We start from the raw sequence: 57,671 nt of genomic DNA on the forward strand, positions 1-57,671 counted from the left end.
ATAACTTTCATTTCCGTTCAAATAACGTAGAACGATTTGTATTTTTTCATCAGCTGTAAATTTAGCCATAGAAAAACTGCACCTCCAATTGTTAGACTGTGTCTAACAATTGGGGTGCAGTTCATAAATGACTTTTAGAACGCTCTTTTACTATTAAATTAAATAGAGAAGAATAAGAAAAGTGGCACTTACATATAGTAGATGTGGGAGAATTCGTATAGTAATAGTTATTGTGTTTATTAGATTAATTATTCAGAATATTCATAAAAACACTTTACAAATCAGAAGAAAATAGTAGAATAATAATTAGTAAGAATTTTCTAATAAATAAATCGAAAGAAAGTCTCTCAAAGTTAGTTTCGTACATATAATTGGGGAGGGTACAAAAATGAAGAAAAAGATGAAAAAGTTTACGGCGGTTGTAGCGCCAGTATTAGCAATGAGTGTGGCGTTAACAGCATGTTCTGGATCTTCTGGTGGGGAGAAGAAAACGACTACGACGTCTAATAGTGGCGGGGAAGAGAAAAAATCCGATATTAAATATGCGGCACAGCAAGTAATGAATCGTACAGAAACGAATGAAATTCCGACGATGGATACTTCTAAAAATACAGATACGTTAGGTTCTCAAATTTTAGGAAACACGATGGAAGGGTTATATCGTCTAGATAAAGATAACAAGCCAATTCCAGCGGCGGCAGAATCTAGTACGAAAAGCGAGGATGGCAAAAAATATACATTCAAATTACGAAAAGATGCAAAATGGTCAAACGGTGATCCTGTAACAGCGAAAGATTTCGTATTTGCATGGCAACGTCTAGTAGATCCAAAAACAGCTGCAGAATATGCGTTTATTGCTTACTATCTTAAAAATGCAGAGGCAATAAATCAAGGGAAAGGAGAAGTGTCTACATTAGGTGTAAAAGCGGTAGATGATTATACGCTGGAAGTTGAACTAGAGAGACCAGTACCATATTTCTTAAATTTAATGGCATTCGCGTCATACTATCCATTAAATGAAAAGTTCGTAAAAGAAAAAGGAGATAAATACGGTTTAGAGTCTGATACGACAGTTTATAATGGACCGTTTGTACTTACTGATTGGAAGCATGAACAAGGTTGGAAATTAAAGAAAAATGATCAGTATTGGGATAAAAAGACTGTAAAACTAGAAGAAATCAACTATAGTGTAGTAAAAGAACCAGCTACAAGAGTAAATTTATATGATACAGGTGCGATTGATTTTACACTTTTATCAGGTGAATTTGTTGATAAGTATAGAAATAATAAAGAAGAGTTTGGTGCATATTCAGAAACAAGTACTTTTTACTTACGTCTAAATCAAAAACGTGGTGGGCAAGATACACCGTTAAAGAGTAAAAAATTACGTGAAGCAATTGCATTATCAATCGATAAGAAAGCTTTAACGAATGTCATTTTAAATGATGGTTCAAAACCAGTGGATTATTTAGTACCAAAAGGTTTAGCAGCTGGACCAGACGGTAAAGATTTCGCAGAAACGTTTAAAAATGGTTTAAAACAAGACTCTAAAAAGGCAGCAGCAGCCTGGGAAGCTGCGAAAAAAGAACTTGGAAAAGATCAAGTGACAATAGAGCTATTAAATTATGATACTGGTAATGCGAAAAAGGTTGGGGAGTATGTAAAAGATCAAATTGAAAAGAATTTAAAGGGTGTAACAGTAAATATTAAACTTCAGCCATTTAAGCAAAAACTAAAATTAGAATCAGACCAAGATTATGATTTCTCATATGGCGGCTGGAATCCAGATTATGCGGATCCAATGACATATCTTGATATGTTTGAAACGAAAAATTCACAGAATCAGATGAGCTATTCAAATTCAAAATATGATGACATTATTAATAAAAGTAAGACGGAATGGATGGCTGATGCAAAAAAACGTTGGACAGAGCTAGGGAAAGCAGAAAAACTGTTACTTGAAGAAGATGTAGCGCTCGTACCTTTATATCAAAGTGGTAGATCGTATGTTATGAAACCAAATGTAAAGGGAATTGTAAAACATAATATTAGTCCGGAATATAGTTTCAAATGGGCGTATGTAGAAGAGAAATAGTAAAAAAAGCGTTTTCAAGTTGCAACATTGTACTTGAAAATGCTTTTTTTTCTGTGCACTATTTTTTTGAGGATGAATATATGTATTATAGAAAACTTGAAGGAGAGTCCTATGAAACGAAACACATACATCGATTTCCTAGCTTATTACGGAATAGGAAGTGCTCATCCAGGTGGTTTTACGTTAACGAAACAATTGCTAGCACAACTGCCTCTTGGACAGGGAGCGAATGTTCTTGAGATAGGTTGCGGCACAGGGAAAACAGCGGCGTATATGACAAGGGAATTTGGTTATAAAGTAACAGCGGTTGAAAAGAATGAAATTATGATTCAAAAGGCAAAAGATAGATGGTTGTTTGAAGGGTTAGATATACAATTAATTAAAGGAAGTGTAGAGCAATTACCTTGTTTGAATAACTCATTTGAGTTCGTACTTGGAGAATCAATCATCGCTTTTACAGAGAAAGAAAGGGTTATCTCGGAGTGTTATCGTGTATTACAGCAGGATGGTAAGCTTGTTGTCATTGAAATGATTATTGATAGGCACATTGATAAGGGTGAGGAAGAAAAAATCGCCCAATTATATGGCATGAAAGAACTATTAACTGAGAATGAGTGGGTACAATTATTTCAGAAAGCAAATTTTAAAAGAATCACAATTGCTGGCGGTGGCACGATTTCAGAAACAATCTCTGGCTATGTAGAAGAGCCCGAATGGAATGTATCCTCACATATTCCGAATGAGTTATATGAGGCGTGGGTACAGCATGAAAATGTACGGCTTATGTACCAACACATTTTAGGGCATCGTATTTTTATATGTGAAAAATAAAGAAAAAGAGTTGGCTAAAGGTAGCCAACTCTTTACTATGTTAAATGAAAAATAATGCAGCTAATGTAATTCCGAAGATGAAACCAAATCCGAGTTCAACACCCCAGCCACAACCGCCGCCACCCCAGCCGCCGCCACCACAACTACCGCAACCACGGCCACCACATCCGCAACTGCTGAATCCACCACCGCATCCAAATCCGCAACTATCACATCTGCTAAGGCCGCCGCAAAGGTCACAACCACCGTTTGCATAAGCATCATAGTATCCGAATCCTGAATCAAAAGATGAGCGCTGTTGCACCGGTTCGATCCATACAGAGTTTTGTGTCAAATCGATTATTTTACCTAAATGTATACGGCCATCACGGTCTTCAATCCGAACAACTTTTCCAAAATAACGTCGGCATGTATCATAACATTTTTGTCTATGCATGTTCTTTCCTCCTTCCGCATTACAGTAATACGATATGTAAGGGGGACAAGTGCGGCTTGTACGAATGTCCTATCTATCATAATTGTTATAGGAAAGGGGAAATATAAGAAGAGGATATATAAGGAGGAAAAGGCATGAAATCTACAGATCAGTTTCAGACATACGAAGTACCGTGGGAAGAATTTATTGAAGCGTTGCGAGAGGAAATGAAGAAGCAAGTAGGGGCAGATATTATTGATACAGTAGTTTGCAATTTAGAAGATGGTTTTGAAGTGTATACATATGTGCAGGGGGATTTAGATTTTGAATATAAGGAAGGGCTTGAGAGAAAATACGGAAGTGATGCGAAGATACCTAATGTGTTAACGATAATGTTATTAGCTAGTATTTATAATACAAGTGAAGCGAATATACGCTTGCATGCGGACAATAAAGAAAATCCGATTGTTGAAGTGTATGTAAAGCAATGAAACACGCTGTGAAAAGCGTGTTTTTTATTTGTATGATAAAATATTAGAAAATTGAGAAATAAGGTGATGGATTGGGAATTAAACATCTTAATTTAACAGTTACAGATGTAACAGCATCTAGAGAGTTTTTAGAGAGGTATTTTGGTTTAATTTGTAGTGGAACAAGGGGGAATGCCTTTGCAGTTATGCGTGATAATGATGGATTTATACTAACTTTAATGAAAGGAAAAGAAGTTCAGTATCCAAAAACATTTCATGTAGGATTTCCACAAGAAAGTGAAGAACAAGTAGATAAGATAAATCAAAGATTGAAGGAAGATGGATTTTTGGTGGAGCCTCCTAAGCATGTCCATGCGTATACGTTTTACGTTGAAGCACCTGGTGGATTTACAATAGAAGTGATGTGTTAAGTCAAAAATCAAACTTTTTGTTATGTGTTTTTAAAATAAAAAGTAGGAAAAGTCTGTTTTAAGCGTGGAGCTTAAACAGGCTTTTTTACTTATATAATTGGATAGAGAATGCTAGAAGGAATATTACCAAGTGTATGATTTGTTTACATAATAAAGTTATGGTGGGTTAGTTGTCCTAAAATACAAGTCATATATCTTGTTTCCTCTCATAAATTTAAACATAGGAATTTGTCTACAAAGGTGGCGAAGCCTCATCATGAAAATCCGAATTTGTGCCACGTTCATGTTGTTTCTATTTATATGTTTACCTTTATCAGCTTTTGCAAAAGGAGAGGAGGCAAAGGAAAGGGTCGTTTCACTTGTATATGACGATTCGGGCAGCATGAGAAATAACGATCGCTGGAAATATGCCAATTATGCTTTGCAAAGTTTAGTTGCGCTATTAGATGAAAAAGATAAATTTTCTTACGTTCCAATGAGTAAGCCGAATGATCCATTAAACATTTCGTTAACGAAGGATAAAAGGCAAACAGAAATTGAGGGAATTGGAGCGTGGAAAACGTATTTAAATACTCCATTTAGCGCGGTAGAAACGGCGATGCAATCTATAAAAAAGGAAGCAGATATAGATGGAAAACGTGAATTTTGGCTTATTGTATTAACTGACGGGGCATTTAATGATTTAGAGAAAGATAAGGTTGGCGGAAAAGAACAAATTTTGCAGAAATTAGCCCAGTTTAAGAAAGAAATGGATGCAAAAAAGATATCGTTACACCCAGTCTTAATTACGATGGAAGAAGATTTAGGACAACAAGAAAAAGAACAATTAAACACGTTCAAAGAAATATGGAAGAAAGAGATAAATGGTGTTACTATGCCGTCAAGCGGAGAAGATGGCATTGTAAAAAGTGTAAATCAAGTGGCAGCATTAGTTGCAAATCGTGATCCATTCTCCTCTGTTGAATCGATTGTAAAAACGAAAGTAGTGGGGAAAAGAGTAGAAATTACAACACCGTTTCCATTAAAGCGTATGACGCTTGTACGACAATCGCCTTCTCTGCCCGATTATCAGGTCACACAAATTTCTAAACCATTACAATTACAATCTTCTTTTTCCATACATGCACCAGGAGAAGCAAAATTGTTCGGAAATATAGTTCATATAAGTACGGAAAATCAGGAAGTTATTAAACCAGGAACTTATACGATAGAAGTGGACCAGGACATTGAGAAAGAAGGACTACAAGTACTAGTTGAACCAGCGCTTAATTATACGGTTTCTACTTATGACAAAGATGATAGTAGTCAAAAAAATGTAGAGGAAATGTACGAAGGTGTTACTGCTGTTATTGAAGCAAAGCCTACGGAGTTGCCAGTTCAGTCTTCTTACTTTCAGGCAGAAGTAGAAATAGACGGAAAACAATATCCGATGAAGTGGGACGATAAGAGGCATGTGTTTTATTACGAAACTAAGCTTGGTAAAGGGTTAGTACGCGGGAAAGTTCATATGAATATAAAGGGGTTTTATAGACAGACGAAAGAATTTAAAATTGAAACAGCTGAGAAACCGAAATTATCACTTCAAACTGTTACAAAAGATTATGAAGAAAAAGTGACAAATTTAGAGAATAGTAAACCATTTGTTTTGCAGCCACAGTTAGATGGTAAGCCGATGACAGAAGAAGCTGTAAAAAAACTATTAAAATCTACTGGTGTCACATCTAAACAATCAATCAATTATGAAATAAAGCAACATGGAAATCAAATCTATGTTTATCCTCGTCCCTATTACTCCGACACATTTAATTTTACAGATACCGGCACCGTAGAAGCTACCATCGTAATGCAGGATTCAAAATTACAAGAAGTAAAGAAGAACATAACATTCCATATTCAAGATGCTCCGTTTTATGAAAAATATGCGCTTATTTTTAAGTTTGTCATTCCTATCACTTTATTACTGCTAGTAGTAGGAATCATTGTTTTAGGATGGATTGTTCGGCCAAGATTTCACCGGAAAGCACTACTGTATTATGAATGGGATCAAGAGGTAGCGAAAGATTGGCTATATCAATCTGAGCCAGAATTACTTCGAAATAAATGGTGGAACCATTATTTTGGTATCCCATTTAGAGCAGAAAGAAAAACTGTGCAATCCGTTACATTTATAGCGAAGAAAGGTTCGAAATCTGTCTTTGTAGCGAAAGAATCACAAGTAGTTGGAATGATTATTGATGGAATGTTTATAACAGAGGATGAAGTAGGAATAGAACATAAGACACTATATCCAAATGAACTTTTACTAATTGATAGAGGATATGGTAAGGAGATTTACAAGTACGAATGTGAATAGTAGGTATGGATAAGAAGGGGATGGAGTATTGATTCTCTTTCCCTTTTTTCAAACAAGCAAGAATAGGAAGGTGGTTCACATGACATTACAAGTTCCAACAATATTAATTGGTTTAGGTGGAATCGGTAGTACTGTGACGCATCAAATATATGAAAAACTGCCTGAAGAGCGCCGAAAAAAGGTAGCAATGCACGTATTTGATACAGATGTGAATACATTAAGTAAATTTGATCATATTCGAAAGTTTAAGACACAAACAAGTTCTAGTAAAACGCCTAGGGAGTATATTGCGGGAGATCCAACGATCCCAGAGTGGTTTCCGATGGATCCGACTATACTTGATAAGCCATTAACAGAAGGAGCAGGACAGTTACGCGTCATTTCACGTTTAGCGTTACGTGCTGCGATGAAAGAAGATAAATTGACGTCTTTTTGGCAAGAAATCGAGAAAATTTTTCCGGTTACAAGTGATCAAACGGAATATGGTGTGCGTGTCATTATAGTAACATCACTAGCAGGCGGAACAGGTTCAGGGATGTTTCTGCAAATTGCATTATATTTACGTGAAATGCTTCGGAAGAAATTGCAGCATCATAACATTTTAATACGCGGTGCGTTTTTAATGCCGGATGTTTTAGTAAAGACGAGAACAGTTAGTGCGAAAGAGTTTGAAACGGTGCAAGCGAACGGCTATGCATCGTTAAAAGAATTACATGCTATTACGCTCGGTTCTACTGGAGAATTATCAAAACGCGGCGGTGTAACAATTGAATTAGAGTATCGCCCTGATCAAGTAGATGAAGACGGAAGAACGAATCATACAATTAAACAACATCATTTACCGTACAATTATTGTTTCTTATACGATTATGAAAACCTACATGGACACCATTTACACAATTTATCAGATTATATGGAACAGATGGCAAATACAATTTATTTACAGTTATTTAGCCCGATGTCCACAAGTCATTTTGCACAAGAAGACAATCAAATTCAGCAATTAGCAGAATCAAGCGGAAAAGGACGATATTGCGGGGCAGGAACGGCAAAACTCATTTATCCGTATGAGCATGTGTTAAAATATTGTGCTTTAAAATGGGCTGTGCAAGGTTTAGATGAATCGTGGCTTCATTTAGATCAACTGTTTCAAGAGAAGAAGCAAAGATATGACCAAGATGTAAAACGTGGGATGCAGCGTGAAAAGCCGGAGAGAGGTAAAAGTTATTTAGAGGACTTGGAACATCTTGCTACCCGTCCAGAGCAAGCTCATATTTTCTATAGACAAATGTACAATGAAACGCGTGAAGGAGCAGAAGGTGGTAAGCTCGGAGTTGCGAAATCAAAACTGTTTTTAGAAGCTGTAGAAAGTTATGTACAACGCACGGTGCAAAAAGATGAGGAATTAAATCGTTTGCAACATGAGTGTAAAATTTCAGCTGCGAAACTGAAAATGATGGAACAAATGAAAGGTGAAGTGGCAAGAGTGGATCATGCAGTTCGCTTATATGCATATGCGATTCCGAGCCGTGTACATGAACATGTAACGACACTTTTATATGACATGATTGAATCAGACCGCTTTTCACCAAGTGGTTCTGAAGGGCAGTCCTATCAATTAAATACATGGTTTTTAAAGAAAACAGATCCAGTTCACCCAGTAGCAGCACGTTTTATGTTATATGAAATTCGAAAACAGTTAGTAGAAAAAATGAATCGATTACATGAAAATAATGAACAAAAGCGTAATGTAATTCAAAACTACGATAAAAAATTTAATGTAGGTAATATCGATGGCACGGTAACGGCTGTACGCCGAGTAGAAATTGCTCAACAACAAGGCTGGTTCGGAAAAATGATTAATAATCAGCAACGTTTATTCAAAAGAGAATTTGAAGACATCGTAACGCAATATGTACACAAATTAAATGAATATCGAAAAGAAATGCTATTAGAACTTGTATATCAATCGCTATATCAGGCAGTTAATAAAATGATTCAATATTGGGAAAGATTTTTTGATAATTTACATGAAACACGTGAAAATTTATTGTTTGAAATCCAAAAGCGCAGTAAGGAATTTGAAGGGAAAACAAACCCGACGAATGTTTATGTATTAGCAGAGGAACAGCTGCAAGAAAAGATATGGCAAGATATGCAGCAACATTTAAATTTAGGTGTACTACCGAAAGATATATCAGCGGAAATTTATATGAGTTTGTATGGGGAATATTGTCGTGATGCGAAAACAGAAGAGATTCAGTCGAAAAAGGTAGAGGATTTCTATCGCGAACATATACTGAGCTATTGTTATGACGAACTGCAAGTACGCTATCGTGATAAATTAGAATTGAATATTATTGAAGCGTTGCGAAAAGAAGCAGATTATAAGAAACGTGATCGCGATGAATACGTGCGTGAAAAAATTGAAGACCTGTTCCATTTAGCAAGTCCATTCATTCCGAAAGTTGCTCATCATAGGGAATTACAATATTGGGGTATACATCCTTCTTTAAAGAAAGAGCTACAAGAGGAATTGATTCAAGAAATGTTTAAAGAAAAAGATACAGTACACGAAGCCTTTTCGCCATTTGAAGTGATCTGTTATCGAGCACATTATGGCTTATCGCTGCAAGATTTTCCTAAATTATCATCAGGACATATTTCAAACGGATTTATGAATGATAAAGGGGACTATTTCCAATCGTATTATCGCCGTGTAAACAAATTAAATAGTAAAAAATCTAGTTTAACGCCGCATTTAGATAAGTATTGGCACTTACCAGCCTTTATGCCAGATTTGAATGCGACTCAAACAAAATTAGATTATGATAAATGTAATCGTGCCTTACTATACGCATATATGTATCGCTGGATTAGTTTAGTTGCTGTTGATGGACAGTTTGTGTATCAATATAACGGTGTGGGACGTAGCTTTTTAATTCAGTCGATGGGGAAAAATATTTCAAGCGAAAGTTATAAATTACACAGAGCATTGCTTCATAATCCGTTTATTTATGAAAACATCTTGTCACGATTTGAAGAAGAGCAAGAAAAGGCGATGATACAAGGTGGACATTTATATACACATCCGTTCGTATTAGGAGCCCAAGATGTAAGATGGCTTAGAAAAGAACATGTCCACAATCTTTTAGACATGATTTTAATGTATGACCGTGAAGCGAAGTATGATCCGACGTTAGAAGAAACATCAGATGAATTATTAAGACTATTCCTTGATGAAATCGAGTTGTATTTCCAGAACTATTACGGTACAGGTGCTGATATGGTTGCAAAGAAAGAGAAAGAAATGTTTATTAAACAATTGTGGGATCGCTCGCATGCGAAAGGATATGTAGATCCAAATAGCGCTCCGTATAAAAAATGGCAAAATTTATTAAGTATTCAAGATGAAGAAGAAACGCCAAAAACGAATGTATAGTGAATGAAAAGGGAATCCTTAAAAGTGGCAATACAACTTTAGAAAAGAGGGATTCTGATGCCGTTTTTAGGAAGTGTATATCAAATATTTGGGTTATATCCGGAACTTTATTATGGGATGATTTCAGCAGAGTTGCAAGAGGAAGCTCAGAAGGAGCATCTTGAAAATAGTAGTGCAGAAGCTGAAGTGGAAGAATAAAAAAAGTGCAGATGAAAATCTGCACTTTTTTGTTAGTATTAAAATGGTGAAATAACCTCAAATGAATTATTATTTTTGAATAATAATTCATTTGAGGTTATTATGATTTTCATTACATTGTATGTAATGAAAATTGTATGAAAATCAATGTAATAAAATACATATGAATATTAAGGTGGAAAACAACAATGTTTTTGAGAAAATAATTATGTATAAAAATAACATTTGATACATAATCAACCGATTATTTTTGAGTGATTTATTATTGACAATATAATTAATTGTATGATAAATTCAATCAGCATTCTTAATGGTTTTTTGGTATGATTAATATTTTGAAAATTCAATACGGTATAAAGAGATTGATTTTTCTGTTTTTATTGAGACGGGTTACTAAGTCTATAGGGGAAGTGAACTATGTATATTTTTATTTTTAAAATAGAACAGTAATAAAGAATGTAACAAGTAAGAGATAAACTTGAAAAAGAGGTTTCAAAGAATGAGTCTTTTCATAAAGAAAGCAATGGATGAAGAAAAGAAAAAAGTATTGAATCAAACTTTAGGAGCGATTGATTTAACTCTTTTAGGTATTGGAGCAATTATTGGTACAGGTATTTTCGTATTAACTGGTATTGTAGCAGCGAAACATGCTGGTCCGGCGATTGTATTATCTTTTGTATTAGCGGCAATTATATGTGCATGTGTAGCTTTCTGTTATGCTGAATTTGCATCTACAGTTCCAGTTTCGGGAAGTGTATATTCATATACATATATGACACTAGGTGAGATTTTTGCATTTATAGTTGGCTGGTGTGTTATGCTGGAGTATTTATTAGCGACTTCTGCGGTTGCAGCAGGCTGGTCAGCGTATTTTCAGTCACTGCTACTAGGTTTTAATATTCACATTCCTACGGTTTTTGCTTCGGCACCAGGAATGGGGAAGGGTGGAATCATTGATTTACCAGCAGTTCTTATTATTTTAGTTGTTACATTTTTATTAAGCCGTGGTGCAAAAGAAAGTGCACGAATTAATAATATAATGGTTATTATTAAACTGGCTGTTATTGTAGGATTTATTGTTGTAGGGACACAATATGTAAGACCAGAGAATTGGCAACCATTTCTACCGTTTGGTTTTCACGGTGTGGTAGGGGGCGCTGCTACTGTATTTTTTGCTTTTTTAGGATTTGATGCAGTTGCAACAGCCGCAGAGGAAGTGAAGCGTCCACAACGTAACGTGCCAATTGGGCTACTTGTTTCCTTGTTCATTTGTACCGTTCTATATGTAGGTGTTTCATTCGTGCTAACTGGAATGGTTCCGTTTACGGAATTAAATGTTGCTGATCCGGTTGCATATGCGTTGCGCACTGTAGGAGAAGATAGAATTGCTGGGTTGTTATCGGTGGGAGCGATAGCAGGGCTAACAACAGTTCTGTTAGTAGCTATGTTTGCATTTGTTCGTGTATCTTATTCGATGAGTCGAGATGGACTGTTACCAAAAAGACTTTCAAGTGTCCATAAACGTTTACAAACTCCATTTTTTAATACGTGGGTTACAGGTATACTAGCAGCTTTATTAGCGGGATTAGTGGATTTGAATTTATTAGCTAATTTAGTGAATATGGGAACGATAACAGCATTTGTGTTTGTATCTATAGCTGTCATTGTATTAAGAAAGACACATCCTGATATGAAGAGGCCATTCCGTGCCCCTCTAGTACCTTTTTTACCTATCGTTTCAATAGTAAGTTGTATATATTTGGCTTTGAACCTTTCTAAGCTTACTTTAATTAGTTTTGTGGCATGGATTATAATAGGCGTTTTCATATATTTTGTATATGCTAAAAAACATAGTAATGTTAGAAATGGAAATAGAGTATAGTCCATTGAAATAATACTTGTAATGGAAATGAAAACACGCTACTTATTCATATAAGAACAAGTAGCGTGTTTTTTCTATTTAATAATCCCATTTTCTAAAATTTTAATAGTTGGTGCCACTTTCACATTAGCTTTTGAAAAGGAACTTGGCCAATCATCTTCAACTTGTTTCCATTCTTTATATTGAAACGCTCTCGCATAATCACCAAATCCGAATGGATCAAGCTGCTGTTTTTGAATTTTGTGGATTAAATCGTTTAAATCATTGTTTAGTTGTTTTGTAATAAGAGAAGTTAATTTTTTTCTATCATTTTCTATATCCATGTTGAATGTAAGTTCAGATACGGCAATTTTTAAATCCATTTTAATATTAAATTTGAAGCGGTTATCGCTATAGTCTGTACCGATATCATGATTCATACTAAGAACATTTATTGTTATAAAATCGTCGCCTTTTGTATCTTTTAGATGGCTATTACTTTCAACTAAATTAGAGGGGATTTTCATTGTAAGTGAAACGGGTATATTAGCTTTCTTTTGCACCATAAGAAGAAGGGCACTTTCGTAGCGATTTAAAGACATCTTATAAGTTCCACGAGAGGTTAATAGTGCCGAACCGGTAACAATAACATCTTTCTTCCCTTTTTTTATTTCTGAAATAGCAGGAGTTACGCCTTTATTAAAAGTTTGTCTATGAAATTCATGGAATGTCGTAAACACGGTCCGATTGTATAGTTTGTTCGTATTAATTAAATCTGTTAAATATTCAGGAAGAGCAGGCTTATCTTTGAAATTATTATATATAACAGAAGAAATGGGGCCATCTACTGCAACCATGCGCATATTCCCTGTATTTTTAGGATCGCGATACCAAACATCCAGATAAGGCATAGCTCCTTCTTGTTTTAAAAAATTCGTGCTAAACAATATAAGCTGTAACTTTTCTGTGGACACTAAACCGCTGCTTGAACTGTTAAACGTATCTTTTGCTTCTCGGGGTGTATGTACTTTCGCTTCATGAATTTCGTACTTTTTCTCTACATCTTCATTGAAAATAGGATTTACGTGATACACAATTAATTTTCCTTTTCCTTTTCCTTTTCCTTTTCCTTTTGCTTTTGCGTCAAAACCGTAAATTAATGAGATGGATTGTTTTTCTAAATCAAGCCGATCTTCACAACCTGCTAAAAAAATTATGAGAAAACAAAATATAATAAAATGAATAAAGCGTCTCATTTAAACTTTTCTCCTTTTCCAATGCTGATAAAGTGTCATGTATAAGAGAAATACAACTGGGAATAGAAAAACGATAAAATAACTAGCAGTTCCCCAAAATTCCCGCAACGAACTTATCTGATAAGAAGAAGGGATATAAAAGAATAAGATGAAAATACACCCGAATAATAAAAAATAAATAGGTAATGAACTGCCTTTTTTGTTAAGTAATTGATTAATACCATCTGAAGCAGTAAAAATATAAGGAATACAGGAATCAAAAATAATAAAGAGATAAAATGACAAAAAGATAATTTCAAACCGCTCAAGAAATGAGAAATGAAACGGTGTAACAAGAGAAAGAGTTGGCCATAAAAACTTTGTTATACCATCTGGACTAAAATAAATAAAAGAAACGAACGTGATTTGAAGATAAATAAATAACGTAATCAAATTTGCAATAACAATTCCTTTTTTTGCAGATGCTTTGTTAGTTAAATAAGGATAAAGGACAAACGCAAACTCGAATCCGAGAAACGCAATGATAGTTGATTTTACGGTGTTTATAATTGGTAGCCATCCTTCCTTGATAAGAGGAAGAAGATATATAAAATGCCCATCTTTAAGAGGAATAAATAATAATAATGGCATCCAAAGTGTAAAGATGACAGTGAAAACAGCAAAACGACTAATAATAAGTGCTCCTTTACATGCAAGCATAAGCATTGGAATAGATAGCAAAATCATAATTAAAGACATAGGAGATCTAGGTAAAATCCAAATATGAATAACGTATAAGAGGGAAAAAATTAAGGAAACAGCTGCGAGTACAGCATATAAAATCCAAAAAATCATTACTACTCTTCCTAGCCATTTTCCAAGATAGCGTATCAGCACATCAAGTAAAGTATATCCTGGATGTTTTTCCATGATTTTTACAATACATAGACTGACTAAAGTAGTAATGACACATCCGATAATAATAGATATCCAGCCATCTGTATTCGCTCCTTGTGCAACTTCACGCGGAAGTGTAAGTACGCCGAATCCGACTTGAACACCACTAATAGTTAAAATGTATTGAAATAAAGTAATCTCCCTCTTTGCACGTTTTGTCACTAATTCTCCTCCTTTTCTTCAACATCTCTTTGCCGGTTATCTTGTTTTAATTGTAGAGATAGTGGCCGTTTCTTCATAATTTTCCATGGGAAACGTATAAGGGTATCTTTTAAATCCGAAGCATATGACGGAGAAAAAGGACTACCATATGGTACACCAAGTGATTCCATAGAAAGAATATGGATGATAATGATTGCCATTCCAACCATAATTCCAATGACGCCAAATAAAGAGGCGGCTATCATCATTGGGAATCGAAGAAGCCGAATTCCTGCTGACATTTCTAAGTTAGGAATAATGAAGGAGGCAACCGCAGTAATTGATACGACGATAACCATAACGTTACTCACAATCCCAGCTTGAACCGCAGCTTGTCCAATTACAATTCCTCCTACGACGCCGATTGTTTGTCCAACAGGCCCAGGAAGCCGAATCGCTGCTTCTCGGAGCATTTCGAGAACTAATTCCATTAATAAAGCTTCTAATATGGGAGGAAAAGGAATTTTGGCTCGAGATTCTCCAATCGTTAACAACAATTTGAGCGGAATCACTTCATAATGGAAGGAAATCATAGCAATATAAAGAGCAGGAGCAAATATTGCAATAAATAGCCCAGTGAAACGAAGGAGTCGTATAAAAGATGGAATCATAGGTCTGAAGCTGTAATCATCTATCGTCTGAAAGAAGGATGAAAAGGTCATAGGTCCTATTAATACGCCTGGTGAGCGATCTACAACAACAGCAATTCGCCCATTCAAAATATGATGTGCCGTTGTGTCAGGACGTTCAGTGATAGACAATTGTGGGAAGAGAGTATAGGAATTATCTTCAACAAATCCTTCTAATTCACCGGTAGTAAGAATAGCATCTACTTTGATTGATTCAATGCGGCATGCCATATCTTGTACAACATCTTCGTTTGCAACATCTGCAAGATAAAGTAAAAAAACTTTAGAGGTTGCTCGTTCGCCAACAGTGAATTCCTTCACTTTTAATTCGCGATTTGGAATATAGCGACGAATAAGTGCGATACTATCACTTGCCACTTCATTAAATCCTTCGTGTGAGCTTTTTATGGAAGTCTCTGTTGTAGGTTCTTCAATACTCCTTTTTGGCGCCGCCTGTGTATCTAGTTCTAAAGCTGATAATTGCCCGTTTATAAATAAAATACTTTTGCCATGTAAGAGAGATTGCTCAATGTCTATCCACTTCTGAACTTTTTTAATATTCCCTATAGAAATAGAAGATTCCCAAAAATCGTCTTCATTCCATTCTTTAAATAAGAGAGGACGAAGAATATCTACATTAATAACAGTTTTATCTACAAGTCCTTCCATATATATAAGAGCAGCTTCTTTTCCGTTTTTTAACGGGAAAGTGCGTGTAATTAATTCTGGAATACCACTAAATAATTTGGATAAGTGTTTAAGATTAAGCGGCATGGAGGAAGAAATTTCTTTATTTAATACAGTTTCAGATTGCTCATGTGTAGAGAAAGATTTTTCGCCCCTTATCCATTTTCGAAAAGATTCCATATATTCACCTTATTCCTCGTTGAACTTTATATGGGTTATTATGGATAGTTACATACAGACATATGCGCAGTTTAAAATTTATATTGTATATTTGTACATTTAACGCTATAATTATAGTGTTAAAGATGGAATCGTGATATGACCTGTTATGAATCTATCGTTTTATTTATGAATAAATGGATTGGTATTTTAGCAAGATGTGCTAATAAACTACTCCACCATGATGATAGCGTGCCCAAAATGTGGTGCGTATATTTTCGTGGTGGAGTTTTTTTATTCTCAAAAAGGGGGAAAGACCATGAATGACAACATGGTTCATATTACAATTGACGGAAAAAAGTATACAACGGAGCCTGGTTCAACGATATTGGGTGTTATTAATGAGAACGGGATTGAACATCCGCAAATTTGTTACGTGCCGGAAGTAGATCCTATTCAAACATGTGACACTTGTATTGTAGAAGTTGACGGAAAGTTAATGCGTTCTTGTTCGACGATAGCAACGGAAGGTATGAACGTTGAGCGTGCTTCTGTTCGCGCAAAAGAAGCACAAACAGAGGCGATGGATCGGTTACTAGAAAATCATTTATTATACTGTACAGTATGTGACAACAACAATGGGAACTGTAAACTGCATAATACAGCAGAATTAATGGAAATTGAACATCAAAAATATCCTTATGAACCGAAAGTAGATGTAAGTGAAGTTGATATGACGCATCCGTTTTATCGCTATGACCCTAATCAATGTATTGCATGCGGTCAATGCGTTGAGGTGTGTCAAAACTTACAAGTAAATGAAACGTTATCGATAGACTGGGAAGCGGAACGCCCACGAGTTATTTGGGATGAAGGAGTAAATATTAATGATTCTTCATGCGTTAGCTGTGGTCAATGTGTAACGATTTGTCCTTGTAACGCTTTAATGGAGAAAACGATGCTCGGTGAAGCTGGATTTATGACGGGATTAAAACCAGATATTCTTGAACCGATGGTAGATTTAATTAAAGAAGTTGAGCCTGGATATAGCGGTATTTTTGCGGTATCAGAAGTGGAAGCGGCCATGCGTGATACTCGTACGAAGAAAACGAAAACAGTATGTACATTTTGTGGTGTAGGTTGTTCGTTTGAAGTGTGGACGAAGGGGCGTAAAATCCTTAAAGTACAGCCATCTTCAGATGCACCAGTTAACGCAATTTCCACTTGTGTAAAAGGGAAATTTGGTTGGGATTTCGTAAATTCTAAAGAACGAATTACAAAACCTTTAATTCGTAAAAATGGAACGTTTGTTGAATCTACATGGGAAGAAGCACTGAATGTAGTTGCAAATAAATTAGGTACTATTAAAGAAGAGTACGGTAAAGGTTCTATCGGATTTATTTCTTCCTCTAAAATTACAAATGAAGATAATTATGTAATTCAAAAATTAGCTCGACAAGTATTTGGAACGAATAATATCGATAACTGCTCACGTTATTGCCAATCACCAGCAACGGATGGTTTGTTCCGTACAATTGGTATGGGCGGTGATGCAGGAACGATTAAAGATATTGCGCAATCTGGTCTTGTTATTATTGTAGGATGTAATCCGACAGAAGGTCATCCAGTTTTAGCTACACGTATTAAACGTGCACATAAATTACACGGACAAAAGTTAATTGTAGCTGATCTTCGTAAAACAGAAATGGCAGAGCGATCAGATGTCTTTATTAGTCCAAAACAAGGTACAGATCAAGTTTGGTTAATGGCTGTTACTAAATATATGATCGATCAAGGTTGGCATGATCAAGAATTTATTAATGAGAATGTAAACTTCTTTGAAGATTTCAAAGAAAGTCTAGAAGAATATACACTTGCATATGCAGAAGAAGTAACAGGTATTTCAAAAGAAACACTTATTCAAATGGCTGAAATGATTCGTGATGCAGATGGTACGTGTATCCTTTGGGGTATGGGGGTAACGCAAAATACAGGTGGTTCTGATACTTCCGCTGCAATTTCAAACTTACTTCTTGCAACAGGGAACTATCGTCGTCCAGGAGCAGGTGCATACCCACTTCGAGGTCACAATAACGTACAAGGTGCTTGTGATATGGGTACTTTACCAGGATGGCTTCCAGGATATCAGCACGTTACTAACGAAATGGAACGTGCGAAATTTGAAACTGCTTACGGAGTGAAAATTGATAGTGAACCAGGTCTTAATAATATTGAAATGCTTCACGCAATTGACGAAGGAAAAATGAAAGCAATGTATCTTGTCGGAGAAGATATGGCTCTTGTAGATTCTAATGCAAATCATGTACATGAAGTGTTGTCGAGCCTTGATTTCTTCGTTGTGCAAGATGTTTTCCTTTCTAAAACTGCTCAATATGCAGATGTTGTATTACCAGCAGCGCCATCTCTTGAGAAAGAAGGTACTTTCACAAATACAGAGCGCCGTGTCCAAAGATTATATCAAGTTCTTCCTACGCTAGGAGATGCGAAACCAGACTGGTGGATCGTCCAGGAGGTTGCGAATAAACTAGGGGCAAACTGGAATTATAGCCACCCAAGTGAAATCTTTGCTGAAATGGCAAGTTTATCACCATTATTCTCGCAAGCGAATTATGAAGTGCTTGAAGGATGGAACAGTTTCCATTGGGGAAGTTTTGATGGAACAAATACACCACTTCTGTTCCAAGATGGATTTAACTTCCCAGATAAAAAAGCTCGTTTTGCGATTGCTGACTGGGTACGTCCAGCTGAATTTTCAGCGGAGTTCGACCTTCACATTAACAACGGTCGTATGCTTGAGCATTTCCATGAAGGGAATATGACAAATAAATCAACAGGTATTCAAACGAAAGTACCTGGTGTTTTCGTTGAAATCTCTCCAGACCTTGCAAAAGAACGTGGCGTAAAAACAGGTTCGTTAGTTCGTCTTGTCTCTCCTTTTGGAGCATTAAAATTACGTGCACTCGTTACAGATCGTGTAAAAGCGAATGAGTTATATTTACCGATGAACTCTACAGATAACGAAACGGCAATTAATTTCTTAACAGGTCCTGCTGTGGATGTACGTACGAATACACCTGCGTATAAACAAACGAAAGTGCGTATGGAAGTGTTAGAAGTTGATGGCGAAAATCCGATGCCAAAAGCGAACCCACGCAATAAAAAACGTCACCCTCAAGCTGGAATTGAGGTACATCGTAAGTGGGCACGTCCAGGGTATGTGCATTTAACGGATAAGTAGGAGGAGAAAACTATGGCTGCACCTATAAAAATGATTCAAAAACAAGAATTAACTGAGGAAGAAATAAAACAGCAAAAATTAGATGATTTAAAGGAGCTTTTAACAAATAATGAAGAAGCTCTAAATCAGATGTTTAATATAGTAGGGGAATTAAATGACATTGGAATGCTAGAAGCTGCAAATTCTATGCTGAAAGCGAAAGAACCAATTGCAAAGATTGTTCTAGGTCAAGTAACTCGTGAGCCTGTTACAAATTTAATTAATAATATGATGGGTGCTGCAGGTGCGTTAACTGAACTTGACCCAGAACTTACGAAAAAGCTTATAGGTAGTTTATTAGTCGGGCTAGAAGAAGGTAATGAACATCTAGAAAGTAATAAAAAAGTAGGGGTATTCGATCTTATGAAAGTATTGAAAGACCCAGATATTAACCGTGCTATCGGGTTTGGACTTCATTTCTTAAAAGGTATGGGGAAAGGGTTAAGAGACGAATAAATTTCATGAAGTGAACCTTTCCGCCCAAATATTTGTAGGAAATAGTTTGGGCGGAAGGCTCATTTTGGTAAAATATATAATAAAGTAAAATGAGGCTTTTGGGAGGTATAATTGTATGTCAAAAAAAGTACATGAATTTAATGATATGATACGAAAACTTCGAAAGGAACTTTTCGGAAAAGGACCAGAACGAATTCATACTGTTTTTGCAGAAAATATGGCTATAGCGACTCTTTATGGAAACTTAACACCTACTGAAAAATTTATTTCAAGTACGATGGACGGTGCGGAAATGGTTCATATGGCTAGAACGAAAATGATTCAAGAGGTGTATGCTGCGAATTCCCGTGAACATTTGGAGGAACTTGTTGGAGCAAAATTAGTGAATTTGTTTTCAGATATGAAAGTAGAAGAAGATATTGCAGTTTCGGTATTTGTTTTTGATAAAAATATAACGTGAGAGAAGGATACTGATCGTGAAACCGATACAGGTAGAAAGAGAAATCTTTCGTTATGAACAAGGGGCGTTTAAGCATATAGAGGACAGCATTGTAACAGAGTTTCCTGTCACCATTAAAATGAACGGACAGGAGTTTGTTACAATGGTTAGTACTCCAGAATATATAGAAGATATGGTAATAGGCTTCTTGGCGTCTGAAGGAATCATTCGGAAGTATGAAGATATTGATAGCATATGGATGCAGGAGAAAGAAGGATTTGTACATGTAACAACGACAAAAGTAAATCCGTATTATGAACAAATGCAAAATAAACGATATATTACGTCTTGTTGTGGTATGAGTAGGCAAGGGTTTGTTTTTGCTAATGATGCACTAAGTGCAAAAAAAATGAAGGGTGTCCATGTACAGGTTGCGGCAGAGGATTGTTTTCGGTTAATGAAAGAAATGCAGCAATCTGCGGATACGTTTCATCATACTGGCGGGGTTCATAATGCAGCTTTATGTGATGTGAATGGTATTATTTTAAGCCGAATGGATATTGGTAGGCATAATGCACTAGACAAAATTTACGGTTATTGTTTAAGAAACGATATTTCTATAAAAGATAAAATCATTGTTTTTAGTGGTCGTATTTCTTCGGAAATATTATTGAAAGTTGCAAAAATCGGTTGTGAAATTATACTATCAAAATCAGCTCCAACTGAATTAGCTTTGCAACTAGCGGAAGATTTAGGTATTACGACAATAGGATTTATTCGTAATCACTCCTTAAATGTATATACCCATCCAGAACGTGTTTTAAATATAAAATAAAAGTGAGGCAATGAAGATGAAATCAGTTACATTAGACAAGTTGCAACGTCCGTTAAAGGATTTACGTATTTCAGTTACTGATCGCTGTAATTTTCGCTGCCGATATTGTATGCCAGAAGAAATATTTGGTCCTGATTACTCGTTTTTGTCTAATGATAAAATTTTATCTTTTGATGAGATTGAAAGGATAACACGTATTTTTGTTTCTTTAGGTGTAAGAAAGTTACGAATTACGGGCGGAGAACCGTTACTTCGAAGAGGTCTTCCGCAGCTTATTGAGCGCCTTAATAAAATTGATGGTGTAGAAGATATCGGTTTAACAACCAATGGATCGTTACTTAAAAAGTTTGCTCCTGATTTATATAAGACGGGACTATCACGTGTAACAGTTAGCTTAGATTCCTTGGAAGAAGATCGGTTTTTCTATTTAAATGGTAATAGGAGCAAAGTGCAAAGGGTTCTGGAAGGAATACAGGCTGCAGCTGAAGTTGGAATGAAAATTAAAATAAACATGGTCGTTCAAAAGGGAAAAAACGAACAGGACATTTTGCAGATGGCGCAATATTTTAAGGAAAATAAGCATATTCTTCGTTTTATTGAGTATATGGATGTTGGAAATTATAATGGTTGGGATTTAAAAGAGGTCGTCTCTAAACAAGAAATAGTAGATACGATTCATCAAGTTATGCCGTTAGAACGGATAGAAGCAAATTATTCTGGTGAAGTGGCTACTAGGTATCGTTATATAGGAAGCGATGAGGAAATAGGTATTATTTCATCAGTAACAGATTCTTTTTGCTCATCATGTACGAGAGCTCGTATTTCTGCAGAAGGAAAATTATATACTTGCTTATTTGCTTCTAAAGGAAATGATTTAAGAGAATTGCTTCGTTCTGAACATACAGATGAGGACATTACAGATGTAGTACGCGATATATGGAATAATAGGGAAGATCGTTATTCAGATGAACGCTTAAATCATACAAATAAGAAAACAATACCTAAAATTGAAATGTCACATATCGGTGGTTAATATATAAAGCTAGCTTCATAGTGAAAAATGGAAAATTTACAAGAGTTGTGGATTTTCTATTTTATAGTAAAAGTGATGATTGATATCTCTGTAAAAGATGTGCAGAGAAATTAAGCAGCATTCAAAAACCTTTATTTTGAGGAGGTTTTTTGAAGCTGCTTTTTTATTTGGAGAAAATGGAGGAATGGGTAATGGCATTTCATAAGCCGGAACAAATTGCTGAGCTTGTCATTGAGGCCGGTGTTCAAAAAGTAAGACAGACATTGCCAGCGATGCTTATTCTCGGTTTTTTAGGAGGAGCGTTTATTGCGATAGGTTTTTTACTTAACATTCGAGTTTTAGGGAATTTACCTGAGCGCTGGGGAAGTCTAGTGAATGTTTTAGGAGGAGCAGTATTTCCTGTTGGACTCATGCTCGTAGTATTAGCAGGAGGAGAATTAATTACGGGAAATATGATGTCACTGTCTATGGCGCTTTATGCAAAGAAAATTACATTGATAAGTGTACTGAATAACTGGGTTTGGATTACTCTCATGAATTTTATTGGGGCAATTTTCGTTGCGTATTGCTTTGGGCATCTTGGCGGATTAACAGAGGGAGAGTATTTAAATAAAACGGTAGCGATAGCGGAAGGGAAGTTACATGAATCATTTGGAAGAACTTTAATTTTAGCAATTGGTTGTAATTGGCTCGTTTGTCTTGCTCTTTGGCTCGCTTACGGGACGAGTGATTTTGTCGGAAAAATCATCGGAATTTGGATTCCAATTATGGCATTTGTAGTGATTGGATTTCAGCAAGTAGTAGCAAATATGTTTGTCATTTCCGCTGTTATTTTTGCTGGTCATCTAACGTGGATGGATTTGGCTAAAAATTTTGTTCCTGTTTTTATCGGAAATGTAATTGGAGGAGCTGGGTTTGTTGGTTTTGCTTACTTTGCTTGTTATCAGAAACAACATTCTGATATGAAATAGAGTTCTTGAGAGGAAGGGTATGTAATGGCTGATCGGTATTCACGACAACAGTTGTTCAAACCAATTGGGAGTAAAGAACAAGAAAAAATTCGAAATAAACATGTGTTAATTGTAGGGGCAGGCGCATTAGGAAGTGCAAGTGCCGAAAGTTTCGTACGTACAGGTGTTGGCAAGTTGACGATTATTGATCGTGACTACGTTGAATGGAGTAATTTACAAAGGCAACAATTGTACTCTGAACAAGATGCGAGAGAGAAAATGCCGAAAGCAATTGCTGCAAAAAATCGGTTAGAACAAATTAATTCGGAAGTACAAATACATGCTTTCGTAATGGATGCAACTTCAGAAAATATGGAAGGTCTATTAAAAAATGTAGATGTAATCATTGATGCAACAGATAATTTTGATATTCGATTTGTAATAAATGATTTATCACAAAAACATAATATTCCTTGGGTATATGGTTCTTGCGTTGGATCGTATGGTATGAGTTATACAATTATTCCGCAAGAGACACCGTGTTTACATTGTATGCTGAAAAATATTCCTGTTACAGGTGTGACATGTGATACCGCTGGAATTATTAGCCCGACTGTTCAAATCGTCGCAGCATATCAAGTGGCAGAAGCACTCAAAATTTTAGTGGAAGATTTCTCAGCAATTAGAAAAACATTTTTCATGTTTGATATATGGAGTAATCAAAATCATTTTATAAAATTAGGGAAAATAAAAACAGACACTTGTCTCTCATGCGGTTTGAATCGAACTTATCCTTATTTATCATACGAAAATCAAACGAAAGCAGCTGTTTTATGCGGAAGAAATACAGTTCAAATTAGAACAGTAGACAATAGGAAATACAATTTTGATGATATAGAAAAAGTATTACAAAAACTGGGGAAAGTAGATCGGAATCCGTATTTACTATCTTGCCAATTCGATGATTACCGCGTGGTTGTTTTTCGAGATGGTCGTGTTTTTATTCATGGTACAAATGATATTTCGAAAGCGAAACAACTATATTATCGCGTATTCGGTTAATAGAGAGGGTGTCAACAATGGAAAGAAGAGTGCCAATTACGGTTGAAGAAGCTGTTCGTAAAGTGATGGGATTTGCTGATAAAGGCTTAAAGGAGCTATTACCAATTGAATTAGCTTATGGATGTATATTAGCAGAGGATTTAGTAGCTGACCATGATGTACCGTCATTTAATCGTTCGCCGTATGACGGATTTGCTATTCGAGCAGAAGATACTAATTTAGCAAGTTATGAAACGCCAATTGTATTTGAAGTAGTGGGTGAAATTGGTGCAGGATCGCTATTCCATGAGAAAGTAGGTCCGTTTCAAGCAGTTCGAATTATGACGGGAGCACAAATTCCGAATGAGTGTGATGCGGTTGTTATGTTAGAGCTGACTCGTCAATATGAGAAGAATGGCAACAATTATATGGAAGTGAAGCGATCATTCAAAAATGGCGACAATATTTCTTTTCAAGGTGAAGATGCTCGTAAAGGAACGGTTCTTGCAAAGAAAGGATCGTACATTAATCCAGGTATTTCAGCTCTTCTTGCTACATTCGGTTATAGTGAAGTACCAGTTGCGAAAAAGCCTGTAATTGGACTGTTAGCGACTGGGAGTGAATTACTGGATGTCAATGATTCATTACAGCCAGGGAAAATCCGAAACAGTAATACGTACATGATATTGTCTCAAATTCGAAGAGCGGGCGGAAGAGCAAAATATTTTGGGAAGTTTAGTGATGATTTTCATACATGTTTCACAGCTGTAAAAGAAGCGTTAAGCCAAGTAGATATGCTCATTACAACAGGCGGTGTATCAGTAGGAGATTACGATTATTTACCAGCTATTTACGAAAAGTTAGGTGCCTCTGTTCTTTTCAATAAAGTTGCAATGCGGCCAGGAAGTGTTACGACTGTAGCGCAATTAAATGGCAAGTTATTATTTGGTTTATCAGGAAATCCATCCGCTTGTTACGTAGGGTTTGAATTATTCGTAAGACCGTGTATTCGGACGTATATGTTTAGTGAAAAAGTACATTTAAAAAGAGAAAAAGCGTTATTAGGAGAAGATTTTCTAAAACCGAATCCATTTACAAGATTTGTACGAGCAAAATTGCAATATGATGAGGGGAAATTAATCGCTTATCCATCAGGGTTTGATAAATCTAGCTCAGTTTCTTCATTGGCAGAATCAAATGCGTTTATCATATTGCCGGGCGGGACAAGAGGATATAAAAAAGATATGTTTGTTGATGTTCTATTATTAGAAGATAACGAAGGTAGTGAATGGCCTTGGACATTTCATAAAGTGAGAGGTGGTTCTAATGAGACAAGCGCTATTTGAAATTGTAGATAATCCGATTTTAGTTGAAGAAGTAACGAATAAAGTCGCAAGAAGGGAAGCAGGTGCGATTACAACATTCATTGGTACGGTGAGAGAATTAACAAAAGGAAAACGAACGCTACATTTAGAGTATGAAGCATATAAACCGATGGCAGTAAAACAACTTATGAGAATTGGTGAAGAGATTAGTGAAAGATGGCCGGATGCAAAAGTAGCAATTACGCACCGTGTAGGGCGGCTAGAAATAATGGATATTGCGGTAGTCATTGCAGTTTCATCACCGCATCGTAAAGTAGCTTATGAAGCGAATGAGTACGCGATTGAACGTATAAAACGAATTGTTCCAATTTGGAAAAAAGAATTTTGGGAAGATGGAACGATGTGGATTGGAGATCAACTTGAAAACACACCATATCCAGAAGGAAAACCAAAGAAGGAAGAATGAGAAAATGATTACAATTTTATTATTTGCAAATTTGCGTGAGGAAGTTGGATCGGATCGATTAGTAATTTCAGAAAAGCAAGAAATGACAGTGCAGCAATTAAAAGAATGGCTCAAAGTCAGCTATTGTTTACAATCGCTGGATAAAGTGATGATGGCTGTTAATGAGGAGTTTGTAATGAATGAAGAGATGATAAAGGCTGGAGATATAGTCGCATTAATCCCGCCCGTTAGCGGCGGGTAATAAGCTTTTTCACCAGATGAAGCGCCAAGAAGATGTTGTATATAAATTAGAATAAGAGAAGGGATGAGTTCCATGCTTACTCAAGAACAAATAATGAATGCATTAAAACATGTAGAGGATCCAGAGTTACACAAAAGTGTTGTAGAATTAAATATGGTTAGAAATATACAAATGAACGGAACAGAGGTTAAACTTGAAGTAGTACTAACAATCCAAGGTTGTCCGTTAAAAGCAAAAATTCAACAAGATATTGAAGAATCACTTCACGCAATTGGTGCTTCTAAAGTGGAGATAACATTTGGTTCTATGACACAAGAAGAACGTGCAGCTTTAACAGAGAAGTTAAAGAAAAATACTAGAACAGAAACTGGTATGCCGAGCATGCTTCGCCTGGATTCAGGAGTACGTTTTATTACTGTAACGAGCGGAAAAGGCGGAGTTGGAAAATCAACGGTGACAATTAATCTTGCAACTGCACTAGCTCGTATGGGGAAAAAAGTGGGGATATTAGATGCGGATATATATGGTTTTAGTATTCCAGCTATGATGGAAACGAATACGAAACCAACGATGATTGATCAAACGGCAATTCCAGTCATTAGTCACGGTGTTAAAATCATGTCGATGGGATTTTTTACAGAAGGAAATAACCCAGTTATGTGGCGCGGTCCGATGCTAAATAAATGGATTCAAAATTTCCTTGCGAATACGCACTGGGGAGAATTAGATTATTTATTACTTGATTTACCACCAGGTACAGGAGATGTTGCGATTGATGTTGCAGCGATGATTCCGCAAGCGAAAGAAATAATTGTTACAACTCCGCACAATGTAGCTTCATTCGTTGCTTCAAGAGTCGGTGTAATGGCAAAACATACGAAGCATGAGATTTTAGGTATTGTGGAAAATATGGCTTATTATGAAGAGCAAGATGGATCGAAAAATTATCTCTTCGGAAAAGGCGGTGGCGAAATGTTAGCAGAACAATTGCAAACAGAAGTAATCGCACAAGTACCTTTTGCAAAACGTGAAGAAAATAGCGGTTCATCTGTATATGATGAAGATTCTCTTGTTGGAGAAGTGTTTACATCGTTAGCTGAGGATATTATTTATAGAGGATAGAGGGGGAAGTTTAGTATGGCGTGTAACATTGATCATTCTATTGAAGATGTGATGAATAAGCTCGAAAGTCAAAAGAATTCTTTACCTGAAGGGATCTTTAAAGAGTTAAAGAGTTTTTTACAAGGTAATCATTCGCAGAAATTATTAAATGATATTTTTCACCTTCTAAAAAAGTATGATTTAGTCAGTGAGGAAGAACGAGAGACGAGAAACGCACAATTATTGCACATTTTGAATTAAGTACTCTTTGGCTTTAGAATTTTTTCAGAAGGGGTGAATGTGATGGATATGAAAAAGATGATTGAAACGATAGAAGTAACTAGAGTGACTGACGAGGAATTATCGATTTCGAATTTACATCCAAAGCTTGTGAAGTTGTATAGTCAAAAAGATAGTACAGAGTATACGAAGCTATTAAAATATATTTTATCATTATCCGTGCAGTTGAAGCTGAATCTCGTATTGAAATATTTTGGTGTGCGTCCGATTGTTGCTGCAGACGAGCGTATGCAATTTCAAGAGATATTTAAATGCTTAGCTAAGAAAGATGAGAATGGGGAATGGTTTCTAAATTTGGTTTCTTTATATGTAGGGCTAATTGTAGTTCTTCATTTTGAGGAGAAAGTGATTGAGAGCAGTTTTTTTGATGATATGGTAGTGGGTGAATGTAATGAAATATAAGATTCTGCTCATAACATTTTTCTATTTAAATGCTTTAATTGCGATTTTAGTTGGTTTTGTAAATATGAAGGTAACTAATTAAGAAAAAGGAATGAAACTAGTTTGATAAAAAGAGTTCTTCAGTTGTTTCCGGCGTTTTTTCGTGTTACCATTAAGCGAATTTTTCATAAGGAGAGAAAGCGATGAAATGGATTTATTTTCTTATTATTAACGTTATAGCTTTTAGCCTTATGGGGCTTGATAAACGAAAAGCAAAGAAGAAACAGTGGAGAACGCCAGAAAGTACGCTGTTTTTATCAGCGGCAGCTGGGGGAGCAGTTGGAGCTTGGATCGGTATGTATATGTTTCATCATAAAACTCATAAAAAGAAATTTGTTTTCGGCATACCGTTACTTGTTGTAATAACGGTATGTTTATTATTCGTTGTATGAGAAATGTCGAAAGAAATGCAGATTGATTATTGGTAAAGTGAGCATGTGAGACCGTATAATGGAGAAAAAATGAGAAGAGGAGAAAAAGGAAGATGGGGAGTCAATCAGCAGAGCAAAAAAAAGGGATACTATATGCGGCTGGTGCTTATACGATGTGGGGAATTCTACCGATTTATTGGAAATGGGTTGAGGAAGTTCCAGCAGATGAAATATTAGCACACCGCATCGTTTGGGCATTTGTTTTTATGTTACTTGTATTAGGTGTTACGAAGAGGTTTCGCCAGTTTATTGGGGAATTTGTGAATCTTTTTAAACGACCTAAATTATTAATGTCATTAACAATAGCTTCAGTCTTGATTAGCGGAAACTGGTTTGTTTACATATGGGCCGTTAATCATAATCATGTTATTGAAGCGAGTCTTGGCTATTATATTAATCCGCTTATTAGTATTTTACTTGGTACAGTCGTTTTAAAGGAAAAGTTAAACTTTTGGCAATATGTTGCAGTTGGTTTAGCAGGAGTAGGGGTTGTCATTTTAACAGTACGTTTCGGATCTATTCCGTGGGTTTCTCTTTCACTTGCCTTTTCATTTGGATTATACGGATTAACGAAAAAACTGTTAAACTATGATGCCACAATTGGACTTACGATGGAAACGATGTTAGTGACGCCGTTTGCAATCATTTATCTTGTTATGACAGGAGCACATGGTTTCGGCTCATTTGGATCTATTTCAATGTTATCAACGTTACTTTTAATAGGAGCAGGTATTGTAACGGCATTACCACTATTTTATTTTGCAAAAGGAGCACAACTTATTCCGCTTTATATGGTGGGATTTTTACAATATATTGCGCCAACAATTAGCTTAATTTTAGGTGTATTTGTATTTGGTGAACATTTCACATCTACACATATGATTGCATTTTTCTGTATATGGGTTGCTTTATTTGTATTCTCGGTAGCGAAGACAAAGTTTTTAGTGCAGAAACAACCGAAATTTATAAAAAATAAATCAGCAAAAGTATCATAATGCGTAGTATTTTCTACGCATTTTTCTTTATACTGATACTATATAGGATTTCCATCATAGCTAGTAGGGAGCTGAGAACGTGGAAACAATTTTACATAATGATCCGCTTATGGCCGCTGTAATTTCATGGTTTTTAGCACAATTAACGAAAGTAGTCTTTAAATTAGTCAAAACGGGTGAATTTGATTTTGCAAAGTTTTTCGCTTCAGGTGGGATGCCGAGTTCTCATGCTTCAACTGTTACAGCACTTGCTACAGGAGTTGGGGTAGTAGAAGGTGTGGAAAGCTCGATGTTTGCGGTTGCTACTATTTTTGCCATTATTGTTATGTATGATGCTTCAGGAGTAAGGCTTGCAGTAAGTAAACAAGCAAAAATATTGAATGAGTTTTTTCACGGTAGACAAACAGAATATAAGAAGTTAAATGAACTTGTTGGGCATACACCGTATGAAGTAGTAGTTGGTGCTTTATTAGGGATTATTGTCGGAGTAGGATATTGTTTATGAGCGGAACATTTTATATGTTCTGCTTTTCTTTGTTTTTATACATATTCAGCTACCTTTTTGAATATCGTTATACGGATTTCGAAAGGGTGGGTGAATAACTTGTTATTATATGAAAAAGTGCATGAAGAAATAGCGAGAAGAGCAACTGCACTTCAATCGATGCAACGGCAAGATGGTACGTGGAGATTTTGTTTTGAAGGAGCTCCATTAACAGATTGCCATATGATTTTTTTATTAAAATTATTAGGTAGAGATAAAGAGATAGAACCGTTTGTAAAAAGATTAGCATCACTTCAAACAAATGAAGGAACATGGAAATTGTATGAAGATGAAGTGGGAGGTAATTTATCAGCTACCATTCAATCTTATGCCGCCTTACTTGCATCGAAAAAATATACAAAAGAAGATGCGAATATGAAGCGAGCGGAAAATTTTATTAAGGAACGCGGAGGCGTGGCGCGTGCTCATTTTATGACGAAGTTTTTATTAGCAATTCATGGAGAATATGAATATCCTTCACTCTTCCATTTACCAACACCAATCATGTTTCTACAGAATGATTCCCCCCTCAGTATATTTGAATTGAGTAGCTCAGCACGTATCCATTTAATTCCGATGATGCTGTGCTTAAATAAAAGGTTTCGAGTAGGGAAAAAGTTATTGCCAAATTTAAATCACATTGCAGGCGGGGGCGGAGAATGGTTTCGAGAGGATCGGTCTCCAGTTTTTCAAACGTTAGCAAGTGACGTGAAGAAAATTATAACGTATCCACTTTCTTTGCATCATAAAGGATATGAGGAAGTAGAACGTTTTATGAAAGAGCGTATTGATGAAAATGGAACATTATATAGTTACGCAACTGCTTCGTTTTATATGATTTATGCTTTACTTGCATTAGGACATTCTATTCAATCACCAATTATTGAGAAGGCTATAATGGGAATTACATCTTATATATGGAAGATGGAAAGAGGGAGCCATTTGCAAAACTCTCCGTCAACTATATGGGATACAGCTTTACTCAGTTATGCTTTGCAAGAAGCTCAAGTTCCGAAAGCAAGTAAAGTGATTCAAAATGCATCAGCGTATTTACTAAGAAAACAGCAAACAAAGAAAGTAGATTGGAGTGTACATGCACCGGATCTCTTCCCAGGTGGTTGGGGCTTTTCGGATGTGAATACGACGATTCCAGATATTGATGATACAACTGCTGTGTTAAGAGCATTGGCGCGAAGTAGAGGGAACGAAAATGTAGACAATGCTTGGAAGCGAGCGGTTAATTGGGTTAAAGGATTGCAAAATAATGATGGTGGTTGGGGAGCTTTTGAAAAAGGGGTAACGAGCCGTATATTAGCAAATTTACCAATCGAAAATGCGAGTGATATGATTACAGATCCTTCTACACCAGATATTACAGGGAGAGTGCTAGAGTTTTTCGGGACGTATGGACAAAACGAATTGCCTGAGAAACAAAAACAAAGTGCGATAAATTGGTTAACGAATGCACAAGAGGAAAATGGATCATGGTATGGGAAATGGGGGATTTGTTATATATATGGTACGTGGGCGGTTATGACTGGTTTACGGTCACTAGGAACTCCATCTAGCAACCCATCATTAAAACGAGCCGCTTTATGGCTTGAACATATACAGCATGAAGATGGTGGCTGGGGAGAATCTTGCCACAGTAGTGTGGAGAAAAGGTTCGTTACTTTACCATTTAGTACACCATCCCAAACAGCATGGGCGTTAGATGCCCTCATTTCTTACTATGATAAAGAAACGCCAGTCATTCGAAAAGGTATTTCATATTTGCTCTCCAACCCTTATATAAATGAAAAATATCCTACTGGAACAGGTTTACCAGGTGGGTTTTATATTTGTTATCATAGTTATGCTCATATATATCCGTTGCTTACTTTGGCTCATTATGCAAAAAAATATAGAAAATAAACCGAGAGATGTCTCTCGGTTTATTTTGTTGGGTAGTAGGTCCCTTTTGAAAAGAATAAGGTTGTGATGTACCTTATTTTTCGGTTGATTGGCGTTTTTGACGTGCATCAGCGGCATTTGCACGTGCGTTTGCTTCTAAGTCATTGTGGTCAGCGAGTTCGCGAGAGAACTCAACATCAATGCCATCAGTTGCTTTGCTTTGTTTGAAATTCTTTTTGTTCATTCGACATAATCTCCTTGCACTTTATGCGACGTTGCAAAGTTAGTTTGACACAAATAGACTTTTTTATACAAAGAGGAATTGGAAAGTAAAAAGCCGAAATATACAGTATAAGTAATAGAAATGGGGGATAGGAATGGAGTTTTTATATGGGAAAACAGCTGTTGTAACAGGAGCTGCACAGGGAATTGGAAAAGAGATTGCAAGGGTTTATGCAAAGCTGGGGGCGAAAGTATTAATTAGCGATGTAAATGAAGAGAAGCTACAAAAAACGACACGTGAATTATCAGATGAAGGATATGAAGTATGCTCATATCCATGTGATGTGAGTAATCAAAATGAAGCGAAGTCGTTAATTGAATATGCGGTTCAAAAATTCGGTACATTACATATTTTGGTGAATAACGCCGGGATTACAAGAGATGCAATGTTACATAAAATGGAGAAGTCTGCTTGGGAACAAGTATTACAAGTGAACTTAACTGGTGTTTTTTATTGTATGCAACCAGCGCTTCTTTACATGAGACAACAAGGGTATGGACGCATTATTAATATATCTTCAATTAGTAGAGAAGGAAACATAGGTCAAGCAAATTATGCGGCTACGAAGGCAGGCGTTGTAGGTTTAACGAAAACGGCAGCGAAAGAAGTTGGAAGTTTCGGTATTACGTGTAATGCGATTTGTCCAGGGTTTATGGATACAGATATGACAAAAACGATACCAGATAAAGTGAAAGAAAAGATGGTTGGCGCGATTCCAGTTGGTAGAATTGGAACGCCAGAAGATATTGCAAACGCAGCAGCTTTTTTAGCATCAGAATACGCATCCTATATTACAGGAGAAGTATTAAATGTGAGCGGAGGACTGCAAGTTTAAAGGAATACATAATGAAAAGAACCTGACCGGATAGGTCAGGTTCTTTCTCATTAATTTAAGTTAAGCCAAACGCTCTTCACTTCTGTATAGTTATTTAATGCATAAGATCCCATTTCACGACCAAGACCGGATTGTTTAAATCCTCCAAATGGAGATGCTGCATCAAAGACGTTATAACAGTTTACCCATACTGTACCAGCACGTACTTTACTTGCAACATAGTGTGCTGTTTTAACATTTTCTGTCCACACACCAGCTGCTAAGCCGAATTGTGATTTATTTGCACGTTCAATTACTTCATCAATATCGTTAAATGGTATTGCAGAAATAACTGGACCGAAAATTTCTTCTTTTGCGATCGTCATTTCATCATTTACGTCAGCGAATACTGTAGGAGAAACGAAGTAGCCTTGATCGAATGGATTACTTCCTCCGCATAGTACTTCAGCTCCTTCTTCAATCCCTTTTTCAATGTAGCCCATTACACGTTTTTGTTGTTCTTCAGAAACGAGAGGACCAATTGTTGTTTCGGGGTTAAGACCGACACCTTGATTTAGTTTTTTAGAATAGAGGACGAGATCAGCCATGACATTATCATACATTTTCTTCGGAACAAATAAGCGTGACCCAGCAGAGCATACTTGTCCTTGGTTAAACATAACACCAGAAAGTGCACCAGGAATCGCGCGAGATAAATCAGCATCTGGCAAGATGATATTTGGTGATTTACCGCCTAATTCAAGTGTAACGCGTTTTAATGATTCGGATGCTTGTCGCATAATTTGTTTACCGACAGGAGTAGAGCCGGTAAATGCAATTTTATCAACGAGTGGATGATTAACGAGAGCTTGTCCAGCTGATTCACCGAATCCAGGTACGATATTAATAACACCTTTCGGGAATCCAGCTTCTTCAATTAATTCAGCTAAGTATAGAGCAGATAGTGGAGTTTGTTCTGCAGGTTTTAAAACGATTGTACATCCTGTAGCAAGCGCTGCTCCCATTTTCCACATTGCCATAAGAAGCGGGAAGTTCCAAGGGATAATTTGACCAACGACACCAACAGCTTCATGGCGTGTATAGTTAAAGTAATCACCGGAAACAGGAATTGTTTGACCAACGATTTTCGTAGCCCATCCAGCGTAATAGCGCATATGCTCAATTGCAAGTGGTATGTCTGCTGCCATTGTTTCACGGATTGGTTTTCCGTTATCTAATGTTTCGAGCTGTGCAAGCTCTTCTTTATGTTCTTCCATTAGATCAGCTAACTTGTACATGAGACGGCTTCGCTCAGCAGTGCTCATACGAGACCAAGGACCTTCGTCAAAAGCCATACGAGCTGCGACTACAGCTTTATGAATATCTTCGCGACCAGCTTCAGAAACGACGGCAAGTGTTTCACCAGTTGCTGGGTTAGGTGTTTTAAATGTTTTACCGGAAGCGCTTTCAATGAAAGATCCATTCACATATAACTTTTTTGTACCTTGAAGAAACTTTTCTACCTTTTCATGAAGATTTACAGCTAGTTGACTCATTGTATAACCCCCTTGAAAATATAATGTAAACGCAGTACGAGACGGCGCTTATTCCGAAATCAAGGATGTGGAAACTAGATGGAAAGCCTCTAATTAAAATCATAATTAATAAATACTGAAAATTCAAATTTCATTTGTGTTACAATTGTAAAAAATATGTAATGTAAGAGAAGCTTCTATATGATTATAAAAAATCCTGCTTGTTTTTGCTTTCTAGTAGGAAAAACTAGAAGAACAATGGTACAATAATACATCGTGAGAGGAGGGGGAAAAATGAAAGATTATCATGATGATCCACGCTTTCGAATAGCCCATAGAGAAGCGTTAATTGGTCTTGGACTTGCTATTATTAATTTTATAATATGGTACGGATTTGCTTATGGGCTTGGTAGTAAAGATCCGAGTGAATATACATATGTATTAGGTTTTCCCGCATGGTTTTTTTATAGCTGTATCGTTGGATTTATCGTTATGGTTATTTTACTTAGTTTAGTTGTTCGTTTTGTATTTCAAGATATTTCACTCGATGAGGAAGAAAAAAGTGAGGAATAATAGATGAATTGGTATGTAATCATTCCAATGATAATTTCGTTTATCGTTGTATTTTTAATTGGTGTATATGCTTCAAGACGCGTGCAAGCAACAGCACATAATAAATTTTTACAAGAATATTTTCTTGGTGGGCGTGAGTTAGGCGGTTTATTATTAGCGATGACAATGATTGCTACGTACGGTAGTGCAAGTAGCTTTATTGGTGGTCCCGGTATTGCTTACAATATGGGGCTTGGATGGGTACTATTATCTGCGATTCAAGTTGTAACAGGATATATCGTTTTAACGGTTATCGGTAAAAAGTTTGCAATTATTGCTAGGAAGATGGAAGCAATTACTCTTATCGATTATTTAAAAGGGAGATACAATAATAAAGCAGTTGTTATACTCTCTGCGTTATGTATTATTATCTTTTTATTTTCAGCGACAGTAGCCCAGTGGGTCGGCGGTGGACGATTAATCGAGTCACTAACGGGTCTATCGTATACAACAGCACTATTTTTATTTACTTTTTCTGTACTTGTGTACGTATTAATTGGTGGATTTCGTGCAGTCGCGCTATCAGATACATTATTAGGAATCATTATGTTAGTTGGAACGACAATCATTTTAATTGCTACTGTCATTGCTGGTGGTGGAATTGAAAAGATTATGCAGGAACTTGTTCAAATTAATCCAAATTTAATTACACCATTCGGAGCAGATGGCAGTTTAACGAAATCATATGTTACATCATTTTGGATTTTAATTGGAATTGGCGTTGTAGGTTTACCGCAAATTAGCGTGCGTGCCATGTCTTATAAAAATTCAAAAGCTATGCACCAAGCTTTAATAATTGGAACAGTTGTCGTTGGTACAATTATGATTGGTATGCATTTAACAGGTGTATTTGCAAGAGTAGTACTTCCAGGTATAACGGTACCAGATAAAGTAATGCCGCTACTCGCGATGGAAGTGTTGCCACCTTGGTTAGCTGGAGTTTTCTTAGCTGCACCAATGGCGGCGATTATGTCTACAGTAAACTCTTTATTATTACTTGTAAGCTCGTCAATTATTAAAGATATATACGTAAATTACATAAATAAAGATGCAGCAGACAGTACGATAAAAAAAGGAAGTTTGTGGATTACTGGTATTGTAGGGCTACTCGTTTATGCAGCGGCGATTAAACCACCAGATTTTTTAATATGGCTAAATTTATTTTCTTTCGGTGGATTAGAAGCAGCATTCATTTGGCCAATCGTATTAGGGTTATATTGGAGAAAAGGAAATGCTACAGGAGCGCTTGCTTCCATTTTCGTTGGAGTAGGTTCATATATGTGTATTCATCTTTTCTATCCAAATCCGTTCGGTATACATACAGTTGTCTTCCCAATTTGTTTTGCGTTTATCGCTTATGTTATTGGAAGTATGAGTGCTGTAAAAAAAACAGTATAGGTTAGCTGAAGAACGTAGTCCTTATAAGACTGCGTTTTTTCGTATGAATTTGTTCTTTTTTATTCTGTATATCCACGTTTATTCATAAATTAATAACAACTGAGGGGATGGAGTTGAGGTCGATGAAAAAAGTGTTATTTTTAGGAGACCCAGGCATTGATGACTCTTTAGCAATTATGTATGGATTGTTGCATCCTGATATTGATATTGTTGGGGTAGTAACGGGATATGGAAATGTAACACAAGAAAAGGCGACAAGTAATGCCGCATATTTATTGCAAATGGCAGGACGGGAAGATATACCTGTTATTAATGGTGCGAAAATTCCTTTATCCGGAGATGTTACAACGTATTATCCAGAAATTCATGGGGCAGACGGTTTAGGGCCAATTAAACCTCCAAAAACTTTTTCGCCAAATATAAAGCCTTTTTGTGCATTTTTTGATCTTCTTGAAAAATATAAAGGGGAATTAATAATAGTCGATGCTGGTAGATCAACAACACTAGCGACGGCATTTATTTTAGAAAAGCCGATGATGAAGTATGTGAAAGAATATTATATAATGGGCGGTGCTTTCTTAATGCCTGGCAATGTAACACCAGTCGCAGAGGCGAATTTTCATGGTGATCCGATTGCGTCGCAATTAGTTATGCAAAATGCTAAAAATGTGACATTAGTACCACTTAACGTTACATCTGAAGCAATTATTACGCCGGAAATGGTAAAATATATTACGAAACACTCTAAAACGAGTTTTAATAAGTTAATCGAGCCGATATTTACGTATTATTATAAAGCTTATAGAAAGTTAAATCCGAAAATAAAAGGAAGCCCAGTACATGACGTCGTTACAATGATGGTTGCGGCAAATCCATCCCTTTTAGACTATGTATATCGTCGTGTCGATGTAGATACAGCTGGAATTGCAAAAGGAGAGAGTATTGCTGATTTTCGACCTCAACCTGATGCAAAAGCATTAAAAAATTGGGTGCGAATTGGTTGGTCGTTACATTATAAAAAGTTTCTTGAGGATTTTGTGAAATTTATGACGTAGACATAATAGGAGCATACAAGTTAAAATAATGGAGATGGTTATTTAAATGACCATCTCCATTATTTTGTTTTTTAATGATAAATAGAGAAGAGTTACACAATAGGAGAGGAATTTTACTTGAAAAAAACTATAGTATGCGCAGTAATTGTGGGTATTTTTGTTTTGCTAATATCGGGTAACTTTTTAGTGAAAAAAGTGTGGAGTTCAAATAATGATGATGCACAGTATATTGCATCTTTTATTGAAGAACATAAAGATGAAAAAAATAGTGCGCTTCTAGTAAAGAGAAATGATAAAGTTGTTTATTCTGTAAACCCAAATGTTGTATTGCCAGTTGCTAGTACGATGAAATTAATTGTGGCGCTTGAATATACGAAACAAGTTACTGAAGGGAAAATTGATTCGTCTAGTTTCGTGTCGATTAACGATGTGAATCGCTATTATGTGCCGAATACAGATGGTGGTGCACAAGATAGATGGCAAAAGTATTTGGAGAAGACGGGCAAGATAACTGAAGGAGCGGTTTCTTTAGAAGAAGTGGCAAAAGGAATGGTTAAGTTTAGTTCGAATGCAAATGCTGAATACTTAATGGAATTGTTAGGATTAGATAACATCAATCGAAATTTACAAAGTTTATCACTTCCTGCACATCAACCACTATTTCCAATCGTTTCATCTTTGTATATCCCAGGATATTTGCATAAAGAATTACATGTTCCAAAATATAAAATAGAGAAAAAGTTAAAAGAAATGTCTCAAGAGCAATATCGTGAATATTCGATGATTATTCATGAACGCTTAAAGAAGAAGGGACCATTATTACAGAAGGAAATTCCGCTTTATTTAGAGGAACGTTACGACAAAATTTGGTCAGATAGATTACCAGCAGCTTCTGCAAATGATTATATGGTATTACTTCAAAAGGCAAACCATAAAGGTGGCTTGACAGAAGCTGAAGAAAAAGTGTGGGCAAATATCGTTGAAACAGACATGAGTGCTAAGAAATACCGTAAAACATTTAGACATGCTGGACAAAAGAATGGTTACACACCATGGACGGTTACAAAAGCGGTTTACGCTATGGATAAACGTGGAAACTGTACAGAAATTGTGTTTTTGGCGAACAATTTAAATGAAGACGATAGTGCAGAAATACGGAAACATTTAGCAAACTTACATTTCCAAGTGTTGCAAAGCGATAAGTATGATGCGACTTTTATTAAATAAACTCGGTGCAGAGAGCACCGAGTTTATTTTTATGTACAGGCACTTTTTTTCTATCTCTGGGTATGATGGGTAGTAATACTTAGGCGAGAGGGGAAAAGGTGATGAAACAGAGTAAGGAAGAGTTTATAAAGAGTGAAGGCGCTGATTTCCCTGGAAAAACATATGTGGATTGTGTATTACAACATGTATTTGATTTTCAACGAAATTACTTATTGAAAGATATGTTTCAAGTGCATAAAGCACACATTACGATGCTGACTGAAGAAAGTTTAATGAAAATAGAAGAAGCTAAAGTTATATTAAACGCACTTAGAAAAGTAGAGCGAATACCAAAAGGTAAATTGGTATATACAGAGCAGCATGAAGACCTCTTTTTTTTAATCGAACATTTAATTTCTCAAGAAGCGAAATGCGATTTTGTAAGTAATATGCATATTGGTAGAAGTAGAAATGATATGGGTGTAACGATGTATCGCATGAGTTTAAGGCGGTATATATTACGATTAATGGAACATCATTTGCTATTGCAAGAAAGTGTACTGCAACTTGCTGATGATCATAAGGAAACGATCATGCCAGCTTATACACATACACAACCGGCACAGCCAACAACATTTGGTCATTATACTTTAGCAATTTACGATACGATGCAAAGAGATTTAGAACGAATGAAAAAAACGTACCAGCTTTTAAATCAGTCTCCAATGGGGGCAGCTGCACTCTCTACAACAAGTTTCCCGATTAAACGAGAACGAGTTGCTCATCTACTTGGATTTACAACTGTAATTGAGAACTCATATGATGCTGTTGCCGGAGCGGATTATTTATTAGAAGTTAGCTCGCTACTTATGGTAATGATGACGAATACGAGTAGATGGATTCATGACTTTTTGTTGTTAGCAACGAAAGAATATGACGGTATTACTGTTGCAAAGCCATATGTACAAATCAGTAGTATAATGCCGCAAAAACGAAATCCGGTTTCAATTGAACACGCTCGTGCAATTACGAGTAGTGCTTTAGGAGAATCATTTACAGTATTTCAAATGATTCATAATACACCATTTGGTGATATTGTCGATACGGAAGATGACTTGCAGCCATATTTATATAAAGGAATTGAAAAGGCAATTCGTGTTTTTTGTATGATGAATGCAGTGATCCGAACGATGAAAGTAGAAGAAGAAACGTTAAAAAGTCGTTCCTATAAACATGCAATAACGATAACGGATTTCGCCGATGTTTTAACAAAAAACTATGAAATTCCATTTCGGCATGCTCATCATGCAGCAAGTGCTATTGCAAATATGTCATTGGAGCAGAAAAAAGAACTACATGAATTACACTTCAAAGAGATAAATATGTACTTGCAAGAACATTTTAAAATAAATTTATTAGAAAAAGAGTGGAAAGAAATTATATCGCCAGAAGCTTTTATTCAAAAAAGAAATGTATACGGTGGACCGAGTAAAAAAGAAATGAATCGTATGATTAAAAATCGAAAAGAGTCATTTCGAAAAGAAGAAGATGTATTTGAAAAGGAAAGACAGAGAATTTTACAAGCTGAAAATGCTTTAAATACATTAGTTTTGAATATTATTGAATCGTAAAAGAGGGATTTAATGAATTAATCGCCAATACTTAATTAAAATATAAATAGAGAGAAGAGATTGTCGATGATTCAATTACATGTATATGAAGAGATTTTCATTTTAAAGAAGATGTTACACCATTTCTAGAAAAGAATGAGCAGGAAAACAATCTCATATTAGGTGTATTACAAATGATCCAACAACCAATATTTATGGGGATAGCGAAACAAGGAGAAGAGATTGCGGTTGTATTTCTGCAAACAGAAGAGAAGAAACAAATCATTGTTGCAACTTCTGAAATTTCGGGAGTAGCTATTGAGGAACTTGCAAAAGAGTTAACGAAAGTATATCCAGATATTCCTGGATTGATCGGTAATAAGAAAATTGTACAGAAATTAGCGGAAGAGATTGCGGTATTAGAAAATAAGAAAATGAATGTTGCAATGGAGCAAGGTGTGTATGAGCTGAACAGAGTAAAGAAGAAGTGTAATGCGAACGGACTTTTCCGGGCGGTAAATAATGATGAATTACCATTAATAGAACAGTGGATATATCAATTTTGTGAAGACGTAAAGCTTCCTACTACGAAAGAAGAAGCAAAACAAACTGCGCATACATTAATAACTACAAATCGACTGTTTGGTTTGGAAGTAGATAGGAAACTTGTTTCTGTAGCTGCAAAAACGAGACCAACTAAAAATAATATAACAGTTAATTTCGTATACACGCCGAAAGAAGCAAGGAAAAAGGGATACGCATCTAATTGTGTAGCGGCACTTAGTCAACGTATGTTAGATGAAGGGTACAAGACGACTACGTTATATACTGATTTAGCGAATCCGATATCGAATAAAATTTATCAAGAAATTGGTTATGAGAAAATTGCGGAGTCTGTGCTTATATTTTTAGAGAAGTAAAACAAAAAGGTGTGCTATTTTAGCACACCTTTTTGTTATTCATCAATTCTAATAATCTCGCCTTGAGGGAAGTCCTCAGTTTCTAGTAAGTTACGAATAGCTTTCGCAACATATTCAGGTGATAATAGTTTTCCTTCTTCTTTTAATGCAATGAAGCGGTCCAAGTTTATGAAATCTTCTTTATTTGTTTCACGAATTTGTGATTGCATATTAGTATCAACAACACCAGGTGCAAAAGCGACGATTTTTACTGGATATTCTTTTTCTACTTCTTCAGTTGCTACGCACTGTGTAAACATATTTACACCAGCTTTCGTTGTACAATAAGCGCCCCAGCCAAAGTAAGGATTTTTTCCTGCACCAGATGAAATGTTAATAACGCGTTTATCTACTTTCCAGTCTTTCGTATGTTTCATAAATGTAGATGTAAGAATCATAGGTGCAAGTAAATTAATGTGAACGTTCGTAATGAATTGTTCGCTTTCAGCTTTTTCGATTGGCTTCATAGGTGCAACTGTACCCGCATTATTAATTAAATGAATAGAGAATACATTGTCTTTTTTAATAGATGAAATGATCTCTTTAAAGTTAGTTTCTAAGTTATGTACATCTTGAAGATCTAGGGAATGAAAAATGCAATTGCTGTTATATTGTTCTGCAAGTTTCGTAAGCTCTTTATTTTCTCTTCTAGAAATAGAGATGACAGTTGTATTTTTTTCTAATAATTGCGTAGCGATTGCCTCACCTAAACCTTGTGAAGTTCCTGTTATGATAACGTAGCGCATAGTTTTATAAACCCCTCTCATATGTGCGGAATTTTGTTGGACAACGTACATTGTATAGTTTGTCTACATTTTATAGTATAGAGCACTTTTTACTATAATTGAAATGAGATGATTGTGTGCCTTTTATAAATAGGTTTACGACAACAGTACCTGGTGCCGTCACGTTTACTGGGAATACGCTGGGACTTAGCCCTACATCACCTGCACCAGGTAATATTTTTGGTACACTTGCTGTGTTTACGACAGTAAATACAGCATTGCAAGTACCAGGGTTCCCAGCAGGGACAACAGATGAATGGCAATTGAATTCTTCAAGTGCAATTTTAAATCTTCCAGCGGGAAGCAGTGTATTATATGCAGAATTAGTTTGGGCTGGTACTTTCCGGACTGATACGGAAGATGTGTTACCATTTTTAAATGATAACATTACATTTACAACGCCAGCAGGGACGTTTTCTGTTACGCCAGATCCTGCTACCGCGCAGCAAGGTTCAGTAGGAAATCAGTTTTATTATGCTCGCTCTGCCAATGTAACAAATCTTGTTAGTGCAGGTGGAGCAGGCACATATACAACGGGTGCTGTGCCAGCTGCAAGAACTTCAGCCGACCCGACAATCAGTCGTTCAGCTGGATGGACGCTTGAGGTTGTGTATCAAAATGCAAGTTTACCACTTCGAAATTTGTCAGTATATGCAGGTCAAGAAATTATCGATGCTTCATCCCCGCCAGTTGATGCTACAATTTCAGGTTTTGCTACGCCGGCAACAGGAGCTGTTACAGGAAGAGTGCTCGTAACTGCTCAAGAAGGTGATTCTAACATTGTTGGAGATCAACTTCGCTTTGGGCCGAATGCAAATGCTACAGTTGCATTATTCGGACCGAGAAATCCTGCGAATAATTTCTTTCAGTCACAAATTTGTAATGATAGTGGAAATTTAGATACGAGCGGCACGTTTGGAGATTTGAATCAGCCGTTAGGGGTAGCTTTGGCCGTCCGAAGACAAGGGTGGGATATTACGAATGTAGATGCCTCCTCATCTTTAGTAAACAGTCAAACATCAGCAACGGTTCGATTTGTTACAAATGGAGATGGATACGCAGCAGCTGGTTTTGGTGTTCAAATTGATGCAACAGGTCCAATTATTAATCCTGTTAAATCAGTTAATAGAACAGTCGCGGGGGTAGGGGATACTCTCACTTATACAATTACGGTCCCAAATACAGGAACAGGAAGTGCAGAAAACGTTGTATTACGTGATAGTATTCCGAACGGAACGACGTTTGTTGCAGGTAGTGTTACGGTAGGGGGAGTAACACAGCCGAATGCAAACCCTGCTAATGGAATTAATTTAGGTACAATCCCAAATAACACGCAAAGAATTGTTACATTTCAAGTTCGAATAACATCATTCCCGAATCCCAATCCTATTTTAAATCGTGCAATGGTGTCATATCAATTCCGTCCCTTCGTTGGTAGTCCTCCTATTACAAGTACGTCTTCTTCAAACACAGTACAAACGACAGTGAACCAAGCAACTATTAGTATGCAAAAATCTGTAGATTTACAGACGGCAACACTTAATGATGTATTAACGTACACAGTTAATGTCACAAATAATGGAAACGTCACTGCGAACAATGTTATTTTTGTTGATAGTATCCCTGCTGGAACAACATTTGTCGCAAATAGCGTTACGGTAAATGGGGTAGCGCGTCCAGGAGCGAATCCAGCAAGTAGTATTAATCTTGGAAGTATTAATGCATCGCAAACGACTGTAGTGCGCTTTCAAGTTCGAGTAACATCGAACCCTCTTGTCAATCCAATTCCAAACCGTGCGAGTGTAACATTTAACTTTACTCCAGTGCCTGGTCAACAACCAGTTTCAGGGCAAGCGACAAGTAATACTGTAGTTACGACAATTAATATAGCTGATATAACAACGAGAAAAACAGTGGATAAAGCTTTTGCAACGGTTAACGACGTTCTTACGTACACGGTAACAATTCAAAATACAGGAAATGTACTTGCAACGAACGTTATTTTTCAAGATCCGATCCCAATTGGAACGACATTTATCGCAAATAGTGTGACTGTGGATGGGGTTTCACAACCTGGGGTAAATCCAGCGACTGGGTTTACAGTAGCTAATATATCTCCTGGCGGAAGTAGGACTGTTACATTTCAAGTACGAGTAACATCTACACCATCGGGAGGTACGATTGCGAATCGCGGAAATGTATCTGCTAATTTCGTCGTTATTCCGAATCAGCCACCGATAACAATTAATAGACAAACGAATACAGTTGTGACACAAGTTAATACAGGCGGTTTAAATGTAATAAAAGAAGTAAATACAACGCAAGCGGCGGTAGGGGATACTTTAACGTACACAATTGCCGTCCAAAATACAGGGAATGTTCCGTTAACAAATGTATTTTTCCAAGACCCTATTTCTTCTGCTGTTTCATTTGTTGCAAATTCTGTAACAATTAATGGAGTACAGCAAAGTGGACTAAATCCGAATACAGGATTCTCTCTTCCGAATATTCCTGCGGCTCAAACGGTTGTAGTCACATTTGACGTAGTAATTGTACAGAATCCAGAAAATGAAGATATTTTAAATCAAGCAAATGTAACAGCAAGCTTTCAAGTGAATCCGAATGAACCACCAGTAACAATCAATGTACCGAGTAATGTTGTGAATACGACAGTACAATCAGGAAACTTTGAAGTTGTGAAAGCAGTCAATACGGATGTTGCAACAGTAGGGGATATTTTAGTATATACAATAGAAGTCATAAATGCAGGTAGTGTACCAGCTACGAATGTATTTTTCCAAGATTCAATTCCCCAAGGGACATTATTTATTGAAAATAGTGTAGTTGTGAATGGTGTTTTACAAGAAGGGGCAGATCCAGAACTTGGATTCCCATTAAATAATTTGCCTACTGGCGCCAGTGTTATTGTTACATTTGAAGTATTAATTGATGAAATTCCCCAAGGAAATAATGTTGTAAATAATGCGAATGTAACTGGAGATTTCCTTGTAAATCCAACAGAGCCGCCGATTACTGTAACAGTACCAAGTAATACTGTTATGACGATCGTGAATTCTTCAGGGTTAAATGTAATGAAAAGTGTAAGTGCTACTGAAGCCGGTGTAGGAGATACGTTAACGTATACAGTTCGTATACAAAATAGTGGAACGGTGACAGCGACAAATGTATCATTCCTTGATCCGATTCCAGTTGGAACCACTTTTGTAGCGAATAGTGTAACAATAAACGGGACACCTCAACCAGGTTTAAACCCGACAACTGGATTTCCACTTGCTAATATTCCAGTAGGAGGTATGGTGACGGTCACTTTTCAAGTGACAATCACGAGTGTACCACCAAATAGAGTTCTTCCGAATAATGCGAATGTCACTGCTGATTTCCAAGTAAGTCCTCTCCAGCCACCAATTACAATTGTAACGATTAGTAATATTGTTGTGACGCGAGTGAATGTAGGATCACTTAATGTAATGAAGAGTGTAAATACACCACAAGCCGGTGTAGGAGATACGTTAACGTATACGATTCTTATTCAAAATACAGGAACTGTTCCTGCAACGAATATTGTTTTTCAAGATCCAATTCCGTCTGGTACTGCCTTTGTAGCAAATAGTGTGACGATAAATGGAGTCGTACAGCAAGGCGCGGATCCTATGCTAGGTTTCCCGGTACCAAATATTCCGGTCGGGCAAACGGCTACGATTACGTTTCAAGTTACAGTGACGAGTGTTCCGAGCGGTGGAAATATAAGAAACCAATCGAACGTTACTGCAAGTTTTCTTATAAATCCAGCAAACCCTCCAATAACGACTGTTACAAATAGTAATTTTGTAGTGACGCAAGTAAACACAGCACAGTTAAATATACAAAAATCTTCATCTGTACAACAAGCAGCACTTGGAGAAACTTACACGTATTCTGTTGTCATTCGAAATAACGGTACAGTAACAGCAACGAATGTCTCTTTCCTTGATCCAATTGCTTTAGAAACAACTTTTGTAGCAAATAGTGTAACGATAAATGGAACGCCACAACCTGGATTTGACCCAAATGTTGGTTTCCCGCTTCCTAATATTGCAGCTGGAACATCATTGACAGTAACGTTCCAAGTTACGGTAGTTGCACCGTCTACACGTGGAGCAGTATTAAATACAGCATCTGCTACAGCCACTTTCTTATTAAATCCTTTACAGCCACCTGTAACAACAACGAATTCAAGTAATACAACGGTAGTTACAATACCGTTACCTCCTCCTGGTGAAGTAACTGCAACAAAAACAGTTGATGTTGCAACTGGGGCCGTTGGGGATGTATTAACGTATACTGTGCTCATTTCAAACGTAGGAATTATCCCTGTTACAGATGTGTTCTTCCAAGATGTCATACCAGAAGGAACGACGTTTGTTGACAATAGTGTAACGATAGGTGGAGTGCAGCAACTTGGTTTAAATCCAGAAATAGGATTTACAGTTACTCCATTATTAATCGCTGGTGGAAGTATTGAGGTCACATTCCAAGTGACGATTACAGAAATTCCAGATAATGAAGTCATATTAAATGATGCAGATGTTACATTTACTTCACAACCAAATCCGCAGGAACCACCGATTACGGAAACGATATTAACAAATTTAGTCGTTACGACAATTAATATAGCGTTTATTTTTCCATTGAAACTAGTAGATAAAGAAGTAGCGACGGTAGGAGAAATATTAACGTATGATGTATTGATTTTTAATTTCGGAACAGTGCCAGCGACGAATGTTCAATTTATCGATACTACTTCCGCGGGTGTAGCATTTGTACCAGGAAGTGTGAGCATAAACGGGGTACCAGCACCAGGATTAGATCCTTTCATTGGTTTTACAGTTCCAGATATACCTGTCGATGATTTTGTACTTGTCACATATCAGGAAGTGGTTACAAGCATACCAGAAGGTGGAACGATTGTTAATTTTGTAGACGTTACAGCTACATTTGCTGTAAGTGAAACAGAACCGCCTATTACGGAAACAACGACAAGTAATACGACATTAACAGAAATCAATGAGCCTGGTTTGAATGTTTTAAAATCAGTGAGTCAGCCGGTTGTTGCAGTAGGCGATACAATCACATATACAACAGTAGTTCAAAATACAGGAACAGTGCCAGCAACGAATGTTCAATATAGTGATGTATTACCTTCCTCTATAGCATTCGTGCCGAACAGTGTAACGATAGATGGTGTGTTACAACCTGGATTCAATCCGAATAACGGATTCCCGCTTCCAGATATAAATCCAGGTGAAAGTGTAGAAGTCATCTTCCAAGTAACCGTTGTTAGTGCGCCATCAAACGGAACAATTGCCAATACGGCAAATGTAACTGGAAGTTTTGTATTAGTACCAGGAGAACCACCAGTTATAGTAACAGAGCCGAGCAATACAACACTTACAACTGTAAATAGAGGGCAATTTAATGTTATTAAACAAGTAAATAGGGTTGCTACTCTCGTTGGAGATATATTAACGTATACGGTTCAAATAACAAATACAGGAACAGTAACAGCTAATGCTGTTCAGTTTGTTGATACCATTTCAGCAGGAGCGTCATTTGTACCAAATAGTGTAACGATAAATGGAGCCCCGCAACCAAACTTAAATCCGATTACTGGATTTGGAGTTGGAGATATCCCAGTTGGTGAAACAGTTATAGTGACGTTTCAAGCGACAGTTACAAACATCCCGTCATCAGGAACAATTACGAACGTTGCAAATATAACAGGAAGCTTTACTTTAGTGCCAGGAGAACCACCAGTTGTAGTAACAGAGCCGAGTAATACGACGATAACTAGAGTGAATAGAGGACGATTCAGCGTTATAAAATCTGTAAATAAAGAAGCGACACGATTAGGAGATACGTTAACGTATAGTGTGCAAGTTACAAATACGGGAACGGTAACAGCAACGAATGTTCAGTTTATCGATGTTCCATCACCTAGTTTAGAATTCGTTCCTGGAAGTGTACAAATAAATGGGATTCCGCAAGTAGGTTTAGATCCATTTGTAGGCTTTGCATTGCCTGATCTTGCAGTAGGGGATAGTGTATTAATTACATTTGAAGTAAATGTAATCGCAGTTCCGCCTTCTAGTAGCATTATGAATACAGCAAGAGTAACGGGTGATTTCGAATTGATTCCAGGAGAACCTCCGTCTACAATTACAAATTCAAGTAATACGACGGTTACGCCGGTAAATAGAGGCAGCTTAGATATGCTAAAAGAAGTAGACCATTCAGTTGTTGGTGTAGGAGAAACGGTAACGTATACTGTTCGTATATTAAATACTGGTACTGCTGATGCAATGAATGTTCAATTTATCGATGTGCTATCTCAGGAAGCTGATTTCGTTCCAAATAGTGTAACGATAAATGGGATTCCGCAACCGGGGTTAAATCCGCAGATTGGATTTACGATACCTGATATACCAGTTGGTGAGACGGCACTTGTAACATATGAAGCTACGATTACAAGTTTTCCGGATGGTGGTACAGTAGTGAATGTTGCTGGGGCGTTAGCAGAATATATTTTAGTACCAGGGGAGCCGCCAGTTACAGTGATGGATACAAGCAATACAGTTATAGTGACGGTAAATACTGCAATCTTATTTGTTGCAAAAGGAGCAAACTTTGAAGTAGCAATGATAGGGGATGTTGTCACTTACGGAATCGCTGTTATAAATGATAGTACAGTTCCTGTGACCAATATTGTGTTAACAGATATCATTGATCCGAATACGCTATTTATAAATGGTACGGTAACGGTAAATGATGTACCTCTTCCATTTGCTAATCCGAATACTGGTATTCCGTTAGGTGATTTTCAGCCAAATGATGCAGCAATTATTAATTTCCAAGTTGTAATAATAGGAGGGCAAGTAAATAATTTAGTTACAAATACTGCTACAGCGAATGGGCTTGCAACTGTAAATCCGAATGAGCCGCCAGTAGTAGTTGAAGGTGATAGTAATACAGTTGTTATCCCGTTTATTCCTCAAAATGTCTCAACGACAGTCGTAAAAACGGCAGATTTACAGGTAGCAACAATTGGAGATGTCATTACGTTTACGACAGTCATCACAAATACGGGTGATACTGTAATGCAAAATATTCGTTTTCAAGATATGTTAGATAGTAGTGTTCGATTTGTTCCTGGAAGTGTAACGGTTGATAATACGCCAGTGCCGAATGTAAGCCCGGCAGTAGGGTTTCTTATCGGAAGTTTAAATCCTGGTGAAGCAAGGACAGTTTCGTTCCAAGTAGCAGTACAGAGCGCGCCAAATGGTTCAGGAAATTATATAAATCAAGCGAGTATTCGTTTTGAACATCAAGTAGGCACAGTATTGCCACCTGTTACACAAATAGTAGAAAGTAACATAGTTGTCATTCCATTTGTTCCAACGATTGAACAAATTTGCGAAACAAACTTTAATTGCTTAGATAAGATTCCATTTCAATGTTCTCCGTGTAATCATTTGCATGGACATAAAAAATAAAAACAGAAAGAGCATCCTGAAAAATAATTGGATGCTCTTTTTGTTTTAATCATATAGATTCATTTTCGGGCGAGGTGAAAAATTCGTCGATTTTGTCGGAGAGTAGTAATGGAATGGCTCCTTTTATAACAGAAATGTCCCAGTCCCACCATGCGAGATTCTCTAGTTTGTCAATCGTTTCTTGTGGGAAACGATATCGAACAAATTTTGCAGGATTACCAGCTACAATTGCATACGGGGGTACGTCTTTTGTAACAACGCTCCTGGCGCCGATAATGGCCCCGTTACCAATTGTAACGCCAGATAAAATACAGGATTGATAACCAATCCATACATCATTGCCGACTACGATATCACCTTTTGAAGAAGGGTGACCAGTAATATGTGCTCCTTCATCAAAAAGTGCATTAAATGGATAAGTCGTTATCCAGTCTGCGCGATGTTCACCGCCAAGTATGAAAACGACTTCTTCTGCTAATGAACAAAACTTACCTATTTTTAATTTTGTTTCATCGTTCCAAGAAAAAATGGTTGGCCCTACTTTACTATAAGTATAATCACCAATATCATATTTATTATATTCAGGTTTTTGATTTAAATATAACATGCTTCTTCAGCCTCCTTTCTCAATTAAGCGATACGTATGGAATATTATATGCAAGATGTAGTAATGTGAACTGTATTAATAGGTGAAATGAACAAAAGGGAGTGGGATGTATGCGATACGAAATGGGTTTATATAATAAACCGTTTCAGTCAATTCAATCAGGAAAAAAAGTATATGAAGTACGCCTATACGATAAAAAACGTCAACTAATAAACAAAGGTGATGAAATCGTATTTACGAATCTTACGACAACAGAAATGATGACGGTAAAAGTAACGGAAATAAAGCGATACGAGAGCTTTAAATCTATGTATGAACAAATTGATAAAAAATTATTGGATTGTGAAAATGATAGTTTAGAGGAAATGTTAGAAAGTACATACAAAATATATACGAAAGAACAAGAAAAAGAGTGGGGAACAGTCGCGATTCGTATTGAGGAAATAAAATGATAAGAAATCGCGGGGCGGCTATTATTGTACAGGAAGGGAAAATCGCTCTTATAAAACGTATTCGAGAAGAGGAAATATATTATGTTTTTCCTGGCGGAGGGATTGAGGAAGGTGAAACGCCTGAAGAGGCAACGAAAAGAGAGGTATACGAAGAATTAGGGCTACATATAAAAGTGAAGCACCTTATTGCAAAGGTAAAATATAAAGGAAATGAATATTATTATGGTGCCTATATTACAGGTGGAGTGTTCGGAAGTGGAACAGCTGAGGAATTTCAGCGGGAAGGTAAAGGAAGTTATATTCCGTTATGGCTACCGATAAACGAGTTGGAAAAAGTGAATATAAAACCTTATGAAGTGGTCGGAAATATATTTAATCATTATAAAATATAACGTCTGACAACATACAAAAAAAACCATTGACATAGGCTTCTGATTTAAGTATTGTATTCGAGTATGTTTATAATCAGGAGGTTTATATGAGCAATCAAACTACTACACATCATGTGAAAATGACAACAGCGGATCCATCTGGAATTGGTCTATTTGGATTAGCGATGGTAACACTTGTAGCATCATCTCAAAAGTTAGGCTTAACAGATGGCGTTTCACTTGTATTACCATGGGCAATCTTTTTAGGAGGATTTGCACAAATCTTTGCTTGCATTCACGATGCAAAGCATAACAATACATTCGGTACGACAGCATTTGGTGCGTACGGCCTATTTTGGTTAGGTGTTGGAATGACTTGGTTAATTCAACTTGGAGTATTTGGCGAAAAATTAGCACAAGCTGCAGATTCAAAACAGCTTGGTGTAGCCTTTATCGGATATTTGATTTTCACAATCTTTATGACGATTGGTGCAATGGAAACACATAAAGTATTATTTATGATCTTCGTCCTTATTGATTTCTTATTTATTGGTCTTTCATTAAGTACTTTAGGTGTTATGCCGCACGCAATGCATAATTTAGCAGCATATTCTGAACTTCTTATTTCATTATTATCTTTCTATGGTTCAGCAGCAGCAGTGTTAAACACACACTTCGGAAAAGTTGTTTTACCAGTAGGGAAGCCTTTTGGTATTTTTAAAAAGTAATAAAAAAGCACAGATGATTGTATAGTCATCTGTGCTTTTTTTTATTCCTCTATTTGTGGGCTGTCTGAAAAATCCTGATTGGTGAGGGCTCATTAAAGTTTCACTTTATTTGAAATAAGTAATGTGAAATGTAAATAAAAGTAGAAAAAAATCAATTGAAATTGATTCTCATTATTAATATAATGAGAATGAGAATCATTTATTGTTAGAGGGGGATGCCAAAGTGGCAAAAATTTTAATAGCTTATGCAAGTATGTCAGGAAATACAGAGAGTATTGCTGATTTAATTAAAGTTAGTTTAGATGCTTTTGATCATGAAGTAGTATTGCAAGAGATGGAAGGCATGGATGCTGAAGAATTATTAGCTTATGATGGAATCATTTTAGGATCTTATACGTGGGGCGATGGTGAATTACCATTTGAAGCGGAAGATTTTCATGAGGACTTAGAAAATATAGATTTAGCTGGGAAAAAGGTAGCGGTATTCGGATCAGGTGATACGGCGTATGAACTGTTTTGTGAAGCGGTAACGATATTTGAAGAACGCCTTGTAGAACGAGGTGCAGAGCTTGTACAAGAAGGGCTGAAAATTGAATTAGCTCCAGAAGATCAAGAGGATGTTGAAAAATGCAGTAATTTTGCAATTGCATTTGCTGAGAAGTTCTAAGAATGGGAGTGTCAACGTGGAGACGATGTTAAGTGCAACTGCTATTACAAAGTTAAGAGATGGAAAACTGTTGTTAGCTACTACATATAATGGCTTATTTGTTGAACAAGACGGAGAATGGAAACGAATTTTAAATGGTTTTCAAAAACGAATTAGGGATTTACATAGCGAAGATAATGTAGTTTATGGTGTAGGTGACGAAGGGATTTTTATTCGTAGTATGAATGGTGGAGAGAACTGGACAATTCAGCGTTTTCCAACAAAAGCAACAAGTTGGAATGTATGTAGCAATGTACAAGGAACTGTTGTTGCTCATGGAGAAAAAACGCTGTATCTTTCTAATAATTTCGGTTCGACATGGGAGACTATTCATCCGTTTCTTGAGTATGGCAGTGCGGCGCCGTCTATTCGATCATTATTTTTATATAAACATTACTTATTTATTGGTACGAAAATACATGCTAAGTATGGTGGTGTTTGGCTCTTTGATTTGAAGACACGTAAATTAAAGAGGATTAAAATTACGATGAATCAAATGATTTCTGCGTTGACTTTACACAATTCTTATTTAGTAGCGGCAAGTGGATCGTGCAAGGGAGTTAGCGGGAATATTTCTTATTGTAAAATAGATGACAGTATTGCGAGTGAAAAAATATATTGGCATACATGTCAAAGTGAGCAGAAAGCAAGTAGTTATTTAGACTTAAGTGTAGACCAACATGTCTTATATACAACTTCAACACAAAATAAGGCGGGTATTAGTAGTGTGTGCCGTGTACTTCTTGACGAAGGTATTGTTACAGTATGTGATTCAGTTAAAGGGCACGGATGGCGCATTGTTAATCAAAAAGATGGTTATGTAGTAGCTGGATCAGGTGAATTAAAAGCAATGCAGTGGGAACAAAAAATAATTTAAGAAAAAACTTTACTTTTATTATATTGATATGATATAGTATGTTTAAACCATTTTACTTTTAATAATATAGAGATTTAAATGAGCTGTAACTTCCGAGGAGGATAGCAATGTTAAATCTCCTCAGGGGTTGCAGTTTTTTAATATCTGGCTTATTATTGTAAGGTGGTTGAAAATGAATATGTACATATAGGTACATTGTAGGAGGATTTTTTTCATGCAAAACGGTAAAGTAAAATGGTTTAACTCAGAAAAAGGTTTCGGTTTCATCGAAGTTGAAGGCGGAGAAGACGTATTCGTTCATTTCTCAGCTATCCAAGGCGAAGGCTTCAAAACTTTAGAAGAAGGTCAAGAAGTTACTTTCGAAGTAGAACAAGGTAACCGTGGACCTCAAGCTACTAACGTAAACAAGAAGTAATTTTTGAAAAAAGAAGGGCTCGCCCTTCTTTTTTTTTGCATTTTTATAGATATCCTCCTACTTACATATCATAACAAGACTGAATTTTCATTTATTTATTCGTAGTATTTTTGTATAAAGTACATGAATAAATAAATACTGAAAATAAAGTGTTTGTGTGAAAAGGAATTTAGAAAGAGGTAAATAAATTGAAAAACGCTACACATTTCATTGTGTTTGATATTGAGAGGAATTTCAGACCGTATAAATCAGAAGATCCGTCAGAAATAGTTGATATCGGAGCTGTAAAAATAGAAATAGGTACAATGAAGATAATTGAAGAATTTTCGGAGTTAGTAAAACCAAGTGCACGATTAACTCGTCATACAACAAAATTAACCGGTATTACGAAGAAAGATTTAATGGATGTAGAAAAATTCCCTCAAATTATAGAGAAATTTATTCAGTTCATCGGAGAAGATTCTATATTTGTTTCATGGGGAAAAGAAGATTATCGCTTTCTATCTCATGATTGTACATTACATGGTGTTGAATGCCCCATTATAGAAAAAGAAAGTAGAATTGATTTGCAAAAATTTGTTTTCCAAGCATATGAGGAATTGTTTGAACATACGCCAAGTTTACAATTTGCGGTAGAACAGCTCGCTTTAACGTGGGAAGGGAAACAGCACCGTGCTTTAGCAGATGCCGAAAATACAGCAAATATACTTCTTAAAGTGTATAGCGAGAGAGATATTAATAAGCGATACAAAAGACATGGTGAACTTGAACTTGTAAAGAACGGGAAACTAACGGAAAAAGCGAAAAAAAAGATGCGAAAATGGGTGTTTAAAGAACTAAAGAAAAATACAGAACGCCCTTTTGAATGGAGTACATTTGAAAGTAGTGACATGTGGGAAAGTATAACGGAAAGATATTATATAAGTGAAAATACAGTAGAACTCCTGAAAAAACATTTTCGTACGGCAGTGAGAAAAGCGGAACGACAGATTAGGTATTTGGCTGAGATGGAGGAGAATGTAGAGGTTAAATGATATTCTCCTCTATTTCTAGCTACATAAATTAAAATTCATCGTATTAAATAGCGATTAATTTGTTGCTGTAATTGAGCAGTCATTATTGCTTTGAAATTTAGGGCGTTAGTTAGAATGTTAATCTGTTGAGGAGTAGTTAATTTTTCAAATCCTTTTGCATGTGCAAAGAAATGTTGTAGGAATTTTTTCTTCTCTTCAGTTAACCTTTTATGATTTCCTATTGGAAGACCTGCGCATTTATATAAAAATTGTTTAGTATTACTTTTTAACTTTAAATCACTAATCCAATTCATAGTTTTTTCAGTGGTATGGCTGTTTATGTAGTTTTTTGGAACGGTTACTTTATAATTGTAATCCCGTAAATCATTTTTAGTAAAACCTGTCTGCTTTAAAATTTGTAATAGAGGGAAATGATTTTCCTCAAGTTTATTTAAAATAAATTGTCTATTGGTTTTATTAGAATCGCCTTTGTTATGAAGTCTACGAAGTATTTTGAGGTATTGTGAAGGTTTTTCTGTAAAATCTTCAATAATACAGGGGATTTGTTTTATATGTGGATTATTAGTTATGAAATTGTAACAATCGTATTTTCCAACTAAAATGTATTCATCTTTTAGAGGATGCTTTTCGACTGGTAAGAGTAAATCAAATATATCAAGATACTCAATAGTACTGTTCATTTTTTTAGAATAAGACTTTGTAATGTGTGGATTATACAATAGATTTATTTTTTCAATAGGAATCATGCTAATTTCAGTTAAAGAATGAGGACTATGGTAAATGATCATATGTATTTACCTCCTTAAATCAAATATATAGCGTTAGAAAGTTGTCTTATGATAGCAATAGGAAAATACGTGATTAATGTGAAAGATCCTACCTCTTTTATAGAGGTAGGATCTTTTGCAGTTGTTCTATTCAATTCCTTCTGGACTATAGCTATACTGCTGCTTATTCTCAATCCGCTCAATCACATCCTGCAGCTCATCTGGCTTCAGAAACTCAATCGGAGAGAAGCCCTTCTCAAATGTAAGTGTATCAGCCTCAATCATTAATACGTATCGATCATTTACCTTTGCAATATGTATTTGATCCCCGAAATCAGCAAGCAAAGCCTTCACAGAGATATGATCTGCTTTTAGTTTTAATTCCACTTCAGGAGCATGCTCGACGATTTGGGCAGTTGCTTCCATTACTTCTTCGGTTGAAAATTGTTCCATAATTTCGCGTTTCGGACTGGCAGCCCATACTTCCATCGCTTGGTCGAATTGTTCGCGTTCTTCCGTACCTTCTTCAAATACATCTTCAATTTGGTCGTATACCATGTCCATTACTTGTGTTTTCATAATTTCAGGCATAGAGCGTTCATATTCGACGAATTTTAAGAAGTCTTCAAAGTAGCGGGCATGTGATGCTTGGTGTATTTTTAGTTCGCCTACTTCAACCATACCTTCTTCAGGCATGTATGGGTATTGGATAGATTTCATATTCTTTGTTGTGATGGCCATTTCAACGTTACGAATCAGTGTTGATTCATCAGAAATAGAAGCAACCTTTGGTTCGAAGTCGCATTTCATTACGAATACAAATGGATCATCAAAGTATTTGCGTAGTTTTGCCTGAGCAATTAAAAATACACCACCGCGTACAGCGCTTGTGTCAAGATATGTATAAACGAGAGGTTCGCTCATATCTTTAAAGTTGTCCTTTGTTTCTGCAAAGCGAATACGATTAAAAAGGTTGTAATGAGGGTTTGAATCAAGTTCGTGCCCTTCCTCTACAATAAAGCGACCAATTTTTGTTGGGGCTTGTTCTGTTTTTGCATGACGTTCTACTTTTCGCTTCGATATTTTTAATAACTCACCATTCAAAAATTCTTTTAAGGAGCTATCTTCATATTCTTCAGCGTCTAAAGTTTGAAAATGTTTGTAGCGTTTATCAACTGCTTCACCTTTTCCTTCTACTTGTACAACATAAAAGGAAAGATAATTTATTTCAAAATCCATATTTATCACCTTGTTTCATTTCATTAACTCTTATCAGTATAGAGATGGAAAAAACTTTCGTCAATTTATATAAGGAAGGGGGAGCCCCTTCCTTATATAATTTTTATTTTCTCGATTAAAATCCGTCTTCTAATGCTGCGAATGGAATGTTTAGTCTGTTTTCTACTGTACGTAAACGTTGGTTTAAGCGGTTTAGTCTACGTGTATGGCGCTCAACTGTATTTTCTAGTTGACGTACTCTTTGTTCAAGCTCATTTACGCGTCTTTCTAATTGACGATTTCCAGTGCCAGGAAAAGAGATTGGAAGTTGGAATTGTCTATTTTGGTCATATGGATTCGTTTGCTCTGCTTGATCTATATAAGATTGATATTGTGCTTGTAAGTCATACTGTGGTTGTTGGTACGCATATTGATTATATGGATCATATGGATTGTAGGGATACATAATAACATCCTCCATTTCTTTAAAATAGGTTGAATTCACCATAATGTATGTGCAAAAGCGGAGCGGTGGCACGGCAAATACCTATTTATGTTGACGGGATTTTTCTTTATCCCGCATTAACGGGCAGTAAGACCCCACTGATTAAAGTTTCACTTTATAAAAAATAGCTTGAGGGTTTTTGATTTGTATTTCTTTTGCTTGATGGTATATACTGGATAAAAGAGAGAGTTTACATAAAAGTTACAATTCTATCAAACTCAAACTTTTATGTAAATATGTATAGACATTTATAAAAGAAAAGAGTAATTTATATAGAGTGAAAAATAACTTGTAACATTTTATAAACATATTGTAAAATGATTGTAACAAAACATACATAAAAATGAAATAAATACATAATAGTGATGTTGGGGAAAGGGAGAGAGTATATTGTTCCGTAAAGTAAAGGGTATATTAGTTGGGGTGTTATG

51 protein-coding genes and 1 pseudogene (1 of these 52 running past the window's edge) are annotated in these 57,671 nt (G+C 36.2%); 41 read left to right on the top strand and 11 right to left on the bottom strand.

The features are described from left to right. Positions 1-388: 388 nt before the first annotated feature. Both H6481_RS15655 and H6481_RS15660 read left to right on the top strand, forming a co-directional pair. Positions 389-2,095 carry a peptide ABC transporter substrate-binding protein gene (locus tag H6481_RS15655; RefSeq protein ID WP_182812262.1) on the top strand — a complete coding sequence of 569 codons (1,707 nt, stop codon included), beginning with the start codon at positions 389-391 and terminating at the stop codon, positions 2,093-2,095. 111 nt (positions 2,096-2,206) lie between these two features. Continuing rightward, positions 2,207-2,926 carry a class I SAM-dependent methyltransferase gene (locus H6481_RS15660; protein ID WP_023522710.1) on the top strand — a complete coding sequence of 240 codons (720 nt, stop codon included), beginning with the start codon at positions 2,207-2,209 and terminating at the stop codon, positions 2,924-2,926. Positions 2,927-2,966: 40 nt separating this feature from the next. Here H6481_RS15660 and H6481_RS15665 read toward each other — a convergent pair whose 3' ends face one another. Beyond that, positions 2,967-3,362, bottom strand: a complete 396-nt coding sequence (locus H6481_RS15665) for a hypothetical protein (protein ID WP_053563839.1) — start codon at positions 3,360-3,362, stop codon at positions 2,967-2,969. A 134-nt stretch (positions 3,363-3,496) separates the two neighbouring features. Here H6481_RS15665 and H6481_RS15670 point away from each other — a divergent pair, with 134 nt between their 5' ends. From H6481_RS15670 to H6481_RS15695, 6 genes are all read left to right on the top strand, one after another. Further along, a complete protein-coding gene (locus H6481_RS15670; protein ID WP_000842905.1) occupies positions 3,497-3,832 on the top strand; it encodes a hypothetical protein in 336 nt (111 codons plus the stop codon). A gap of 71 nt (positions 3,833-3,903) precedes the next feature. Further along, positions 3,904-4,242, top strand: coding sequence for a VOC family protein (locus H6481_RS15675; RefSeq protein WP_000511528.1), 339 nt, complete (start codon positions 3,904-3,906; stop codon positions 4,240-4,242). A gap of 256 nt (positions 4,243-4,498) precedes the next feature. Beyond that, positions 4,499-6,595 (top strand): vWA domain-containing protein, encoded by a 2,097-nt coding sequence (locus H6481_RS15680; protein WP_182812265.1) that lies wholly within the window; start codon positions 4,499-4,501, stop codon positions 6,593-6,595. A gap of 79 nt (positions 6,596-6,674) precedes the next feature. Continuing rightward, positions 6,675-10,037: a tubulin-like doman-containing protein gene (locus H6481_RS15685; protein ID WP_000175110.1), complete on the top strand. Its 3,363-nt coding sequence runs from the start codon at positions 6,675-6,677 to the stop codon at positions 10,035-10,037. A 57-nt stretch (positions 10,038-10,094) separates the two neighbouring features. Further along, positions 10,095-10,235 carry a hypothetical protein gene (locus tag H6481_RS15690; RefSeq protein ID WP_001116193.1) on the top strand — a complete coding sequence of 47 codons (141 nt, stop codon included), beginning with the start codon at positions 10,095-10,097 and terminating at the stop codon, positions 10,233-10,235. Between the two features lie 499 nt (positions 10,236-10,734). Further along, positions 10,735-12,117: an amino acid permease gene (locus H6481_RS15695; RefSeq protein WP_000051664.1), complete on the top strand. Its 1,383-nt coding sequence runs from the start codon at positions 10,735-10,737 to the stop codon at positions 12,115-12,117. 74 nt (positions 12,118-12,191) lie between these two features. Here the strand turns inward: H6481_RS15695 and H6481_RS15700 are convergent, their stop codons facing one another. The 3 genes from H6481_RS15700 to H6481_RS15710 are packed head-to-tail and all read right to left on the bottom strand — an operon-like array spanning position 12,192 to position 15,985. Next, positions 12,192-13,352: a Ger(x)C family spore germination protein gene (locus tag H6481_RS15700; RefSeq protein WP_097984761.1), complete on the bottom strand. Its 1,161-nt coding sequence runs from the start codon at positions 13,350-13,352 to the stop codon at positions 12,192-12,194. Further along, entirely contained in the window at positions 13,353-14,450 is a 1,098-nt protein-coding gene (locus H6481_RS15705; protein WP_023522703.1) for an endospore germination permease, read from the bottom strand. Next, positions 14,450-15,985: a spore germination protein gene (locus H6481_RS15710; protein ID WP_097920563.1), complete on the bottom strand. Its 1,536-nt coding sequence runs from the start codon at positions 15,983-15,985 to the stop codon at positions 14,450-14,452. Before H6481_RS15710 ends, H6481_RS15705 begins: the two co-directional genes overlap by 1 nt. A gap of 298 nt (positions 15,986-16,283) precedes the next feature. On the opposite strand from H6481_RS15710, the gene fdhF reads away from it, so the two are divergent. The 17 genes from fdhF (at position 16,284) to H6481_RS15795 (ending at position 31,774) form a co-directional block, all read left to right on the top strand. After that, positions 16,284-19,223 (top strand): formate dehydrogenase subunit alpha, encoded by a 2,940-nt coding sequence (fdhF, locus tag H6481_RS15715; protein ID WP_182812268.1) that lies wholly within the window; start codon positions 16,284-16,286, stop codon positions 19,221-19,223. A gap of 12 nt (positions 19,224-19,235) precedes the next feature. Further along, on the top strand, positions 19,236-19,718 hold the full coding sequence (locus H6481_RS15720; RefSeq protein WP_023522701.1) for a DUF1641 domain-containing protein: 483 nt from the start codon (positions 19,236-19,238) through the stop codon (positions 19,716-19,718). A gap of 115 nt (positions 19,719-19,833) precedes the next feature. Further along, on the top strand, positions 19,834-20,178 hold the full coding sequence (locus H6481_RS15725) for a DUF2294 domain-containing protein (RefSeq protein ID WP_000039582.1): 345 nt from the start codon (positions 19,834-19,836) through the stop codon (positions 20,176-20,178). A 16-nt stretch (positions 20,179-20,194) separates the two neighbouring features. Further along, complete coding sequence (gene fdhD, locus H6481_RS15730) at positions 20,195-20,992, top strand: formate dehydrogenase accessory sulfurtransferase FdhD (protein ID WP_063548306.1); 798 nt, start codon at positions 20,195-20,197, stop codon at positions 20,990-20,992. A gap of 16 nt (positions 20,993-21,008) precedes the next feature. Next, on the top strand, positions 21,009-22,025 hold the full coding sequence (moaA, locus tag H6481_RS15735; protein ID WP_097961096.1) for a GTP 3',8-cyclase MoaA: 1,017 nt from the start codon (positions 21,009-21,011) through the stop codon (positions 22,023-22,025). A gap of 191 nt (positions 22,026-22,216) precedes the next feature. Next, positions 22,217-22,996, top strand: coding sequence for a formate/nitrite transporter family protein (locus H6481_RS15740; protein WP_097961095.1), 780 nt, complete (start codon positions 22,217-22,219; stop codon positions 22,994-22,996). A gap of 24 nt (positions 22,997-23,020) precedes the next feature. After that, positions 23,021-24,037: a molybdopterin-synthase adenylyltransferase MoeB gene (locus tag H6481_RS15745; protein WP_182812271.1), complete on the top strand. Its 1,017-nt coding sequence runs from the start codon at positions 23,021-23,023 to the stop codon at positions 24,035-24,037. Positions 24,038-24,054: 17 nt separating this feature from the next. Then, a complete protein-coding gene (gene glp / locus H6481_RS15750; RefSeq protein WP_182812274.1) occupies positions 24,055-25,362 on the top strand; it encodes a gephyrin-like molybdotransferase Glp in 1,308 nt (435 codons plus the stop codon). Next, on the top strand, positions 25,343-25,807 hold the full coding sequence (moaE, locus tag H6481_RS15755) for a molybdopterin synthase catalytic subunit MoaE (protein WP_001248111.1): 465 nt from the start codon (positions 25,343-25,345) through the stop codon (positions 25,805-25,807). The genes glp and moaE overlap by 20 nt, the downstream gene beginning before the upstream one ends. A gap of 4 nt (positions 25,808-25,811) precedes the next feature. After that, positions 25,812-26,048: a molybdopterin converting factor subunit 1 gene (moaD, locus tag H6481_RS15760; protein WP_182812277.1), complete on the top strand. Its 237-nt coding sequence runs from the start codon at positions 25,812-25,814 to the stop codon at positions 26,046-26,048. A 72-nt stretch (positions 26,049-26,120) separates the two neighbouring features. Then, positions 26,121-27,170: a P-loop NTPase gene (locus H6481_RS15765; protein ID WP_182812279.1), complete on the top strand. Its 1,050-nt coding sequence runs from the start codon at positions 26,121-26,123 to the stop codon at positions 27,168-27,170. 15 nt (positions 27,171-27,185) lie between these two features. Continuing rightward, on the top strand, positions 27,186-27,410 hold the full coding sequence (locus H6481_RS15770) for a hypothetical protein (RefSeq protein WP_000752378.1): 225 nt from the start codon (positions 27,186-27,188) through the stop codon (positions 27,408-27,410). Between the two features lie 42 nt (positions 27,411-27,452). Then, the gene (locus H6481_RS15775; RefSeq protein WP_000367304.1) at positions 27,453-27,851 is read left to right on the top strand and encodes a hypothetical protein; all 399 of its coding nucleotides are present in this window, start codon (positions 27,453-27,455) and stop codon (positions 27,849-27,851) included. A gap of 182 nt (positions 27,852-28,033) precedes the next feature. Beyond that, positions 28,034-28,282 (top strand): DUF1294 domain-containing protein, encoded by a 249-nt coding sequence (locus tag H6481_RS15780; protein WP_000871349.1) that lies wholly within the window; start codon positions 28,034-28,036, stop codon positions 28,280-28,282. Positions 28,283-28,374: 92 nt separating this feature from the next. Further along, a complete protein-coding gene (gene rarD / locus H6481_RS15785) occupies positions 28,375-29,316 on the top strand; it encodes an EamA family transporter RarD (protein ID WP_000535541.1) in 942 nt (313 codons plus the stop codon). A gap of 79 nt (positions 29,317-29,395) precedes the next feature. Continuing rightward, on the top strand, positions 29,396-29,821 hold the full coding sequence (locus tag H6481_RS15790; protein WP_000447822.1) for a divergent PAP2 family protein: 426 nt from the start codon (positions 29,396-29,398) through the stop codon (positions 29,819-29,821). 99 nt (positions 29,822-29,920) lie between these two features. Next, positions 29,921-31,774, top strand: coding sequence for a prenyltransferase/squalene oxidase repeat-containing protein (locus tag H6481_RS15795; protein WP_023522693.1), 1,854 nt, complete (start codon positions 29,921-29,923; stop codon positions 31,772-31,774). Positions 31,775-31,847: 73 nt separating this feature from the next. Here H6481_RS15795 and H6481_RS15800 read toward each other — a convergent pair whose 3' ends face one another. Next, positions 31,848-31,997: a YfhD family protein gene (locus tag H6481_RS15800; RefSeq protein ID WP_001035815.1), complete on the bottom strand. Its 150-nt coding sequence runs from the start codon at positions 31,995-31,997 to the stop codon at positions 31,848-31,850. Between the two features lie 133 nt (positions 31,998-32,130). On the opposite strand from H6481_RS15800, the gene fabG reads away from it, so the two are divergent. Next, on the top strand, positions 32,131-32,871 hold the full coding sequence (gene fabG / locus H6481_RS15805; protein WP_182812282.1) for a 3-oxoacyl-ACP reductase FabG: 741 nt from the start codon (positions 32,131-32,133) through the stop codon (positions 32,869-32,871). Positions 32,872-32,921: 50 nt separating this feature from the next. Here the strand turns inward: fabG and dhaS are convergent, their stop codons facing one another. Beyond that, positions 32,922-34,406 carry an aldehyde dehydrogenase DhaS gene (dhaS, locus tag H6481_RS15810; protein WP_000080279.1) on the bottom strand — a complete coding sequence of 495 codons (1,485 nt, stop codon included), beginning with the start codon at positions 34,404-34,406 and terminating at the stop codon, positions 32,922-32,924. Between the two features lie 273 nt (positions 34,407-34,679). Here dhaS and H6481_RS15815 point away from each other — a divergent pair, with 273 nt between their 5' ends. From H6481_RS15815 to H6481_RS15840, 6 genes and pseudogenes are all read left to right on the top strand, one after another. Continuing rightward, positions 34,680-34,958: a YhdT family protein gene (locus tag H6481_RS15815; RefSeq protein ID WP_000656237.1), complete on the top strand. Its 279-nt coding sequence runs from the start codon at positions 34,680-34,682 to the stop codon at positions 34,956-34,958. A 3-nt stretch (positions 34,959-34,961) separates the two neighbouring features. After that, entirely contained in the window at positions 34,962-36,395 is a 1,434-nt protein-coding gene (gene panF / locus H6481_RS15820) for a sodium/pantothenate symporter (RefSeq protein WP_001104824.1), read from the top strand. 122 nt (positions 36,396-36,517) lie between these two features. Continuing rightward, positions 36,518-37,450: a nucleoside hydrolase gene (locus H6481_RS15825; RefSeq protein WP_000756465.1), complete on the top strand. Its 933-nt coding sequence runs from the start codon at positions 36,518-36,520 to the stop codon at positions 37,448-37,450. A gap of 117 nt (positions 37,451-37,567) precedes the next feature. Further along, positions 37,568-38,677 carry a serine hydrolase gene (locus H6481_RS15830; protein WP_000751368.1) on the top strand — a complete coding sequence of 370 codons (1,110 nt, stop codon included), beginning with the start codon at positions 37,568-37,570 and terminating at the stop codon, positions 38,675-38,677. Between the two features lie 101 nt (positions 38,678-38,778). Beyond that, positions 38,779-40,287 carry an argininosuccinate lyase gene (argH, locus tag H6481_RS15835; protein WP_023522691.1) on the top strand — a complete coding sequence of 503 codons (1,509 nt, stop codon included), beginning with the start codon at positions 38,779-38,781 and terminating at the stop codon, positions 40,285-40,287. A gap of 66 nt (positions 40,288-40,353) precedes the next feature. After that, positions 40,354-41,186: pseudogene (locus H6481_RS15840) on the top strand (GNAT family N-acetyltransferase). Between the two features lie 35 nt (positions 41,187-41,221). Here the strand turns inward: H6481_RS15840 and H6481_RS15845 are convergent. Then, positions 41,222-41,971 carry a (S)-benzoin forming benzil reductase gene (locus H6481_RS15845; protein WP_063548294.1) on the bottom strand — a complete coding sequence of 250 codons (750 nt, stop codon included), beginning with the start codon at positions 41,969-41,971 and terminating at the stop codon, positions 41,222-41,224. A gap of 116 nt (positions 41,972-42,087) precedes the next feature. Here H6481_RS15845 and H6481_RS15850 point away from each other — a divergent pair, with 116 nt between their 5' ends. After that, a complete protein-coding gene (locus H6481_RS15850) occupies positions 42,088-49,560 on the top strand; it encodes a DUF11 domain-containing protein (protein WP_182812285.1) in 7,473 nt (2,490 codons plus the stop codon). A 49-nt stretch (positions 49,561-49,609) separates the two neighbouring features. Here the strand turns inward: H6481_RS15850 and H6481_RS15855 are convergent, their stop codons facing one another. Then, on the bottom strand, positions 49,610-50,167 hold the full coding sequence (locus H6481_RS15855; RefSeq protein WP_000966308.1) for a CatB-related O-acetyltransferase: 558 nt from the start codon (positions 50,165-50,167) through the stop codon (positions 49,610-49,612). A 110-nt stretch (positions 50,168-50,277) separates the two neighbouring features. Here H6481_RS15855 and H6481_RS15860 point away from each other — a divergent pair, with 110 nt between their 5' ends. The 7 genes from H6481_RS15860 (at position 50,278) to H6481_RS15890 (ending at position 54,750) form a co-directional block, all read left to right on the top strand. After that, on the top strand, positions 50,278-50,619 hold the full coding sequence (locus tag H6481_RS15860; RefSeq protein WP_001268365.1) for an ASCH domain-containing protein: 342 nt from the start codon (positions 50,278-50,280) through the stop codon (positions 50,617-50,619). Further along, the gene (locus H6481_RS15865) at positions 50,616-51,011 is read left to right on the top strand and encodes an NUDIX domain-containing protein (RefSeq protein ID WP_000620821.1); all 396 of its coding nucleotides are present in this window, start codon (positions 50,616-50,618) and stop codon (positions 51,009-51,011) included. The genes H6481_RS15860 and H6481_RS15865 overlap by 4 nt, the downstream gene beginning before the upstream one ends. An 86-nt stretch (positions 51,012-51,097) precedes the next feature. Then, the gene (locus tag H6481_RS15870; protein ID WP_000070938.1) at positions 51,098-51,718 is read left to right on the top strand and encodes a GPR1/FUN34/YaaH family transporter; all 621 of its coding nucleotides are present in this window, start codon (positions 51,098-51,100) and stop codon (positions 51,716-51,718) included. Positions 51,719-51,941: 223 nt separating this feature from the next. Next, positions 51,942-52,385: a flavodoxin gene (locus H6481_RS15875; protein ID WP_001062759.1), complete on the top strand. Its 444-nt coding sequence runs from the start codon at positions 51,942-51,944 to the stop codon at positions 52,383-52,385. Positions 52,386-52,401: 16 nt separating this feature from the next. Beyond that, positions 52,402-53,301 (top strand): hypothetical protein, encoded by a 900-nt coding sequence (locus H6481_RS15880; protein ID WP_000449497.1) that lies wholly within the window; start codon positions 52,402-52,404, stop codon positions 53,299-53,301. A gap of 214 nt (positions 53,302-53,515) precedes the next feature. Next, the gene (cspB, locus tag H6481_RS15885; protein WP_001179150.1) at positions 53,516-53,716 is read left to right on the top strand and encodes a cold shock-like protein CspB; all 201 of its coding nucleotides are present in this window, start codon (positions 53,516-53,518) and stop codon (positions 53,714-53,716) included. A 188-nt stretch (positions 53,717-53,904) separates the two neighbouring features. Then, a complete protein-coding gene (locus H6481_RS15890) occupies positions 53,905-54,750 on the top strand; it encodes an exonuclease (protein ID WP_182812288.1) in 846 nt (281 codons plus the stop codon). A 35-nt stretch (positions 54,751-54,785) separates the two neighbouring features. Here the strand turns inward: H6481_RS15890 and H6481_RS15895 are convergent, their stop codons facing one another. The 3 genes from H6481_RS15895 to H6481_RS15905 form a co-directional block, all read right to left on the bottom strand. Then, positions 54,786-55,538 carry a hypothetical protein gene (locus H6481_RS15895; protein WP_000587909.1) on the bottom strand — a complete coding sequence of 251 codons (753 nt, stop codon included), beginning with the start codon at positions 55,536-55,538 and terminating at the stop codon, positions 54,786-54,788. Positions 55,539-55,664: 126 nt separating this feature from the next. Next, positions 55,665-56,756: a DUF3900 domain-containing protein gene (locus H6481_RS15900; RefSeq protein WP_000345036.1), complete on the bottom strand. Its 1,092-nt coding sequence runs from the start codon at positions 56,754-56,756 to the stop codon at positions 55,665-55,667. Between the two features lie 115 nt (positions 56,757-56,871). Next, positions 56,872-57,201, bottom strand: coding sequence for a hypothetical protein (locus tag H6481_RS15905; protein ID WP_000283711.1), 330 nt, complete (start codon positions 57,199-57,201; stop codon positions 56,872-56,874). 429 nt (positions 57,202-57,630) lie between these two features. On the opposite strand from H6481_RS15905, the gene H6481_RS15910 reads away from it, so the two are divergent. Continuing rightward, positions 57,631-57,671, top strand: the start of a protein-coding gene (locus tag H6481_RS15910; RefSeq protein WP_000488980.1) for a VanW family protein. It continues 871 nt past the right edge of the window; only the first 41 of its 912 coding nucleotides appear in the window; it begins with the start codon at positions 57,631-57,633; the stop codon falls past the right edge of the window.

It is taken from the genome of Bacillus sp. ME78, assembly GCF_903970865.1.
Classification (GTDB): Bacteria; Bacillota; Bacilli; order Bacillales; family Bacillaceae_G; genus Bacillus_A; species Bacillus_A cereus.

Bases quoted from the DNA above. Each gene is read 5' to 3' on its own strand.
- H6481_RS15655 (WP_182812262.1), top strand. From the start codon at position 389: ATGAAGAAAAAGATGAAAAAGTTTACGGCGGTTGTAGCGCCAGTATTA.
- H6481_RS15660 (WP_023522710.1), top strand. From the start codon at position 2,207: ATGAAACGAAACACATACATCGATTTCCTAGCTTATTACGGAATAGGA.
- H6481_RS15665 (WP_053563839.1), bottom strand. From the start codon at position 3,362: ATGCATAGACAAAAATGTTATGATACATGCCGACGTTATTTTGGAAAA.
- H6481_RS15670 (WP_000842905.1), top strand. From the start codon at position 3,497: ATGAAATCTACAGATCAGTTTCAGACATACGAAGTACCGTGGGAAGAA.
- H6481_RS15680 (WP_182812265.1), top strand. From the start codon at position 4,499: ATGAAAATCCGAATTTGTGCCACGTTCATGTTGTTTCTATTTATATGT.
- H6481_RS15685 (WP_000175110.1), top strand. From the start codon at position 6,675: ATGACATTACAAGTTCCAACAATATTAATTGGTTTAGGTGGAATCGGT.
- H6481_RS15690 (WP_001116193.1), top strand. From the start codon at position 10,095: ATGCCGTTTTTAGGAAGTGTATATCAAATATTTGGGTTATATCCGGAA.
- H6481_RS15695 (WP_000051664.1), top strand. From the start codon at position 10,735: ATGAGTCTTTTCATAAAGAAAGCAATGGATGAAGAAAAGAAAAAAGTA.
- H6481_RS15700 (WP_097984761.1), bottom strand. From the start codon at position 13,352: ATGAGACGCTTTATTCATTTTATTATATTTTGTTTTCTCATAATTTTT.
- H6481_RS15710 (WP_097920563.1), bottom strand. From the start codon at position 15,985: ATGGAATCTTTTCGAAAATGGATAAGGGGCGAAAAATCTTTCTCTACA.
- fdhF (WP_182812268.1), top strand. From the start codon at position 16,284: ATGAATGACAACATGGTTCATATTACAATTGACGGAAAAAAGTATACA.
- H6481_RS15720 (WP_023522701.1), top strand. From the start codon at position 19,236: ATGGCTGCACCTATAAAAATGATTCAAAAACAAGAATTAACTGAGGAA.
- H6481_RS15725 (WP_000039582.1), top strand. From the start codon at position 19,834: ATGTCAAAAAAAGTACATGAATTTAATGATATGATACGAAAACTTCGA.
- moaA (WP_097961096.1), top strand. From the start codon at position 21,009: ATGAAATCAGTTACATTAGACAAGTTGCAACGTCCGTTAAAGGATTTA.
- H6481_RS15740 (WP_097961095.1), top strand. From the start codon at position 22,217: ATGGCATTTCATAAGCCGGAACAAATTGCTGAGCTTGTCATTGAGGCC.
- H6481_RS15745 (WP_182812271.1), top strand. From the start codon at position 23,021: ATGGCTGATCGGTATTCACGACAACAGTTGTTCAAACCAATTGGGAGT.
- glp (WP_182812274.1), top strand. From the start codon at position 24,055: ATGGAAAGAAGAGTGCCAATTACGGTTGAAGAAGCTGTTCGTAAAGTG.
- moaE (WP_001248111.1), top strand. From the start codon at position 25,343: ATGAGACAAGCGCTATTTGAAATTGTAGATAATCCGATTTTAGTTGAA.
- moaD (WP_182812277.1), top strand. From the start codon at position 25,812: ATGATTACAATTTTATTATTTGCAAATTTGCGTGAGGAAGTTGGATCG.
- H6481_RS15765 (WP_182812279.1), top strand. From the start codon at position 26,121: ATGCTTACTCAAGAACAAATAATGAATGCATTAAAACATGTAGAGGAT.
- H6481_RS15770 (WP_000752378.1), top strand. From the start codon at position 27,186: ATGGCGTGTAACATTGATCATTCTATTGAAGATGTGATGAATAAGCTC.
- H6481_RS15775 (WP_000367304.1), top strand. From the start codon at position 27,453: ATGGATATGAAAAAGATGATTGAAACGATAGAAGTAACTAGAGTGACT.
- H6481_RS15780 (WP_000871349.1), top strand. From the start codon at position 28,034: ATGAAATGGATTTATTTTCTTATTATTAACGTTATAGCTTTTAGCCTT.
- rarD (WP_000535541.1), top strand. From the start codon at position 28,375: ATGGGGAGTCAATCAGCAGAGCAAAAAAAAGGGATACTATATGCGGCT.
- H6481_RS15800 (WP_001035815.1), bottom strand. From the start codon at position 31,997: ATGAACAAAAAGAATTTCAAACAAAGCAAAGCAACTGATGGCATTGAT.
- fabG (WP_182812282.1), top strand. From the start codon at position 32,131: ATGGAGTTTTTATATGGGAAAACAGCTGTTGTAACAGGAGCTGCACAG.
- dhaS (WP_000080279.1), bottom strand. From the start codon at position 34,406: ATGAGTCAACTAGCTGTAAATCTTCATGAAAAGGTAGAAAAGTTTCTT.
- H6481_RS15815 (WP_000656237.1), top strand. From the start codon at position 34,680: ATGAAAGATTATCATGATGATCCACGCTTTCGAATAGCCCATAGAGAA.
- panF (WP_001104824.1), top strand. From the start codon at position 34,962: ATGAATTGGTATGTAATCATTCCAATGATAATTTCGTTTATCGTTGTA.
- H6481_RS15825 (WP_000756465.1), top strand. From the start codon at position 36,518: ATGAAAAAAGTGTTATTTTTAGGAGACCCAGGCATTGATGACTCTTTA.
- argH (WP_023522691.1), top strand. From the start codon at position 38,779: ATGAAACAGAGTAAGGAAGAGTTTATAAAGAGTGAAGGCGCTGATTTC.
- H6481_RS15845 (WP_063548294.1), bottom strand. From the start codon at position 41,971: ATGCGCTACGTTATCATAACAGGAACTTCACAAGGTTTAGGTGAGGCA.
- H6481_RS15855 (WP_000966308.1), bottom strand. From the start codon at position 50,167: ATGTTATATTTAAATCAAAAACCTGAATATAATAAATATGATATTGGT.
- H6481_RS15860 (WP_001268365.1), top strand. From the start codon at position 50,278: ATGCGATACGAAATGGGTTTATATAATAAACCGTTTCAGTCAATTCAA.
- H6481_RS15865 (WP_000620821.1), top strand. From the start codon at position 50,616: ATGATAAGAAATCGCGGGGCGGCTATTATTGTACAGGAAGGGAAAATC.
- H6481_RS15870 (WP_000070938.1), top strand. From the start codon at position 51,098: ATGAGCAATCAAACTACTACACATCATGTGAAAATGACAACAGCGGAT.
- cspB (WP_001179150.1), top strand. From the start codon at position 53,516: ATGCAAAACGGTAAAGTAAAATGGTTTAACTCAGAAAAAGGTTTCGGT.
- H6481_RS15895 (WP_000587909.1), bottom strand. From the start codon at position 55,538: ATGATCATTTACCATAGTCCTCATTCTTTAACTGAAATTAGCATGATT.
- H6481_RS15900 (WP_000345036.1), bottom strand. From the start codon at position 56,756: ATGGATTTTGAAATAAATTATCTTTCCTTTTATGTTGTACAAGTAGAA.
- H6481_RS15905 (WP_000283711.1), bottom strand. From the start codon at position 57,201: ATGTATCCCTACAATCCATATGATCCATATAATCAATATGCGTACCAA.